This is a genomic window from Vibrio ishigakensis (genome assembly GCF_024347675.1).
GTDB classification, from domain to species: domain Bacteria; phylum Pseudomonadota; class Gammaproteobacteria; order Enterobacterales; family Vibrionaceae; genus Vibrio; species Vibrio ishigakensis.
Genome location: NZ_AP024882.1, coordinates 1,150,862 through 1,208,532 on the forward strand (window position 1 = coordinate 1,150,862; position 57,671 = coordinate 1,208,532).

47 protein-coding genes (2 of these 47 running past the window's edge) are annotated in these 57,671 nt (G+C 44.9%); 27 read left to right on the forward strand and 20 right to left on the reverse strand.

The features are described from left to right. On the reverse strand, positions 1-839 hold the 5' portion of the coding sequence (locus Pcarn_RS19050; protein ID WP_261835901.1) for a hypothetical protein. It extends 622 nt beyond the left edge of the window; 839 of the gene's 1,461 nt are visible here — the first part of the coding sequence; the start codon lies at positions 837-839; its stop codon lies off the left edge, out of view. A gap of 159 nt (positions 840-998) precedes the next feature. On the opposite strand from Pcarn_RS19050, the gene Pcarn_RS19055 reads away from it, so the two are divergent. From Pcarn_RS19055 to Pcarn_RS19065, 3 genes are read left to right on the forward strand one after another with little or no spacing between them, the layout of a single operon-like run. Further along, positions 999-1,970 carry a YbgA family protein gene (locus Pcarn_RS19055; RefSeq protein WP_261835902.1) on the forward strand — a complete coding sequence of 324 codons (972 nt, stop codon included), beginning with the start codon at positions 999-1,001 and terminating at the stop codon, positions 1,968-1,970. Between the two features lie 9 nt (positions 1,971-1,979). Further along, on the forward strand, positions 1,980-3,401 hold the full coding sequence (phrB, locus tag Pcarn_RS19060; protein WP_261835903.1) for a deoxyribodipyrimidine photo-lyase: 1,422 nt from the start codon (positions 1,980-1,982) through the stop codon (positions 3,399-3,401). After that, on the forward strand, positions 3,391-4,323 hold the full coding sequence (locus tag Pcarn_RS19065) for a L,D-transpeptidase family protein (RefSeq protein WP_390904498.1): 933 nt from the start codon (positions 3,391-3,393) through the stop codon (positions 4,321-4,323). The genes phrB and Pcarn_RS19065 overlap by 11 nt, the downstream gene beginning before the upstream one ends. A gap of 45 nt (positions 4,324-4,368) precedes the next feature. Here the strand turns inward: Pcarn_RS19065 and Pcarn_RS19070 are convergent, their stop codons facing one another. Then, positions 4,369-4,653: an Lpp/OprI family alanine-zipper lipoprotein gene (locus Pcarn_RS19070; RefSeq protein WP_261835904.1), complete on the reverse strand. Its 285-nt coding sequence runs from the start codon at positions 4,651-4,653 to the stop codon at positions 4,369-4,371. A gap of 234 nt (positions 4,654-4,887) precedes the next feature. On the opposite strand from Pcarn_RS19070, the gene Pcarn_RS19075 reads away from it, so the two are divergent. From Pcarn_RS19075 to Pcarn_RS19125, 11 genes are all read left to right on the forward strand, one after another. Then, positions 4,888-6,216 carry a DEAD/DEAH box helicase gene (locus Pcarn_RS19075; protein WP_261835905.1) on the forward strand — a complete coding sequence of 443 codons (1,329 nt, stop codon included), beginning with the start codon at positions 4,888-4,890 and terminating at the stop codon, positions 6,214-6,216. Positions 6,217-6,466: 250 nt separating this feature from the next. Continuing rightward, complete coding sequence (locus Pcarn_RS19080; protein ID WP_261835906.1) at positions 6,467-7,288, forward strand: phosphate ABC transporter substrate-binding protein; 822 nt, start codon at positions 6,467-6,469, stop codon at positions 7,286-7,288. Between the two features lie 107 nt (positions 7,289-7,395). After that, positions 7,396-8,307: a phosphate ABC transporter permease subunit PstC gene (gene pstC, locus Pcarn_RS19085; protein ID WP_261835907.1), complete on the forward strand. Its 912-nt coding sequence runs from the start codon at positions 7,396-7,398 to the stop codon at positions 8,305-8,307. Positions 8,308-8,312: 5 nt separating this feature from the next. Next, complete coding sequence (gene pstA, locus Pcarn_RS19090) at positions 8,313-9,176, forward strand: phosphate ABC transporter permease PstA (protein ID WP_261835908.1); 864 nt, start codon at positions 8,313-8,315, stop codon at positions 9,174-9,176. A gap of 35 nt (positions 9,177-9,211) precedes the next feature. Next, a complete protein-coding gene (gene pstB / locus Pcarn_RS19095; protein WP_261835909.1) occupies positions 9,212-9,961 on the forward strand; it encodes a phosphate ABC transporter ATP-binding protein PstB in 750 nt (249 codons plus the stop codon). A gap of 231 nt (positions 9,962-10,192) precedes the next feature. Next, positions 10,193-10,393 (forward strand): restriction endonuclease subunit S, encoded by a 201-nt coding sequence (locus Pcarn_RS19100; protein WP_261835910.1) that lies wholly within the window; start codon positions 10,193-10,195, stop codon positions 10,391-10,393. 333 nt (positions 10,394-10,726) lie between these two features. Further along, positions 10,727-11,416 carry a helix-turn-helix transcriptional regulator gene (locus Pcarn_RS19105; protein WP_261835911.1) on the forward strand — a complete coding sequence of 230 codons (690 nt, stop codon included), beginning with the start codon at positions 10,727-10,729 and terminating at the stop codon, positions 11,414-11,416. Positions 11,417-11,508: 92 nt separating this feature from the next. Then, positions 11,509-12,177, forward strand: a complete 669-nt coding sequence (locus tag Pcarn_RS19110) for a hypothetical protein (RefSeq protein ID WP_261835912.1) — start codon at positions 11,509-11,511, stop codon at positions 12,175-12,177. Positions 12,178-12,266: 89 nt separating this feature from the next. Further along, positions 12,267-12,944 carry a fimbrial biogenesis chaperone gene (locus Pcarn_RS19115; protein WP_261835913.1) on the forward strand — a complete coding sequence of 226 codons (678 nt, stop codon included), beginning with the start codon at positions 12,267-12,269 and terminating at the stop codon, positions 12,942-12,944. 25 nt (positions 12,945-12,969) lie between these two features. Then, positions 12,970-15,378, forward strand: a complete 2,409-nt coding sequence (locus Pcarn_RS19120) for a fimbria/pilus outer membrane usher protein (RefSeq protein WP_261835914.1) — start codon at positions 12,970-12,972, stop codon at positions 15,376-15,378. Further along, complete coding sequence (locus Pcarn_RS19125) at positions 15,375-16,199, forward strand: hypothetical protein (RefSeq protein WP_261835915.1); 825 nt, start codon at positions 15,375-15,377, stop codon at positions 16,197-16,199. The genes Pcarn_RS19120 and Pcarn_RS19125 overlap by 4 nt, the downstream gene beginning before the upstream one ends. A gap of 46 nt (positions 16,200-16,245) precedes the next feature. Here Pcarn_RS19125 and malK read toward each other — a convergent pair whose 3' ends face one another. Next, entirely contained in the window at positions 16,246-17,370 is a 1,125-nt protein-coding gene (malK, locus tag Pcarn_RS19130; RefSeq protein WP_261835916.1) for a maltose/maltodextrin ABC transporter ATP-binding protein MalK, read from the reverse strand. A gap of 762 nt (positions 17,371-18,132) precedes the next feature. On the opposite strand from malK, the gene malE reads away from it, so the two are divergent. The 3 genes from malE (at position 18,133) to malG (ending at position 21,865) form a co-directional block, all read left to right on the forward strand. Next, entirely contained in the window at positions 18,133-19,311 is a 1,179-nt protein-coding gene (gene malE / locus Pcarn_RS19135) for a maltose/maltodextrin ABC transporter substrate-binding protein MalE (protein WP_261835917.1), read from the forward strand. A gap of 78 nt (positions 19,312-19,389) precedes the next feature. Then, positions 19,390-20,961: a maltose ABC transporter permease MalF gene (malF, locus tag Pcarn_RS19140; RefSeq protein WP_261835918.1), complete on the forward strand. Its 1,572-nt coding sequence runs from the start codon at positions 19,390-19,392 to the stop codon at positions 20,959-20,961. Between the two features lie 13 nt (positions 20,962-20,974). Then, positions 20,975-21,865: a maltose ABC transporter permease MalG gene (gene malG / locus Pcarn_RS19145; protein ID WP_261835919.1), complete on the forward strand. Its 891-nt coding sequence runs from the start codon at positions 20,975-20,977 to the stop codon at positions 21,863-21,865. Between the two features lie 49 nt (positions 21,866-21,914). Here malG and Pcarn_RS19150 read toward each other — a convergent pair whose 3' ends face one another. Continuing rightward, entirely contained in the window at positions 21,915-22,157 is a 243-nt protein-coding gene (locus tag Pcarn_RS19150) for a hypothetical protein (RefSeq protein ID WP_261835920.1), read from the reverse strand. 139 nt (positions 22,158-22,296) lie between these two features. Between Pcarn_RS19150 and Pcarn_RS19155 the strand changes: the two genes are divergently transcribed. The 3 genes from Pcarn_RS19155 to Pcarn_RS19165 all read left to right on the forward strand — a co-directional run bounded on the left by Pcarn_RS19155 (position 22,297) and on the right by Pcarn_RS19165 (position 24,647). Then, a complete protein-coding gene (locus tag Pcarn_RS19155; RefSeq protein WP_261835921.1) occupies positions 22,297-22,854 on the forward strand; it encodes a hypothetical protein in 558 nt (185 codons plus the stop codon). Between the two features lie 160 nt (positions 22,855-23,014). Then, complete coding sequence (locus Pcarn_RS19160; protein WP_261835922.1) at positions 23,015-24,286, forward strand: peptidoglycan DD-metalloendopeptidase family protein; 1,272 nt, start codon at positions 23,015-23,017, stop codon at positions 24,284-24,286. 13 nt (positions 24,287-24,299) lie between these two features. Then, positions 24,300-24,647 carry a hypothetical protein gene (locus Pcarn_RS19165; RefSeq protein ID WP_261835923.1) on the forward strand — a complete coding sequence of 116 codons (348 nt, stop codon included), beginning with the start codon at positions 24,300-24,302 and terminating at the stop codon, positions 24,645-24,647. A gap of 60 nt (positions 24,648-24,707) precedes the next feature. On the opposite strand, the gene Pcarn_RS19170 is transcribed toward Pcarn_RS19165, so the two are convergent. Both Pcarn_RS19170 and Pcarn_RS19175 read right to left on the reverse strand, forming a co-directional pair. Further along, entirely contained in the window at positions 24,708-25,661 is a 954-nt protein-coding gene (locus Pcarn_RS19170) for an IS3 family transposase (RefSeq protein ID WP_315972707.1), read from the reverse strand. Next, positions 25,550-26,053 carry a helix-turn-helix domain-containing protein gene (locus Pcarn_RS19175; protein WP_261833299.1) on the reverse strand — a complete coding sequence of 168 codons (504 nt, stop codon included), beginning with the start codon at positions 26,051-26,053 and terminating at the stop codon, positions 25,550-25,552. The genes Pcarn_RS19170 and Pcarn_RS19175 overlap by 112 nt, the downstream gene beginning before the upstream one ends. Before the next feature lie 335 nt (positions 26,054-26,388). Here Pcarn_RS19175 and Pcarn_RS19180 point away from each other — a divergent pair, with 335 nt between their 5' ends. Next, a complete protein-coding gene (locus Pcarn_RS19180) occupies positions 26,389-26,523 on the forward strand; it encodes a hypothetical protein (RefSeq protein WP_261835924.1) in 135 nt (44 codons plus the stop codon). A 139-nt stretch (positions 26,524-26,662) separates the two neighbouring features. Here the strand turns inward: Pcarn_RS19180 and Pcarn_RS19185 are convergent, their stop codons facing one another. From Pcarn_RS19185 to nfsA, 4 genes are all read right to left on the reverse strand, one after another. After that, positions 26,663-27,280 (reverse strand): glutaredoxin domain-containing protein, encoded by a 618-nt coding sequence (locus Pcarn_RS19185; RefSeq protein WP_261835925.1) that lies wholly within the window; start codon positions 27,278-27,280, stop codon positions 26,663-26,665. Positions 27,281-27,422: 142 nt separating this feature from the next. After that, on the reverse strand, positions 27,423-28,364 hold the full coding sequence (locus tag Pcarn_RS19190; protein WP_261835926.1) for a porin: 942 nt from the start codon (positions 28,362-28,364) through the stop codon (positions 27,423-27,425). Between the two features lie 754 nt (positions 28,365-29,118). Further along, positions 29,119-29,661 carry a DUF1415 domain-containing protein gene (locus Pcarn_RS19195; RefSeq protein ID WP_261835927.1) on the reverse strand — a complete coding sequence of 181 codons (543 nt, stop codon included), beginning with the start codon at positions 29,659-29,661 and terminating at the stop codon, positions 29,119-29,121. Continuing rightward, entirely contained in the window at positions 29,661-30,383 is a 723-nt protein-coding gene (gene nfsA / locus Pcarn_RS19200; protein WP_261835928.1) for an oxygen-insensitive NADPH nitroreductase, read from the reverse strand. Before nfsA ends, Pcarn_RS19195 begins: the two co-directional genes overlap by 1 nt. Positions 30,384-31,039: 656 nt before the next feature. On the opposite strand from nfsA, the gene Pcarn_RS19205 reads away from it, so the two are divergent. Next, positions 31,040-31,384: a hypothetical protein gene (locus Pcarn_RS19205; RefSeq protein ID WP_261835929.1), complete on the forward strand. Its 345-nt coding sequence runs from the start codon at positions 31,040-31,042 to the stop codon at positions 31,382-31,384. Positions 31,385-31,437: 53 nt separating this feature from the next. Here Pcarn_RS19205 and Pcarn_RS19210 read toward each other — a convergent pair whose 3' ends face one another. The 4 genes from Pcarn_RS19210 to Pcarn_RS19225 form a co-directional block, all read right to left on the reverse strand. Beyond that, the gene (locus Pcarn_RS19210) at positions 31,438-32,559 is read right to left on the reverse strand and encodes a carbohydrate porin (protein WP_261835930.1); all 1,122 of its coding nucleotides are present in this window, start codon (positions 32,557-32,559) and stop codon (positions 31,438-31,440) included. A gap of 366 nt (positions 32,560-32,925) precedes the next feature. Next, positions 32,926-34,080, reverse strand: a complete 1,155-nt coding sequence (locus Pcarn_RS19215; protein ID WP_261835931.1) for a carbohydrate porin — start codon at positions 34,078-34,080, stop codon at positions 32,926-32,928. Positions 34,081-34,617: 537 nt separating this feature from the next. After that, on the reverse strand, positions 34,618-35,682 hold the full coding sequence (locus Pcarn_RS19220) for a porin (RefSeq protein ID WP_261835932.1): 1,065 nt from the start codon (positions 35,680-35,682) through the stop codon (positions 34,618-34,620). A gap of 549 nt (positions 35,683-36,231) precedes the next feature. Continuing rightward, positions 36,232-37,209, reverse strand: coding sequence for a LacI family DNA-binding transcriptional regulator (locus Pcarn_RS19225; protein WP_261835933.1), 978 nt, complete (start codon positions 37,207-37,209; stop codon positions 36,232-36,234). Between the two features lie 154 nt (positions 37,210-37,363). On the opposite strand from Pcarn_RS19225, the gene Pcarn_RS19230 reads away from it, so the two are divergent. After that, a complete protein-coding gene (locus Pcarn_RS19230) occupies positions 37,364-38,302 on the forward strand; it encodes an aminoimidazole riboside kinase (protein ID WP_261835934.1) in 939 nt (312 codons plus the stop codon). Here the strand turns inward: Pcarn_RS19230 and Pcarn_RS19235 are convergent. The 3 genes from Pcarn_RS19235 to Pcarn_RS19245 all read right to left on the reverse strand — a co-directional run bounded on the left by Pcarn_RS19235 (position 38,299) and on the right by Pcarn_RS19245 (position 41,560). After that, positions 38,299-39,249 carry a LysR family transcriptional regulator gene (locus tag Pcarn_RS19235; RefSeq protein WP_261835935.1) on the reverse strand — a complete coding sequence of 317 codons (951 nt, stop codon included), beginning with the start codon at positions 39,247-39,249 and terminating at the stop codon, positions 38,299-38,301. The two genes, Pcarn_RS19230 and Pcarn_RS19235, sit on opposite strands and share 4 nt — an antisense overlap. 127 nt (positions 39,250-39,376) lie before the next feature. Further along, positions 39,377-40,570, reverse strand: a complete 1,194-nt coding sequence (locus Pcarn_RS19240; RefSeq protein ID WP_261835936.1) for an OmpP1/FadL family transporter — start codon at positions 40,568-40,570, stop codon at positions 39,377-39,379. Between the two features lie 99 nt (positions 40,571-40,669). Beyond that, on the reverse strand, positions 40,670-41,560 hold the full coding sequence (locus Pcarn_RS19245) for a LysR family transcriptional regulator (protein ID WP_261835937.1): 891 nt from the start codon (positions 41,558-41,560) through the stop codon (positions 40,670-40,672). 75 nt (positions 41,561-41,635) lie between these two features. On the opposite strand from Pcarn_RS19245, the gene Pcarn_RS19250 reads away from it, so the two are divergent. Both Pcarn_RS19250 and Pcarn_RS19255 read left to right on the forward strand, forming a co-directional pair. Beyond that, complete coding sequence (locus tag Pcarn_RS19250) at positions 41,636-42,622, forward strand: zinc-binding dehydrogenase (protein WP_261835938.1); 987 nt, start codon at positions 41,636-41,638, stop codon at positions 42,620-42,622. Between the two features lie 159 nt (positions 42,623-42,781). Next, positions 42,782-45,166 carry a glycoside hydrolase family 2 protein gene (locus Pcarn_RS19255; RefSeq protein ID WP_261835939.1) on the forward strand — a complete coding sequence of 795 codons (2,385 nt, stop codon included), beginning with the start codon at positions 42,782-42,784 and terminating at the stop codon, positions 45,164-45,166. 105 nt (positions 45,167-45,271) lie between these two features. Here the strand turns inward: Pcarn_RS19255 and Pcarn_RS19260 are convergent, their stop codons facing one another. After that, positions 45,272-45,568 (reverse strand): isoamylase early set domain-containing protein, encoded by a 297-nt coding sequence (locus tag Pcarn_RS19260; RefSeq protein ID WP_261835940.1) that lies wholly within the window; start codon positions 45,566-45,568, stop codon positions 45,272-45,274. 110 nt (positions 45,569-45,678) lie between these two features. Here Pcarn_RS19260 and Pcarn_RS19265 point away from each other — a divergent pair, with 110 nt between their 5' ends. Then, positions 45,679-46,572: an ROK family protein gene (locus Pcarn_RS19265; RefSeq protein ID WP_261835941.1), complete on the forward strand. Its 894-nt coding sequence runs from the start codon at positions 45,679-45,681 to the stop codon at positions 46,570-46,572. Positions 46,573-46,661: 89 nt separating this feature from the next. Here the strand turns inward: Pcarn_RS19265 and Pcarn_RS19270 are convergent, their stop codons facing one another. Beyond that, a complete protein-coding gene (locus Pcarn_RS19270; RefSeq protein WP_261835942.1) occupies positions 46,662-46,889 on the reverse strand; it encodes a cation transporter in 228 nt (75 codons plus the stop codon). A gap of 339 nt (positions 46,890-47,228) precedes the next feature. Further along, on the reverse strand, positions 47,229-48,074 hold the full coding sequence (locus Pcarn_RS19275) for a pirin family protein (RefSeq protein WP_261835943.1): 846 nt from the start codon (positions 48,072-48,074) through the stop codon (positions 47,229-47,231). A 247-nt stretch (positions 48,075-48,321) separates the two neighbouring features. Here Pcarn_RS19275 and Pcarn_RS19280 point away from each other — a divergent pair, with 247 nt between their 5' ends. Next, positions 48,322-57,671 carry the 5' end (the start) of a retention module-containing protein gene (locus Pcarn_RS19280; RefSeq protein ID WP_261835944.1) on the forward strand. It continues 9,850 nt past the right edge of the window, so 9,350 of the gene's 19,200 nt are visible here — the first part of the coding sequence; its start codon is at positions 48,322-48,324; the stop codon falls past the right edge of the window.

Sequence of the window (57,671 nt, forward strand, 5' to 3'; positions counted from 1 at the left end):
AGCTCGTCCAAGCGCTCGCTCACCACTTCTTCTATGCGCTTTAACTTAGTGATAACTGGTAGCTGAGTCTCAATTTTATGGGATTTATTGTGCAGAGAAATAATGCTTTTTTCTATCAGGCGCCCTTTCGCTTCCTGACGAGATTGAGGCGGGTTGTCTATGGTGGTTAGGTTAATGTTGTGATCAACCATGTAGTGAGAGTTCAGATCACAGGTGGCGATAAGAAATACACCATTATCACTGTTAGGCTGAAGCCTTGTGAAATCACTGCCGAGGTTAAATCTGTCTTTGCTGTTCTGCCAGTGAAAATCAAAAATCGCAGATTTTTGACGGCATATTATCGCCATTGTTTTCAGATGGTCATTAAAGGTCTTAGCTTGAATATTGAGCTTTTTTGCCACCTCTTTTGGGCTGAATCCGGTTAGAAGTAGGCCCAAAATAGTGACATGGGTTTCTAACTGGGGGTTCTCTACGGAGAATCGATCGACTACTGTCGATTGACACTGCTTGCAGCGATATCTCTGTTTCTCTCCGCTAAAGCCGAATGAATGGTAGTTCTCCGGGTACAGATGCACGTTCAAACCGAAACTTCGACACTCATCATTGTTGCAACAAGGGAGTTGATTACGCTTTCTTTGGTTTTGCTGAGTTAGCTCAACAAATAGCTCTGCAGAGTCGAGCAGGTTGCGAACTGAGCGGCAACTTTTACAAGCAATCTTTATCGAGCCAGATTGTTCTTCAGAGACTAGATAGTTATCTGGATTAAGTGAGCCGAAGTCCTCGCACAGAGGATTTTTACAGAAATTAACGGCTAGGGTGTTTTCATCTAACTCTTTCAAGTGAGAAGCTCAGATTATGGTGACCTTAAGATTGTATCAAAAGTCATCGATGACTAAAAAAGGTCAGATCAAAAATGGGCTTTTTAGTGGTGCACTCGTAACTAAAACTTGATAACTTAGTATTAACAATTGGTTAGGTCATTACGCAAGGATGTATGTATGACACAAGAAGTAAAAGAACAACAAAGTAGCATCGAAATTGGTATCAGCGCGTGCGTATTGGGTGAAAAGGTTCGTTTCGATAGCGGCCATAAGATCAGTCGTTTTGTTACCAAAGAGCTCGCACCTTACCTTAGCTTTGTGCCTGTGTGTCCAGAAGTCGGAATGGGCATGACAGTACCTCGTCCAACTATCCGTCTTGTGAGTAATGAAGAACGTATCGCGCTGGTGGAGACCAAAGATGATACTAAGGATTACACTGATGGCATGTTGTCGTTCTCGAACAACAAGGTAGATGAGCTGAAACAGAAAGAGCTTTGCGGCTATATTGTGTGTGCCAAATCACCGACCTGTGGCATGGAGCGAGTGAAGGTTTATTCAAAAGGCGGCGCTTCCAAGGAAGGGATTGGCATGTATACCCGCATCCTGATGGAACAGATGCCATGGCTTCCGGTAGAAGAAGACGGACGCTTGAACGACCCTATCTTGAAAGAGAACTTTATCTCCCGCGTATTTAGCCTTCGTGATTTTTACGACTCTATGGGCGGACAGCCGACAGCGGGTAAAATCGTCGCTTTCCACTCTCGCTATAAATTGACCTTGATGGCCCATCACCCTGAATCATATAAAGAGTTGGGGCGTCTAGTAGCCAAAGTATCTGAGTATGAACCACAAGAGTTCTTCGAGATGTACCGCTTAAAGTTTATGCAGGCGCTTACCAACCGTGCGAGTCGCAAGAACAACTCTAATGTGCTGATGCACATTCAGGGCTACTTTAAGAAGTGGCTTTCAAGTCAGGAGAAGCAAGAGCTAAGACGTGTCATCGATGAGTATCGCGATGGTCTGTTGCCACTGCTGAGTCCTCTTACACTGATAAAGCACTATCTGACTCTCTATCCTGATGCGTACTTGCAGGATCAGAAGTATCTGCAACCGCATCCGCAAGAGCTTCGTCTTCGTTACCCACTATAGGGCAAGGCTATGAATCATCTTGTTTGGTTTAGGCGAGATCTCCGAACACTAGACAATAGCGCGCTCCAGCAAGCTCTGGAGCTCGCGTCTATGTCGCAAGATTCGAATGTGATAGCTCTATTCATCGAAACTCCGGGACAGTGGCAAGAACACAACCTAGCTCCCATCCAAGCAGACCTGATTCTTAGAAGGTTGCATGAGGTATCCGCGGAGCTCAAAGAGCTTAATATTTCGATGATATTCGAGCGCTGTGATTCGTTTTCTGATTGTGCCGACGTCTTATCAAGGCTTTGTCAGCGACATCACATCAATCGGCTGTGGGCTAACAAAGAATATGAGCTTAACGAGGTGAAGCGTGACGAGCTTGTCGCTGAGACCCTCACCAATGTAGGTGTTGAGTCTAGATTCATTGATGACAGCTGTATGTTTTCGCCAGGTGAGGTGTTGAACCAGCAGGGCAGTTACTTCAAAGTCTTTACCCCTTTCAAAAAGGCATGGCTAAGCAAGTTTGCCAGTAGGCCTGTACCTGTTTCTAAGCCTCCAAGGCTAGAGCACAATGCATTAACTATTCAGTCAGAGCTTAGCTTTAACTATCCGTTAAAAGACAGTTCCGCTTATCCAATTTCAACCAAAGAGATCATTACCAAACTGCGAGAATTTGCTGCAGAAAAAGCGTCAGATTACAGCGATGACAGAGATTTTCCTGCGATTGAGGGCACCAGCAAGTTATCTCCTTATCTTGCCATAGGAGCGTTATCTGTCAGGCAGTGTCTTGCAAGACTTTTTAACGGCCGACATCTCGAAGAGTTATCAGCAGGGGAACAGACCTGGCTGAGTGAGCTAATTTGGCGAGAATTTTATCAGCATCTTCTTTATTTCGAGCCAAAGCTTAGTCGAGGTCAGTGCTTTACTCCATGGGGTGACATGCTTGTCTGGCAAGGGGATGAAGAACATCTCGAAAAATGGCAGCAAGGAGAGACCGGCTATCCCATCGTTGATGCCGCTATGAAGCAGCTCAATCGTACTGGCTGGATGCATAATCGACTGCGCATGATAGTCGCGAGCTTTCTTACCAAGGATTTATTACTTGATTGGCATGATGGCGAGGCTTACTTTTCACAGACGCTGGTGGATGGGGATTACGCTGCGAACAACGGTGGTTGGCAGTGGTCGGCTTCTACTGGATGCGATGCCCAGCCTTATTTTCGGATCTTTAACCCCATTTCCCAAGGAGAGAAGTTTGACCCCGATGGCAGCTTTGTAAAACATTGGCTTCCAGAGCTAGTTGACGTACCCATCAAATACATCCATAAGCCTTGGTTGTGGGCTGAATTTGGCAGTTTGGACTATCCTCAACCTATAGTGGATCACAAGGCACAGCGAGAAAAAGCGCTTGAGATGTATAAAGAGGCGAGGGAACGTGCAAAGTAAAGTCAGTTGTTTGATTGCAGTAGTTGGATTGTTCATCGGTGTACAAAGCGTGAATGCAGCGACATTTGATTTGCCTGAAGAAGGTAGCCACATGGTGGGTAAATTAAAACGCCACGTGGTTGAATCCGGTGAAACATTCGCAGTTTTAGCCAAAGACTACGATGTCGGCCTACTTAGCCTGATGGCCGCTAACCGAGGCATAGACCCCTTTCTTCCACACGATGGTGAAGTTCTCACCATCCCTCATCAATTCATTCTCCCCAATGCCAGACATGAGGGCATAGTGGTAAATCTTGCAGAGTTGAGGCTTTATTATTTTGACCCTGATGGTGAACGAGTGCATGTTTTCCCAGTGGGCATTGGCAAGATCGGTCGTGAAACCCCTGAGATGAAAACCACCATTAGCCAGATGATTGAGGGTCCTACATGGACACCTCCGAAGTCTATTCGTATGGCTTATGAAGAAGACGGCATTGAGCTACCAGAAACCGTACCTGCGGGGCCTGATAATCCTCTGGGTGAGTATGCCATGAGGCTGCGTTACGGTTCTGGACAGTATCTTATCCATGGAACCAACAAAGACTTTGGGATCGGGCTTAGGGTGAGTAGTGGCTGTATTCGTATGGAGCCGGCTGATATTGAGTGGTTGTTTGAGCAGGTGTCGCGAGGTACTAAGGTTCAGATAGTCAACCAGCCTATTAAGGTTGCGGTTGAGCCAGATAGTAGTGTGTATGTGGAATCTCACGAGCCTTTGACCGGTAGAGATGGGTACAAACAGTCACTGGAATGGCCATTGGAATTGCAGATTTGGGTCGACCAATATCAATTTGCTTCAACGCGCGTTGATAGCGTGATCAAGGTTCAGTCTGGCCTGCCGACACTTATCGCCGACGGTGCCCACCTAGAAACGATGCAGCAATAAAAAAGCCAGTGACACTGTCACTGGCTTATTCAATTCTATTTACTCTTACTTGGTATAAGACTGAGAAACGTTGTCTAGACGTTCATTAGCACGAGCTGCTTCGTCTTGCGCTGCCATTGCGGCTTCTTTAGCTTGCATAGCTGCTGCCTTGTTTTCAGCCGAATCTTTCTCATGGGCTGCTTTAAGTGCTGCAACGTCTGACTCTAGCTGTGAGATACGCGCATCTTGGTCATTCATCTTTGCCGTGGTCTCTTCATCCGGACCCGATGCACAACCTGCTAATAATAATACCGAGCTAACCCCTGCTGCGAGTAAGAATTTATTATTCATAAGAACTCCTGTCATTTTTAGTTATGCCACTGGTTACCGATGGCTTATTTAGTGTAGTAGTTGTCTGAAAAATGTAGAAATTTTCTTTAATTCAAGGAAATACTGGGGTCTCTAAGCTTATATAAATGAAATTTGAATGAATATAAGCGCTTATATTCGGATAATTTTGTGATCTAAGTCGGTATGTGATGTATCATTAGCGCGGTTTAAACATCTTACTTTTAGGAGAACACATTGAAGTTTCGTGAACTGGGCTTAGACAATCGATTGATGAAGAACTTGGATCACTACTCGTTTGCTAAAGCAACTGAGATCCAAGAGCGAGCAATTCCAGTCGCTATGGCTGGGAAAGATCTACTCGCATCGTCTAAGACAGGCTCTGGTAAAACGCTAGCGTTTGTACTGCCGATGCTTCATAAGGCTCTTAAATCTAAAGCCTTCTCTGCACGTGATCCTCGTGGTGTAATTTTGGCACCAACTCGTGAACTAGCGCGTCAAGTATATGGCGAGCTTCGCTCTATGCTGGGTGGTCTTTCTTACCATGCTGAGCTTATTGTTGGTGGTGAGAACTTTAACGACCAAGTTAAAGCCCTTCGTAAATACCCTAAGTTCATTGTGGCAACCCCTGGACGTCTTGCCGATCACCTAGAACATCGCTCTCTATTCCTAGAAGGCCTAGATACACTGGTTCTTGATGAAGCAGACCGTATGCTGGACCTTGGTTTTTCGGTGGAACTGCGCCGCATTCATAATGCTGCTAAACACCGCCGTCGTCAGACGCTAATGTTCTCAGCAACGCTAGATAATGCTGAAGTACATGATCTTGCAATGGAACTTCTTAACGAACCAAAGCGTATCTCTATCGACAGTGCTCAAGCGCAACATACCGATATCGAGCAGAAGTTCTATCTGTGTGATCACCTAGATCACAAAGAAGCCCTGTTAATGCGTCTGCTTGAAGAGGCAGATTATAAGCAGGTGATGATCTTCACTGCGACGCGCTCTGATACTGAGCGTCTGACTGAGAAATTGAACGAGATGAAGCTTAAAGCTGTGGCTTTGAGCGGCAGTCTTAACCAGAATCAGCGTAACACCATCATGAGCCAATTTGAGCGCGCGGTGTATAAGATTCTAGTTACTACGGACATTGCCTCTCGCGGTATCGACATCTCTAACGTGTCTCACGTGATCAACTTTGATATGCCTAAGCATACTGAAGAGTACGTTCACCGCGTAGGGCGTACTGGTCGTGCGGGCAACAAGGGTAGTGCTGCATCACTTGTGGGTCCTAAAGACTGGGATAGCTTCAAGAGAGTTGAGAACTTCCTACACCAAGACCTTAAGTTTGATGTGCTTGAGGGACTTGAAGGTAAGTTTAAAGGCCTGCGTCCTAAGAAGCCGGCGTTTGCTAAATCTCGTGTTAAGCCTGGAGCTAAGAAACCAAACGCTCGCAAGAAAGTGGCGAAGAAGCCTGCGAAACGAGATAAGACTTTCCATACCAATGTCGCTGTGGGTGATTCAGTTTTCATTCCGAAAAAGAAACCAAAAGCAGACACAGAGTAATAAAAAAACGGAGCCAAAGGGCTCCGTTTTTTTATACCTTGAATCTTCTACCCCTTGCCAGCATTGGGCTCAGGGCATAACTGTATAGCCTAGACTAATCTCCTGCTGTTTGATTTCTAATCTGCAATTGTCATTTACGTTTCAAATTGCTGAAACATAAGTGTCATAAAACCCGCTTAAAGTGTCCCTCGTCGTTTAAACAAACCCACGACGAAGCGTCGTGAACAGTGATTCCAATTAAGGACATATGATGAAAAAGACAGTAATCGGTGCAGTTGCACTACTAGGTGCTCTATCAATGAACACAGCTGTAGCTAAAGAAACTATCTCAGCAGTAGGTTCAAGCAGCGTTACTCCACTGATGGAAGTTTTCTCTGAAACATACATGAAGCAAAACTCTAACGTATTTATCGAAGTACAAGGCCCTGGCTCTTCTGCTGGTGTTCGTGCTGCTAAAGACGGTTCTGCTGACATGGGTATGTCATCTCGTGCTCTTAAAGCAGAAGAGAAAGAAGCAACTCTAGTTGAAGAAGTGGTTGCTCGTGACGGTATCGCAGTTGTTGTGAACCCAGAGAACTCTCTAAAAGGTCTAACTTCAGAGCAGGTAACTGCTATCTATAAAGGCGAAATCACTAACTGGAAAGAAGTTGGTGGCGTAGACAAGCCAATCGTTGCTATCACTCGTGACACAGCTTCTGGTACTCGTGGCGCGTTCGAAGACATCATGAGCCTTAAGCAAAAAGTTTCTGGTATCAGCGTAACGGCTATCACTCAACGTGCTCAAGTAGCTAACGGTAACGGTGCTCTTAAAGTATCTGTAGCAAGCAACCCATACGCAATCGGCTACATCTCTCTAGGTACTGTTGATGAGTCTGTACACGCTCTAACTATCGACGGTGTTGAGCCATCTGTAGACAACGTTAAGAACGATTCTTACAAAGTAGCTCGTCCGTTCCTAGTTCTTTACAAAGAAGGTCAACCTTCAGCTGAAGCTCAGAAGTTCCTAGACTGGATGCTTGCTGATGAAGCTCAAGCTATCGTAGAGAAAAAAGGCTACATCTCAGTTAACTAATCTAACTGACAGCTTTAAAAATTTGCTCAGCCCGCGAGGGCTGGGCTTTTAGCTTGCCTCTTTGCAAGCATTAGAAATTACCATCGCAATTAATAGTGAATTTTTCTATGAAAAATGACAATGTTCAGGCTGCAGTTGTAGGCGGAGGTTCTCTTCGTCAAGACCGTGGTATCGACTGGAGAGAGCGTATTTTCCACGCGCTATTCCTAACCAGTGCTATCATCGGCATCGTTTCGCTTGCCATCATTGCTTACTTCATCGTTGTAGAAAGTATCCCAGCATTCCAACAAGCGGGTGTTGGCGGTATCGTTCTAGGTCAAAACTGGCTTCCACCGGCACTATACGGTGTAGCAACCATGATTGTTGCTTCTCTAGTTTCGACCATCGGTGCAGTTCTTTTCGGTGTACCAGTAGGTGTACTAACCGCAATCTTTATTGCAGAAGTTGCTCCAAAGCGTGTTGCGAATCTAATTCGTCCGGCAATCGAGCTTCTAGCGGGTATCCCGTCTGTAGTTTACGGTTTCTTCGGCCTAGTTATCATCGTTCCGCTGATTCAGAACATCTTTAACGTACCAGCGGGTAACACTATCCTTGCCGGTATCATAGTTCTGGGTGTGATGATTCTTCCAACCGTTATCACAGTATCTGAGACCTCTATCCGCGCTGTACCGCGCACATATAAAGAAGGTTCTCTGGCACTGGGTGCTTCGAAAATCTACACCATCTTTAAACTGTTAGTTCCAGCAGCTCGCTCGGGCATCATGACAGGTGTAATCCTAGGTATCGGTCGTGCTCTAGGTGAAACCATGGCAATTATCATGGTTATGGGGAACGCGCCAGCTATGCCAGAGGGCTTGCTTGATTCAGCTCGTACGCTAACGGCAAACATCGCAATCGAAATGTCTTACGCAAGTGGTGTTCACGCGAACGCTCTATATGCGACAGGCGTGGTATTGCTGGTGTTTATTATGATTCTAAACGGTGCGCTTCTGTACCTAAACCGTGAAAAAGCGAAGTAAAAGCAATGGATACAGTTAAACTAAAACAAGCTCGTCAGCGCAAAGACGCCATGATGGGTGGATTCGTTTGGATTGCGGCAGGTCTAACAGTAGGTTTTCTGTTTTGGATCATCTGGTACATCCTATCGAACGGCCTGAAGTTCGTAGACTTTAACTTTATTTTCGATAATTACACACGCACTGGTGAAGAGCGTGGTATTTTCCCAATGATCGTTTCAACCATCTACATGGTTATCGCATCTATTGCAGTTGCTGCGCCATTGGGCATCATGACCGCTATCTACCTAACCGAATACGCAAAGGTTGGTAGTAAGTTGGTTAAAGTGATTCGTTTTTGTACTGAATCACTGGCGGGTATCCCGTCAATCATCTTTGGTCTATTCGGTATGACCTTCTTCGTTACCATTATGGGATTCGGTTTCTCGATTCTATCTGGTGCGTTGACGCTAAGTATCCTGATCCTGCCTGTAATCATCCGTGCAACGGAAGAAGCACTTATGGCAGTACCTCAGACTTATCGTGAAGGTTCATATGCGTTGGGCTCGTCAAGAATCTACACCATTTGGCGCCTTATCCTGCCAAGTGCGATGCCAGGTATCTTGACTTCTGTCATCTTGAGTATTGGTCGTGTAATCGGTGAATCAGCTCCGGTATTCCTAACCGCTGGTATGGTTGCTCGTATCCCAGATTCTTTGATGGATTCTGGTCGTACTCTAACCGTTCACCTTTATAAGTTGACTACTGAACTGTTCACAATCGATGAGTGGAACCAAGCCTACGGTACAGCAACAGTACTTATCGTTGTGGTACTTCTAATCAATACAGTGACCAAACTTATCGCTAGCCGATTCAACAAAGCGACTTACTAAGCTAGCCGTATTCAAAGAATTTAAGAGACAGAAAAATGAACAAATTTAACATTGAAAACCTAGACCTTTATTACGGCGAGAACCGCGCACTGAAAGCGATTAACCTGCCTATTCCTCTACGCCAAGTGACTGCACTAATTGGTCCGTCAGGCTGCGGTAAATCAACGCTTCTTCGTTGTCTTAACCGCATGAACGACTTGATTGAAGGCGTGAAGATTGAAGGTCTAGTAGAAATGGATGGCCAGGACATCTATGGCAACATCGATGTTGCAGACCTACGCATCAAAGTAGGCATGGTATTCCAAAAGCCAAACCCATTCCCAATGAGCATCTACGAGAACGTAGCGTACGGTCTCCGTGCTCAAGGCATTAAAGACAAGAAACACATCGATGAAGTGGTAGAGCGCTCTCTGCGTGGTGCGGCACTTTGGGACGAAGTTAAAGACCGTCTTAAGTCTCATGCATTCGGTCTTTCTGGTGGTCAGCAGCAGCGTCTATGTATCGCACGTACTATCGCGATGGAACCAGATGTCATCCTAATGGATGAGCCAACCTCGGCACTTGACCCAATTGCAACGCACAAGATCGAAGAGTTGATGGAAGATCTTAAGAAAGATTACACCATCGTTATCGTAACTCACTCAATGCAACAGGCACGTCGTATCTCTGATCGTACTGCGTTCTTCCTAATGGGTGAGCTTGTTGAGCACGACGAAACACAAGTTATCTTTAGCAACCCACGCGATGATCGCACTCAGGGTTACGTAAATGGTGACTTTGGTTAATCGACTCGATTAACCCATATTACCCTCGCAGTCATCGATAAGTAGATCGCACTTACTTAGAGAGCGAGGGTAAAGTAGTAAACGGATTAACTATAATAATATGCGATGGAAACCTTGCCCCTCTTATGTAGAGGGGCTTTTTTTGTGTTTCCACAATGAAAGCTAGGCTGAGTTTGATCTTGTCTTAGCAAGCCAGTAAAATTCGCTCAGTTAAAGATAAAGGTTACGATTATGAGTGATTTTGAAAAAGAGCTTCAGGAAATGGCACAAGGTGCGGAAGAGCAACCTGAAGAGAAGCTTCCTACCATCGAAGAGCAAAAGCGCATTGCAGCTGAGCTAAAGAAACTGGAAGAAGCGGGTGAGCTAACCCCTGAAGTTTTAGAAGAATACTTTGGTAAGTTCTACGCGAAAACTGACACTCCTATCCACTAAGTGTCGAATGAATTGAAAAGCCGAGCATAATGCTCGGCTTTGTTGTTTTTACAGCTAAATAAGCATCACGCATATGTACGAGGTTTTATATAAAATAATCAAATAAGGGGTAGTTTTCTTTTTAATCCTTACTTTTCAGGTGGTTATTGAGTTTGTGTAAATTTGACTAATCTACCCCTTTCTACTTATCCCTTGTGCTTATGGCAAAGCCCCCGAAAAAGCCTAGATTTAAAGGGCCTTCAAATGGAATTGTGACGGCCAGATGTTTTTCCGATAAAAACAATTCATCCCACACAGGGAGCGTTTGATGGCATAGGTTCGATAGGAGGACTTATGTCTCTCAGTTACGCATGTGGACACGTGGTTACGCGATCAGATGAATTCGCGAGCGCCACTATAGCTATCCTCAGACTCCATTTCCCCTCAACGCGTTTTTGTCACGCGTCGTCTATTCGTGAGTGTTTTTGTCCAGATGATTCCCTAGCCAATCGTTGTATCTATTTAATCGACGCTTCCACAGTAGGTAACCCAATCCGAAACGGAGTAAACCCAAGTCACGAACAAGGAGATTGGCTAGCGGTTAATGTAGAAGATGACAATTTCCAACTGGGTGACTGGATACTCAATGGTTTCTCAGGCGTGGTAATGCGCAAACGCTGCTTGGAGCAGATAGCTCTAGCAGTTCAATCTATCGATAGTGGGGAGCTTTGGTATACCCGCAAAGACCTAAGCAAATTAGCTAAAGCTTATATCGCTAATGAGTTCGATCCACATATAGCCGCAGATGATTTCGCGCTGCTTCACGCACTGACTCCTAAAGAGAAGCACATCTGCCTTATGATCCTGAAGGGCCTCAACAACCCGCAAATCGCCGAAACCGTCAACGTCAGTGTTAATACAGTGAAAACACATGCCTCGAGTGTGATGCGCAAGATAAACGTGCATTCGCGCGCCGAGCTTATTGCACGGGCGGTAGAACAATCGACAAATTCACCCAAAAATCACCCACTAAACGGGGGGTAACTCACTACCTAGGGTGACGCTGAATAGATAGCACAAAACTAAGCTTTCCTCGCAACTTGGTAAAAAGTGGGTAAAAAAGCGAGGGATTGGTTATGTATAAGTTATGGCTGGCAATGATTACGTGCTTGCTGACTCTTGGTCTCAGCACAGGCGTGTATGCCGATGATGATGATGGTTTCGAAGGGTTCAAAGGCGGGTCTCTTTATTCTCATCGAGGTGGCCGAGGTGGTGGTGACGACGATGATGATGATGACGATGATGGTGGCGATCCGAGAGACGATGACGACGACTATTATGAATGTGGTCCAAAATGTAAAGAGTCTACTCAGATTGTATTGAAAGGTAGAATTCCTTGTATCTGCGATATTTCACTACCATCAGCAACTGAAATTCGTCTATTCAGAGCTCGCCAACTTTCTAGAGGCGGCAACATTGATGATGTAGAGATTGGTAATTTCTCTGCTAGTTGTAATACAGGGTCAGTATATTTGAAATTGACTTCACAAAATGGTGCTTTGAAAAATATGGACGTAGCTGACACTTACATTGACTATGACGTAGATGTTGGTGGTATAGATACTTTCTCAGCTAACACTGGTGGTACTGAGAAATCATTCGTGTGGTCATTCATGGGCAATAATGCAGCAGTACTTAACGGTGCAAACATGTTGAAAGTAGAAAACCTAGGCGGTGTTGATGGCAAAATTGCCGGTCGTTATAGAGATGTACTAACTGTGACTGTAAGTGGTTTACCACTATAAGAAACTTCTAGGCGAAACTTTCTACATTGGAAACAGCGGTATAGTGGGCACTTGTGCCCACTTTTCCGTGGTAAATGGAGGATGTTTTAATGAAGACGTTTTGGTTCTTGTTATTACTTCTGGTTTCATGGAAAGGGCTCGCATATCAAGTCTCTCCTATGTTCCAAACCTTTGAGGTAGCGGGACGAGCCTCACAAGGTAGTTATGAGGTGAGTAACACTGATCCTACAGAGATTACGCTACAAGCAGTGGTCTACAGTGTTAAATTTGATGCTTTGGGAAAAGAGGTATTAACCCCCAACGAGGATGATTTCCTTATATTGCCACCGCAATCAAAGATAGCCCCACAAGCGAGCCAGCGATTTAGGGTTCGTTATCTTGGTGATGCTTTGATACCTCAGACGAGTGTATACCGCGTCATATTTGAACAAATCCAGACAAGTGATGACTCGGGTGAAGACTCAGGTTCAGTCCAGTTTATGGTTAACTTCTCTACAGTTATCTTTGTATCCCCAATGAACTGTAAACCTCGTGTTGAGTCTTCTATCTCAAAAGGTAGTTTGGTTTTGCGAAATCCAAGTTCCTGTGTCTATGACCTAAATCTTGCGCGATTTGAGTTTTCCAGTGGTTTGTTTTCAGAGTCTCTAGGATGGGTGGATCTAAATGCAGAGACTGCTGGTTATTTATTACCAAAGCGTACTCAAAAGATAAAGCTACCAGAGAAGGTTTCGAAATCTAAAAAGGTGAAAACTATCGGCCCTTATTAGATCTTTTGTTATGAGAGCAATTTGGATGCTAGTAACTCTCTTACTCTGTGAACCTGTTTTCGCAGAGCAAGAGTGGTTGTTCCCTATGCCAGTCTATTACGACGATAGAGAAATAGGGGAAGTGAACGTCTTTACCGATGGGCAGACACTTAAGGGTGTTCCTGCAAATGAGATTAACAAGGTGCTCAGAAGGGTGGTGTCGCAGACCACTAGACAAGAGATTGCTAAATATGGTTCACAAAAGATCTCCAATAAAGAACTAAACCCTTTGGGTGTGTGGCTGAAGTTTAGTGCCAATGATCTGAGTTTAGATGTTGCTCTGGAAGCGGATTCAACTAGTCGTGAATTGATCGACTTTGATGGGACCTACAAGGATCAAATCTATTCTGATTCTTCGTTCTTTGCTTGGCACAACGTTTTTAATTTCACCACTGACTATGCACGAGATATTGATGGTAATGCAGCAAATCGTTGGCTCGGTGAGTGGATAGCGACAGGTAACATCGGTGGTGCTCTGGGACTTAACTTTGAGGGAGCCGGTTATGTTGAGGGGGTTGATTCAGATACGTTTGAAGGTGGCTCTCGACTGTACAGGGGGGATATTCGTATGTTTGTCGATAGACCTAAATACCCGTTACGTATATCCGCTGGGGATGTTAGCACTATCACCTCCGGGCATGTGCCTTCTTTAAATCTTGGAGGGGTCGCCTTAGAGAGACTCTGGTCCAGCCTTCAGCCATCGCGAAACATACAAAATGGCGGTTCTCAGTCCATCTACCTTCGAGAGAGTGCCAACGTTTATATTTATATCAACGACATCTATTTCACGGATATCAGGCTTCCGCCAGGTAGATACCAGTTAGAGGACTTACCATTAGATCAGGGTAGCAATGACATTCGAATTGAAATTCGCTACCAGTCGGGAGAGCGCGAAGTTATTAACTATAGTCAGTTCTTCAATACTCGATTGTTGCGTTCCGGAATCAGTGATTTCTCTCTTTATGCTGGCGTTGCCTCCAATATCGTTGACACAGATTATGAGTACGATACAGAGCAGTATGTCGCACAAGGTTACTATGAATACGGACTTACTAATCACCTCACTATAGGTTTAAACGGGGCTTATCATCCTGAGGGGCAGATTGTTGGCGGTGTGATTAACGTCGGTGCACCATTTGGTAATATTGGTAGTCGCTTTAGTGGTTTAACCTACGAAGATGAATCCGCAGTCGGCAGCATTGCAAGTATTGACTATGAACATAGTGTGTTTGGTAATCTAGGCTTCAGTAGCCCTAACCTTCGCCTTTCTTATGAAGTGTTTACTGACTATCGTGCCACTCCATGGTTGACTGGTGCAGACCTGTTGTCAGGAATGCGAGCTAGAGGGGATTACCGTTACTATGTAACCTCAAACATAGACTATACCCTAAGAGGCAGTTGGACTTTGGATAGGGACCAATCTGAAAGTGTCTATTTTGGAGCTTTAGAGATCAGTTGGTCACCCTGGGATTTCAAGTTCACCAGTAGCATTGAGTATGAGTATGATGATGCGACAGGTATTGGCGAAACATCTTATTTCTTTGTTGCTCGTTGGGACTGGTTCTCTTCGGTGGACTTCTATGCAGCTAGTGCCGAATACCAAACTCGAACTAATCGAGTTCGTGGCACCTTTTCTAAATTTTCCCAATCCACACCCGGTGGCTATGGCTATGAGCTTACAGCGGAGTATGGTGAGAATGTTCAAGATTATTCGGTTCGCGGCGACTATGTGGGCAATCGCTTCACTACGGAGTTGGAGTATCAAGCGGAAATAGATGATCTCACCGAAGAACGTAATCAGGCTGTTTCAGCGCGTTTGAGTACCGCTGTTTCAATGTTGGGATCTGATATAGCGTGGGGGCGCAGTTATCGAGGGCCAGCTGTGATAGTTGACATCCATGACACCATAGAGGCTCCTGTGCTTATTAACGGCGTTTCTGAAGAGGAACCGGAGTCTATTGCAACCAGAAATCTTTCTGGATTGGTCCCAATTTACGGAGCTCATGGTTCATCAACGGTATATATAGATGTGCCCGAGGCACCTCTGGGGTATGACTATGGTCCTGATAGTTATGAATTCACTGCTGGCACTTATACAGGGCACAAAGTTCAGGTGGGTTCTGATGCGTCTAAAACGGTCATCGGTCAACTTTGGGACAGTCAAGACAAACCAATTCCCTTAAGAAATGGTGTTGTAATTTTGGAGTCTGAAGAAAAGGCCTTCTTTACAAATAAAGCTGGGCGTTTTGCGTTAGATGGTATGAAAGCGGGTCGATATCGTATCGAGATGCGAGGTCGCCCTTACTATGTTGGTGAGTTGATAATCGAAGATAGCAAGAGCAATTTAGTTTATCTGGAACCAATCAAACTAATAGTAAAAGGAGAGCTACCATGATCAGGTTAACTTCTCTGCTACTGGGTTTGTTAATAAGTGGTGTTGTGTTGGCAAAACCATGCGACGGACGTTGGAACGTAAAGGTTGAGAATACCAATGTCTCTTATGTGGGTGAAAAAGCCAGAATTCCAATCTTTATTCAAACAGCACGAACTATTCGGGAGTGTAACCCACAAGGTATTTATATTCGTTCCACCGTGAACTCAGGAGTGAGTCTACAGAGTAGTAATGCGTTGCTGAGTGGATGGATTTCTGACTCAACCGGGGGACGAACTGGCATTAAAACCAACCAAGGAGTCATATATCCACTGTCTTTGGGGGAAAATACCAAGCTGTGGCTAGAGGTACCAAATGCACTTAGCGGTAGCCCTGGCACTTATTCTTCTCAATTGACCTTTTCTATAGTCGGGATTGATGGTCCAAAGCCGATAGCTGGCAGAGCACAATTGCGAGTCGCGCCTTATGTTGAACTTAAGGTAAATGGTCAGGGTAGTAAGAAGACTGTGGTAAATTTTGGACGATTGAAAACTAACCAAATTAAGTTGCTTAACCTACATTTTCGTTCAAACAGCAATGTTGGTATTACCTTTGATGCAGAGCATGAAAAGCTTCAACACAACAAAATTTCTACCGCTTATGTACCATATAGCTTGTATCTAAATAATAAGAAGTTGAATTTTAAAACCACAGTATTGCTGTCCGATCTAGGGCGAGGCAAAACAACCAACAAGCAGCTGAAAATTAAAATAGGGGATACCAGTAATTCTCATGCAGGTTCATACTCGGAGACCATAACGATAACCGCATCTGCGCGCCCATAAAAAAACCCTCGCGCTGCGAGGGTTTTCAATTTCTCTATCCTTCCGCTTACGCTTCTGGAATCTCAGCACCAATCTCTTGGTGTAGACGACGACATGCGCGGCCGTCATCGTGGAATAGGTGACAACGTTTAGGGTCGATACCGATAGCGTAGTGATCGCCTGGCTCAACTTCTAGGGTGTCTGGTTGACGGAAGATAACGTCAGCATCAGCACCTTCTAGGTTTAGGTAAACCTGAGTTTCCTGACCTAGTTTCTCAACGATCATTACTTCACCTTCGATGGTCGCTTCAGTTGCGTCAGACATCAGTAGGTGCTCTGGGCGGATACCTAGAGACATACGGTCGCCAACGTTAACAGTAGTGCCATCAACTGGGATGTTGAATGCTACGCCGTTTTCTAGCTCTACACGTACGTGCTCAGCCGTCGCTTCTTTGATGTGTACGCTGATGAAGTTCATCTTAGGTGAACCGATAAAGCCAGCTACGAAGCGGTTTTTCGGGTAGTGGTATAGCTCAAGAGGCTTACCAACCTGAGATACGTAACCGCCGTCTAGTACAACAATCTTGTCAGCCATGGTCATTGCTTCAACCTGATCGTGCGTTACGTAGATCATGGTACAGCCTAGTTGACGCTGAAGCTTAGTGATTTCACTACGCATTTGTACACGAAGAGCGGCATCAAGGTTAGACAGAGGCTCATCCAGTAGGAATACGTTTGGCTGAGATACAAGAGTACGACCAATAGCAACACGCTGACGCTGACCACCAGAAAGTGCTTTAGGTTGACGGTCTAGTAGGTGAGTAAGCTGAAGAATGTCCGCTGCGTGCTTAACGCGACGGTCAGTTTCACCCTTGTCTGCTTTAGCCAGTTTCATACCAAATGACATGTTGTCATATAGGTTTAGGTGCGGATACAGTGCGTATGACTGGAATACCATACCTACGCCACGCTTAGATGGCTCAACATCGTTCATGCGCTCTTCGCCGATATATAGATCACCAGACGTGATGTCTTCTAGACCTGCAATACAACGTAGTAGCGTAGATTTACCACAACCTGATGGGCCAACGAATACTACAAATTCGCCTTCTTTGATGTCTAGGTTTACGTCTTTAGAAATCTGGACGTCACCGTAGGATTTGTAGACGTTTTTTAACGTGACACTTGTCATTTGAGTTGGTCCTCAATTTTTATTTTTACGACTTAACGTCCACTGTATAGAAGTAGGTATGTATGAACGCTAAAAATAGGAAACAGATTTTGTACTTCAGTCAGCTCAGGCTGCAAATCACTGAACTGGCTGAATATATTCATAGCTAAGCAACCTTATCCAAAGTCACTTGGGTATCAATATAATGGTCATTTCATCCAAAGAGAAAAAAGAAGAAAGAAAAAGGTGATGCACACAGCAAACATGAAGCAATGTGGCATCACCGGACATTTCAATCAGAACTGATATCCCCCGACACCCTGTGTTGTGTCCCCCGTCATGAACTCATCACGCACAAACAACAGAATGACTACCAGCCCCTTCGGAAATGTATATCCAACAAATCGTTGGAAAAGGGTTCTTACCATCCATATCTCGGATGTTGTTAGTTTGTGTATTCTTGTCTATAGATACATCCTCCCGTTTAAATTTTTTGTAGGGGGAGTAGGAGGGGAGTAGGTGTAGAGGCGTAGTTACCTACAAAACCGATCAACATCACTTTTACAATTGCCAAATGCTGGATCTGAATCACAACAATCGACTTATTGTGATCGGGGTCAATACTCAAGCGTGAGCTTGGTCTCGATTTTCCCCTGAGTAGTAGAGGGCGTAGTAGTTGGGAGGATGATTAGAGTAGAGGAGTGATGGATGATAGATGATGAAATTTGGCTCTCAGTTAGTTTAATGAAAGCCCTACATCAATAATAAAAAAGGAATATAACCATGAAAAAAGCCCTAAGCACAGTGGCACTAGGAACTATGGTTGCACTGGGTTCTTTCGGCGCACACGCGGCGATCGAAGAAGGTCAACTGACTATCTGGATCAACGGTGACAAAGGTTACAACGGTCTTGCTGAAGTAGGTAAACGCTTCGAAGAAGACACTGGTATCAAAGTAACTGTTGCACACCCAGATGGTCTGTCTGATCGTTTCCCACAAGTTGCAGCTACTGGTGACGGCCCTGACATCGTATTCTGGGCTCACGACCGTTTCGGTGGTTACGCTGAAGCTGGCCTACTAGCTGAAATCAAACCTTCTAAAGAAATCAAAGAAGGCATCGTAGATTTCGCATGGGACGCAGTGAGCTACGACGGTAAGACTATCGGTTACCCAGTTGCGATTGAAGCTCTAGCGCTTATCTATAACAAGGATCTAGTGCCAAACCCACCTAAGACTTGGGAAGAGGTTGAAGCTCTTGACGCGAAACTTGCTAAAGACGGCAAGAAAGCGATCATGTGGAACCTAAAAGAACCTTACTTCACTTGGCCTCTAATGGCTGCTGACGGTGGCTACGCGTTCAAATTCACTGACCAAGGCTACGACGTTAAAGATGTAGGTATTGCTAACGAAGGTGTTACTTCAGCGATGAACTTCCTGAAGAGCCTAGTTGACAAGAAAGTTATCTCTTCTGACATGGACTACTCAATCGCAGATTCATCTTTCGCTAAAGGTGAAGTAGCAATGACTATCAACGGTCCTTGGGCTTGGGGCGGTTACGACGGTAAAGTTAACTACGGTGTAACTACTATCCCATCATTCAACGGTGAAGCGTCTAAACCTTTCGTTGGTGTTCTAACTGCTGGTATCAGCACAGCTTCTCCAAACAAAGACCTAGCAGTTGAGTTCATCGAGAACTACCTACTGACTAACGACGGTCTACGTACTGTGAACAACGACAAGCCTCTAGGTGCAGTAGCACTTAAGTCTTTCCAAAAAGAGCTAGAGTCTGATCCACGTATCGCAGCGACTATGGAAAGTGCAGAGAACGGCGAAATCATGCCGAACATTCCACAAATGAACAACTACTGGAACTCTGCTAAGAACGCAATCATCAACGTTGTTGACGGTCGCCAATCTGTAGATGCAGCTCTTGCTGACGCTAAGAAGCAAATGCTTCGCTAATAAGTAATAAGTAAAACCCTTTGAGGAGGGGGCAACCCCTCCTTATTTTGTATTTTTCATTCGCTAGTAGGTCTTTTTATGCAGACGGTACAATCCTCTGGTTCTGTTGAGACGCCTCCTGTTGCCGGCAATACCAAAGCAGTATTAAAGTGGGCAACTCTTGGCTTAGTCGGAATTGTAAATGGTTATGCAACCATTCTAATGTATTCGCGTGGTGAAGTTGCGTTCGCGCTTCTGACTCTAATAATCACAGCTTTAGCGCTATATATTTTTGGTAGTAAGAAAACCTACGCACACCGTTATATTTACCCAGGTATCGCTGGGATGATTTTGTTCATCTTGTTCCCATTGGCGTACACGGTGAACCTAGCTTTTACCAACTACAGTGCAAAAAACCAACTTTCACTTGAGCGTGCACAATCCGTGCTTGAAGGGCGCACTTTCCAAAGTGGTGAAAGTTTCTCGTTTACTCTACTAAAAACTGTTGGTGGCCATGTCATCACAGTACAAGATGGTGAGCAGACTCTGGCTACACCAGAAATCAACCTAACTAAAGAGATTGAAGGTCAAGACATCAATCTATCGGTTGTTGATTCTGTTGCTGGTGAAAAAGAGCCAATCAAGAGCATCATCAAGTCTCGTCCAATCCTAAGCACAGTGGATCTCATCATGCCTAATGGTGATGCAATCCGCATGAGTGGTCTTCGTAAGTTCGCGGCAGTGGAGCAGCTGTTCACGCTACAAGACGATGGTCGTTCTATGCTGAACAACGAGACTGACCAAATCTTTATGCCAAACATGGATACGGGTTTCTATCAGCCTGTTGATGAAAATGGCAACTTTGTCGGTAACTCAGTGTCTCCAGGCTTCGTAGTTGGCGTAGGCACACACAACTTTGAGCGTGTATGGAAAGATGAGGGCATTAAAGAGCCGTTTATCTCAATCTTCATCTGGACAGTTATCTTCTCTGTTTGTACCGTTGTCTTCACTCTAGTTATCGGTCTTGTACTGGCGAGTGTTGTACAGTGGGAAGAGCTTAAAGGCCGTGCTCTGTACCGAGTACTTCTGATTCTGCCTTATGCGGTACCAGCCTTTATCTCGATTCTGATCTTTAAGGGTCTCTTCAACCAGAGCTTTGGTGAGATCAACCTAGTATTAAATCAACTGTTTGGTATCTCTCCGAGCTGGTTCTCTGACCCGTTCCTAGCGAAGACCATGGTTCTTATCGTGAACACCTGGCTTGGTTTCCCTTACATGATGATCCTATGTATGGGTCTACTGAAGGCGATTCCAGATGACCTTTACGAAGCGTCAGCTATCGATGGAGCAGGTCCGTTCAAGAACTTCTTCCACATTACTGTTCCGCTGATGATTAAGCCGATGACACCGCTACTGATTGCGAGCTTCGCGTTTAACTTCAACAACTTCGTAATGATTCAGCTATTGACGAATGGTGGTCCGAACATGATCGGTACCTCTGAGCCAGCAGGTTATACCGACCTTCTAGTTAGCTACACCTATCGTATCGCGTTCGAAGGTGGCGGCGGTCAAGACTTCGGTCTAGCAAGTGCTATCGCAACCCTAATCTTCCTATTGGTTGGTGGTATGGCTCTACTAAACCTACGTTTCACCAAGCTGTCACAAGATTAAGGAGCAATAAACAATGGCAATGGTACAAGGCAAAGACCTTAAATACCGTGTTTGGGCGACGCATATTGCTCTATGTGTTTTCCTTTCACTTATCATCTTCCCACTGTTGATGATCGTAGCTATCTCATTCCGTGAAGGTAACTTCGCAACGGGTAGCCTGATTCCGGATAATCCGTCACTAGAACACTGGAAGCTCGCGTTGGGCTTCTCAGTAACGAAAGCAGATGGCACAGTGACACCGCCTCCATTCCCAGTTCTACTGTGGCTATGGAACTCAGTTAAGGTTGCGGGTATTTCATCTATCCTAATCGTAGCGCTTTCAACTACCTCAGCTTATGCGTTTGCACGTATGCGCTTCAAAGGTAAGAGCACTATCCTAAAAGCGATGATGATCTTCCAGATGTTCCCAGCAGTACTTGCTCTGGTAGCTATCTACGCTCTGTTCGACAAACTAGGTCAGTACATTCCGTTCCTAGGTCTGAACACTCACGGTGGCCTGATCTTCTCTTACTTGGGTGGTATCGCACTGCACGTATGGACAATCAAGGGTTACTTCGAGACTATCGATAACTCGCTAGAAGAAGCAGCAGCACTTGATGGCGCAACACCTTGGCAGGCATTCCGTCTGGTTCTACTGCCACTGTCAGTACCAATTCTAGCGGTTGTATTCATCCTGTCATTCATCGGTGTAGTAGGTGAAGTACCTGTAGCATCGCTACTACTGTCTGACGTAAACAACTATACGCTAGCAGTAGGTATGCAGCAGTACCTATACCCTCAGAACTACCTATGGGGTGACTTTGCGGCGGCAGCTGTACTATCAGCACTGCCAATCACCATCGTATTCTTGCTAGCACAGCGCTGGCTAGTAGGCGGCCTAACCGCTGGTGGTGTTAAAGGTTAATCAAAACCTAATAAGAAAAAACCGAGCTCTCGAGCTCGGTTTTTTGCGTTTAGATGTTTTCAAGACTTGAAGGCGCATGCCCAAGATATTGCATCAAGACATAGATACTTTCTTGATGTAGGGCAACCTTTCGAAACAGGTGTGCGAATACAGTATCCCCACCAAAACATTGCATGATGTAGTGGTCGATCTGCTGGTCAGTGTACCCCTCAACATACATGGTACGCACCCAGTGGTATTCCACTGCTTGCTGGTCTTTGATTACATCAATACCAAGTTTTACTTCTTCCATTTTGTTTTTGATCTGTTTTAACAAGAGGGATTGATTGACGACAGCCGATTAAAACAGACCAAAATGAACAAATGATTACAGTTGAATGTCAGATATGTTTAAATGTGCCGAAATTTGGGCTAACAAGGGAATAATGAGTATGAAATGGAGCTTTGCGCTACTTTTTGGGGCGATAGCAATGCCAGCACTGGCCCAAAGTGAGCAAGTTACGCCTACTAATTGCGACGCTTCAGCTTTCGAACGACCAGAAGCGATCAGTGTCGATATGAGCACATTTGCCGAACTGAAAAGCGCGGCCAGATTTGTCTTCATTCCAAGTCAATACGACCCAAAGTTGTATCAATCAGAAAAACGTTATAGCCAGGCTGAAGTGCAACTCTTCATCGATACAAACTATGTTTGCTCTGTTGGTAACAAAGATGGCTATTTGTTGATCCCGTCTATGGTGACCAGTGGGGGGAGTGGACTCTTCTATTACATTGCACTTTATAAACAACAGCCAGGGTATTGGGAGCTTGAAGACGAGATGTTTTTGGGTGACCGAATCGAGCTTAAGTCTCTGACATATAACAAGGATATGTTCAAGGTTGAGTATGCTCAACACAGCGTTGAGCAAGCGATGGTGGAGGAGCCTAAAGAATTTGTAAGCAGGAAGTTTCTGATAACTGACAACAAGTTGACCGAACAAACAAATTGAAACTAGAGTCGTTTGATAGGCTCTAAATATAACTGATAAACTGCTTGCCGGATTCAAGGTACGAAATAATTGCTGAAATTTCGTGCAGATTCTTTTATTCTTCCAGCCCAAATTTTAATCAATAGGTAGTGTGGTGTTAAAATTCGATCATCGACAACTCATGTCTAAAAAAGGCCTACTTCTCATTCCCGTAGTGCTTTTGATAGTTGCTCTATTCTCTCAGTCTCAAGATGGTCGAAAGTACGTTGAGCTCAACATAGAATCTACACCACATCCGAGTGTTGATACTCCAGTAGAAACGGTGAAGCGTTCACCGGCCCCTACCTATAGCTACCATATTAAACGTGGTGATAACCTAAGTGTGGTATTTAGCCGTTTGGGCTTTGCTTATTCCGATCTTACTAAGATCATGGAAGAGGATCTTAACCACCTTGCATTAGACACTTTGAAGCCGGGCAACACCCTAAAGTTCTGGGCGGATGATGAGACAGGTAAACTGGCCAAAATGGAGTTGGAGTTTAACCCTGCCGATCGTGTCCAATACACCCGCACCGATGACGACACCTTTACCTTCGAAGATATATCGGTGCCTGGCGAGTGGAAAACCGCAGCTTTGGTAGGCAATGTGTATGGCAGTTTTTCAAGCTCAGCGAATAAACTGGGCTTGAGCATTCAAGAGATTGAGCAGATCTCAGCGCTTCTAAAAGACAAACTCAACTTCGGTCGCGATCTTAGAGCCGGTGATAAATTCAGTATTGTACATAAGGTGCAATACGTGGATGGTAAAGAGACGGGTAATCGTGAAATCGAAGCCATCAATATTCATAATCAAGGCCGTGTGGTCACCGCTTATCTGCACACTGATGGTCAGTATTATGATGACAATGGTGATGGTCTTCAGCGCGCGTTTGATCGCTTCCCAACCAAGATCCACCGTATTACGTCACCTTTTAACCCCCATCGCCTACACCCAGTTACAGGTCGTGTTTCGCCGCACAACGGCACCGACTTCGGTGTACCTGTGGGCACGCCTATTCACTCAATCGGTGATGGCAAGGTGATCATGGTGCGTAATCACCCGTACGCGGGCAAGTACATTGTGATTGACCACGGCTCTATCTATAAGACACGCTACCTGCACATGAGCCGCATCATGGTTAAGAAGGGACAACAGATCAAACGTGGGCAAACTATCGGTCTATCAGGTATGACTGGTCGTGTGACCGGTCCACACCTCCACTTTGAGCTTCTTATTCGTAACCGCCCGGTAAACTCAATGACAGCCAAGATCCCAATGGCGGAGTCAGTGCCAAAAGATCAGATGGCGAAGTTTGCGAGTCGTCGTGATTCATTGGCTAAGATGATGAGCGATAAAGAAGTGTTACTTGCGAAGCAGCAAGAAGAAACGAATAATAAGCAACAAGCTTTATAATTGTGAGAAAAAGATGACTCAAGACGATTTTGTACAACTGGTACAAACAGCCAGTGCCTGTAACGACCTTCCAGCTGCGCTTACGCTTCTTCAACAAAGCGAAGATGAAGAAGTAGCTGAGGTAGCTGTAGGCCTCAAAGGCCAGTTTGCGGTAGCTGAAGTAAACGGCGAGCAACGTGTTTACCACGTGACTACCAAACAAGAAGGTGATGACCTAGAAGAGTTCGTTGAGCATGTAATGAATACAGACGAACCAACCATCAAGTTTGTAGCTTGGTTCTTCGATGCCTTCTTCGATATGAAGCAAAGCGACACCTATAAGGCTGCTGGCAAGACTTATCGCCAACCAAAACGCAGTTAACTGGAAAATTTTAGTAAGCCCGAGCAGTGTGAAGTGCCCCCTTAAAGTTAGACATTTCTCTTAAGCAACTTTCAAGGCTTGGTTTCGATATTCTATCGGAGTCAGGCCTTTCAGTTTCACTTTGATTCGCTCAGTGTTGTAGTAATGGATGTACTCTTTGATGCTTCTAATCAAGTCATCCGCGTTGTCGAAGTCCCGACCATGATACATCTCCGTTTTAAGTAGACCGAAGAAGTTTTCCGCCACAGCATTGTCTAGGCAATTGCCCTTTCGAGACATGCTTTGTTCTATTCCACGTTCTCTTAGCATCCTGACGTACAACTTGTGTTTATACTGCCAACCTTGATCACTGTGTAGTAATGGCTGAGTTCCTTTTGGGAGCTTGTTAATCGCAGCTTTCAACATATCTAGTACCAGCGGAAGTCGAACATGTTTTGTCACCTGATAAGACACCACTTCTTGATTGAAGAGGTCGATGACAGGTGATAGGTAGACCTTCTGTCCTTTGACCTTAAACTCTGTAACATCAGTAACCCACTTCTCATCTGGCTTGGATGCAAAGAAGTTTCGGTCGAGCTTATTCGGTGCTGCATAAGCTAACTCTCCTTTATGGGAGCGATACTTTTTCGGTCTAACAGTGGATTTAAGTCCTAGCTCTCTCATTAATTTGTAGACCGTTTTATGGTTTATTTGAATGCCCCTATTTCGCAAGGTCCAGTAGATACGTCGATAACCGTAACGACCTTTATGCTGATAAAAGATACGAGTAATAAGCTCACGCTCACTAGCATAGTTCGAGGGTTTCTGAGCCACCTTTACTTGGTAGTAAAACACACTCCGAGCAAGTTTTATCGCTCGCAATAGGTACTTAAGAGGATGATCAGGCTTTAGAGCTAAAACAGTCAGCGCTTTTTCTTGGTTTGTCCTTCTTTTTCCAGTCTTAGCTCCTTCAACTTTTTTAAAACCGCATTCTCCGCACGAAGATATAGAAGCTCCTCTTTTAGCTCCTCTAATGTCATCTCATCGTCTGGTTTGTTGGTAGTGTGCGATTTAGATTTCATAGTGGCTCGTCCTCGCGATCTTGGCTCAAGCCCTACGACACCAGAGTCTTGGTACTGGTGAAGCCACCTAGATAAAGCAGATGGAGTAGAGAGGTTGAGCACAGCGCTTGTTTTATTGATCGACCAGTTGTTTTCCCACATTAGGCATAAAGCGTCGAACTTCGCTTTCGCTGTTGTGAGGTGTTTATGAAGAAACGCTTGCTCGCCATTCTCTTCATAGACACGCGTCCAGTATCGTATTTGTCTGGAGTTGACATTAAATATCTTAGCGAGTGCTCTAGACGATATTCCGTCACTGCATTGCTTCGCTACCGATAGTTTAAACTCTCTGCTGTATTTGGACATAAAAAGACCCACAATAATTGGTTGTCCAACTATTGGGGGTCAGTTCAAGTGTCTCGGGCTTTTTTATATGTGATTGTGTAAATTTATTACATCTAGCTGTGTTTCTTATAGAATGGCATTTATAGATTGTAAGCTATTGATAACCAAGATGTATGTTCATTCAGCCCTTTTGTTAACTGGCTTGTTCCTGTTTGTTTCATTACAAATGCGCTGTTTAATTCGCCACTTATTCATGAAACTTTTACAATATAAATGTGATCTATGTCTTGCTTTACTCCCATTCAGGGTGTAAATTACATCCATAAACGAAATTTAATTACAGTTTGGAGATAAGCATGAACAATGATCTAGGTGCAATGCTACTTGGTCAACAAGTTGCTCGTAAAACAATTGAAAACCAATTCAGCAACGCAATTGTTCGTCGTAAGCCTTCTATGTTTAAGAAGCTTCTAGCGAAAGTGATCAAGTAATCACGAAACGAATTCTGAGAGCCCTGGTGATAACACCGGGGCTTTTTTGTATCTGCGGTCAGTAACTCAATTACATGTCTGTAGATAAAAAAATCCCGACACACTAGGCATCGGGACAGGTTAGTTTCTGATTGTTTGGTTACTGATTACCAGCCACTGGCATATCTAGAACGTTGTTAGGAACTTGAAGGTTTTTCTCTGAACCTAACCAGTTTTCAAGGTTGTCTGCACCACCGATATATTCACCGTTCATCCAGATTTGCGGCACTGTCACTGGAGTTTTAAGACCGATATGCGCTTTCACTTCAGGGATCATGCGGTATAGCGCTGCACTTTCTTTTACTACATCGTGATAGGTGTATTCAATTCCAGCTTCATCCAGCATCTTCTTCGCCTTGATGCAGTACGGGCAGGTTGCTTTACCATAAACGATGTTGCCTTGCAGGTTGTCTCGTTTCGTCCACTCTGCGATAACCGACTGCACCAGAACGCCTCGGTTTAGCGCTTCCCCTTGGCTTACCACTTTACCCTCGACAAGCAGGATAGGGGCGTGCCATGCACCTTTCTTTAGTGGCTCCCACCAGTGTGACAGCCAATCCTTCACCTCAAACTCAATCTCTACGTCTTTGAGCTCGGTTTCAAAGGTATCTTTAAGGATATCTTTGGTTAGGGTGCACTCCCCACATGGGATGTTTACCTTAAATGGTCCCCAACTGCCGGCCCAACGATAGAGTGTGATTTTGATTGGCTTAGTCATGATGCGATTCCTTATGCTGTTCCTGAATTATAAGAACTAACCAGTGCAAAGAAAATTTCACTTTTGACTAAAAGTATTTGTAAAACAAAAAGACCGAGCACTAGGCTCGGTCAAAAGGGATTCAGAATTTACTGAAATTAGATTAGAAATCGTAACGGATACCCGCTTGGATTTGGTCGTCTTGGTTGTCAACTTGCTCGAACTTGTAGCCCGCGTAAGTGCGTAGGTTACCGTTGAACTTGTAAACTGCTTCGATAGCGAAGTTGTCTACTTCGTCTAGGCCAGTTTTAGTTTGCTTGATTAGCGTGTCTACGTCGTTGTAGTTGTACACTGCAACGAAAGTCCACTTGTTTAGCTTGTATAGCGCTGAGATTTCGAATGCGTTTACGTCTTCATCTGCAACTGAACCTAGACCGTAGAAACCGCCTAGAGTGAAGTCAGCGATAGAGTACTGTGCTGCGAAGTTGATCTGGCTGTCATCGTCGTCACCGTTAGTTTGACCAACGTAACCTAGACCTAGGTCAAGACCGAAATCAAAACCATATAGTGCAGAGATACCGTAGCTGTCTGCATCTTTTTCGTCTGAAGCGATGTAGTTAGCTTGAACGTTCAGGCCACCGAACTCACCTGCGTATAGGAAGTTGTTAGAGCGCTTATCTTTGTTACCTGCAACGATGTCAGCAGAATCTGCACCGAATGTAGCCATAGTATCAGTGATGTCAGTTAGGATTACCTGAGCTGAATCTTGCTTACCGTAAGAGAACTCACCGAAGTTTGTGCCAAGACCTGCAAACGCATAACGGTTAGTGATTGAAGCGTCAGTGTCGAACTCAGCTTCGTACTTACCAAAGCCGTATAGGTCATCAGAGATTTGAGATTTACCAACGATGTTTAGACGTGCACGAGACTTATCAGCAAAAGTGCTGTCAGTATCAGATTCGTTGTTGTCAGAAATATTGAAGCGAGCTTCCGCACGACCGCCGATTTTCAGTTCAGTAGTGTCATCCTTGTAAACTGTTGCTGCTGCCGCTGAACCAGAAGCCATTACAGCTAGAATCGCAGTAGTTAACGCTGCCTTTTTCATTTTAAAGTCCTATTTTGTCTAAAAATGAGTAATTTACTCGGGAGTTTATTATTCGGGCTGTGCCCGTTTGATGTGTTGGTAATTTAGATTTGGAATGTGAACGTCTAATGAATCGAGTATTACGGAACGGTTTCAGTTAGATTTCATCTGTATTAATGTCTAAGATTTGCCCAGATTAATATAACTGAAATATTTGTATTAAAACTGTTTATAAATATAAGGTGTAGAAATTGATTATGTACTTAAGTTGCTGTTTAAATTGAATTTAAAATAAAGATACAGAAGCTTAAATGTAAAATTATTAGTTTTTGATTACTAATTAGCATACTGGGATTTTGAGTAAATCAACCTAGACACATTATTTTACAAGTTCAATTAGACTAGAGTAAATGTGATCTTGATCTCTATTTATCTTTAGTGAGTTTATTTTTCGAACGAGAAGAGTGACTTATTAATAACGCTATAAGCACTTTAGTAAGCTTTTAATAGATATATTTTCACCACTCAGACCAAGAAACCTAATATAGTGTGTGAATTTGTTACGGAATGATGTACTTTTTAAGCTGAAACAGAATAATTATCCCGGTAATGGTTCACTTTATGAATATGAGGGAAGAATGAGTCTAAAGTGTAAAAAGTGTCGGGCGGAATTGCCTTATTTTCGAGAGAAGCGCTCTTGGTGGGAGAGGCTATTCAGTCAGCGCAGCAAGCGAAAGTACTTGTGCGCTGAATGTGGTCATGTGAACTTTGTCGATTAACGCCAAAGGAAAGGATAGAGTTTCTGCAATTCCTCTTGAGTTAACTTAGAAACCGTCTCGATATTGGTATCAGGAATAGAATCAGGGGCAGGGAAGTGCTTAAGCACCTTAGAGATGCTCTCTTCCCTTATCAAATGAATCACCGGATAAGGAGAACGGTTAGTTAGGTTCTCCACATCTTCTGGTTCACACCCGTTAAAACAGTAGTCGGGGTGGAATGTCGCCACTTGATAAGTGCCTTCATACCCTTGCTGTTTGATTAGTGCGTCTACCCAATCTAGGAAAAAGTTGTAGTCGGTAAAGTCCTGCAAGAAATTAGGTATAACGACCAGCGTGGTCTCCAGAACGTCCGCAGGTTCGTTATCCAGCAATAACATCTCTTGTAATAGGGTTTCTAGCACCTCTTCTTCCGATGTCCCTTCACTTACTGCGATTCGGATCTGATCTTTCTTAAACGGTTTGGCTGCAAAAGGACAGAGATTGAGTCCTATCACCACCTCTTTAAGCCACTGCAGCGTTTCTTGTTGCACCTTGTCCATTATTTAATACTAAAGCCTTGCTTGTGTAGAAACGCCTTCATGAAAGGTCGTGCTTCTTTACTCAGAGTACCTGTAATTTGCTCAGACCAAGTCATGGTTTTCTTATTGTCAGTGCGCGTCGCGTAGTATTGCTCAATTACTTTGTCGTAAGTGGCCAGCACATCTGTATCGAGCGTTTGATATTGGTTTTCATGTACCAAGATCTGTTTTGGTAAACGTGGTTTGATCTCTGGCGCTTGAGCCGGATGCCCTAGGCAGAGTCCAAACAGTGGTAACACATTCTCAGGCAGCTCTAACAGATCTGCAACCTTGTCAGGGTTGTTTCTGAGCCCGCCAATATACACACCACCCAGTTCAAGAGATTCAGCCGCCGTTAGGCAGTTCTGTGCCATTAAGCCTGCGTCGATAGAGCCAATTAAGGTTTGTTCAGTGAAACCAAGCTGTGCGTCAGGGTGGATCTGCTTATGGCGATTGTAATCGATGCAGAACACAAAGAACTCGGCGCAGTTGGCGACATAGGCTTGATTACCCGCATACTCAGCAAGCTTTTCACGCTTGGTTTGATCGGTAACACGGATAATAGAGACACATTGGATAAAGCTAGAACTAGAAGCCGCAATACCACAGTCTAGAATGGCTTGCAGTTGTTCTTGTTTGATTGGTTCAGGGGTGAAGGCGCGAATAGAGCGATGGCTCAATAAGGTATCAATTGTGGAATTCATAAGCTGTTGTTTGTGAGGGTTTTATTCAGCTTATCAATTTGCGCTATCAGAGCAACAGGCAAACAGGATTTATGGGTGAAAATGAGATCTCATTGAAAGATGAGCAAAGTGAAATGCGTGTCTTATACGCCAGGCAAAAAGAAGCCCCTACCAGCAAGCGCTGGAGGGGCAAATTTTTAGCGCAGCAATCCTGCTACAAACACATTCCCTAATACTATCCCTGATATGGTTAACTCCATTAACCTTATCCTGTCACATCGTCATCCCGACGGTGTCCTATCGTTCAACTATCCGTGTTAAACGTCGTTTCTTCCTGAAACTGTGTCTTCCTTGGGACTACATTCCTAGTAGTCGAGCCATCTGGCTTTCCCTTAGAGACTATGCCAACTCCCTGTCGACATAGCCATAATACGCCTTGCGACTTTATTTACAACTTAATACGCCGTTTGTTTTATATACGATCACTCTAAGTTATTCATTTATCCTTTATTAATCAGTAGGTTACTGTTTTTGTTATGTTTTAAATGTTAATGGTTTTTAACTAACTCGCACAGCTTTGTAAGAGATATCGCACAATCTATGGGGAAATCAGAGCACTACAGCAAGCTTCAGAATCTGGCTTACACTTATGTTGTTGAATTTGAGGGAGCAAATTTATGGGAAGAGTAGGGGCTATCGTCGCGCTAGGTGTCTTGTTTGCCAATGGGGTCCAGGCAAAAGGCACGGATCAATTGCATTGCATGCTTTCAGAAACCCAGGATCATTTTATCTATTACCCAAGCCAACTTGTTTACGCCAGTGAGCAGTTTGCTATTTTCCAAAACTTTAAGGGCAGGGTGACCACTCAAGTGGATTTAAAGACAGAGCAGATGCATCGCACTACCTTTATTGGGGAACCCTTCGATCCGGAATATCAGATCCTAAAGGGGCACTGTAAAGGTGTGGCGAAAGTAATTCGAGGATGGCAAAGAGAGAATGCCTCGAAAAACCCGCTGTTATAACGAGAAAAAGGAGCCCGAGGGCTCCTTTAGTATTTAAGCAGAGTAGGCTGCTATTAGAATTCGTAGAATAGACGGATACGTGCACCGTAGTCGTCGTGCTCTTCAAACATCGCAGAGCCTGGGTTATCAAGCTTGTTGTCTACGCTTGAGTAGTAAGCACCAAGAAGAACAGAGAAGTCTTGTACTGCTAGTACGTTGGTGAACTCGTAAGATGCATAGTAGGTGCTAACGTTTACGTCACCGTCAGCCCAACCTTTGATCTCTTTGTTTTCGTACTCGTTCATGCCGTAGATGTAACCAAGACCGAAGTTTTTGTACAGTGCGTTCAAGCCAACAGACATGTTAGTTTCGTCAACTGCGTCCATGTATGCAAAGTTCGCGTTTACAGAGATGTCACCAGTAGCCCAGTTACCTGTTAGGCCGTAACCAGTACGGTCGCCCACATCAACACCGCTTGAAGTAACAGCAGTATCGTTAACTAGGTTAGTTTCCATAGAAGCAGCAACAGTGAAGTCACCCATGTTGTAAGCGACAACTGGACGAACTAGGAAAGAGTCTTTAGTGCTAACAATGGATTCACCGTGATAGGTTTTCTGACCAAGCATGCCATCGTCGCTGAATAGACCAGAACGGTCACCTAGCATAGTGCCTAGCTCAACGTATAGGTTGCCAAAGCTTTGGTAGTACATGATCTGACCGTCAGCACCACGACCACGCGCTTCTTTCATTTGATAGATATACGCTGAACCATCTGAATATAGTTCGTTTGAAGTGTCGCCAGAGTACTCAAGGAATACGTCTAGGCCTACAGGGAACATGTCGTATGCTTCGTAACGACCTGCACGAACTGCCCAACTGTCTTGCTTACCGAATTCGAAATACGCGTCATCCAGTGCAACGTTACCAGTACTTTCGAAAAGTGGCTGAGCTTTAACACCTACGTAGTAACCTGCGTCTGTGAATTTTTCACCTGCAAATTCAATTAGAACGCGACCGTCCTGGTTGAACTCGCTATCGTCCATCATCTCACGATCTTGATAGTTGAAGTTAAGCTCGACGTTACCGCCGATAGAGAAGTTGCCTTCTTCATTGTCAACGATAGAGATGCCAGCGTTAGCTGTCATAGCAGAAGAAACTAGGATTGCTGCTAGAGATAGCTTAAATGTGTTTTTCATGTAAACCCCGTGGATTATTTTTATGTTGCGAACTCTTCGTTTCGCTGTTTGTCACATGATTCATTGCTTTGATGAATCGTTGTGATGGGGGGTATTCTGCGTTTTGAGTAGCAGTAACGGCAATTTTTGCTAAATCGTTTTGCCTATCTAAATCACATTTTAGAAAAACGACAAAAACCCTATTCTTTTCAAGGGTTTGATGCTTTTATTTATAAGCTTTGATGTAAAAGGAATGAGAGAACGGACTTAGGTCACATATTATGAATTTGTATGACAAGAGCTTTGTTGCATAAAGCGTGATTATATAGGTTCAAAAATGGAAAGGAGTGCCATTACTCCCTTCCATATTTAGTTCATAGACTGAGATTAGAACTCGTAGAATAGGCGAATACGGCCACCGAAATCGTCTTCTTCTTGGAAAGTACCTACAGAAGTGAGTGAATTACGCTCAAGATCGCTGTCGTCGATAGTGGAGTAGAACGCCCCTAGTAGGATAGAGAAGTCTTCAACCGCTAGCACATTCTCAAAGGTATAAGATGCATAAGCTGTATCTACAGCCACATCACCATCTACGAAATTGATTTCTTTAGACTCGTAGCTGTTAGTACCGTGGATGTAGCCTAGGCCGAAGTTCTTATAAAGAACGTTAACGCTGGCAGAGTAGTTCTCTTCGTCAACCGCATCCATGTATGCCAAGCTTAGGTTTGCAGAGAAGTCGCCGTTTGCGTAGTTACCAGATAGGCCGTAACCGGTACGGTCACCCACATCAACGCCGCTAGAGGTTACAGCAGTATCTTCTGCTAGGTTAGTTTCCATAGAAGCAGCTAGTTTGAAGTTACCCATGGTGTAAGCAACAACTGGGCGAATTAGGAAAGAATCTTCAGTGCTAACGATTGCTTCACCGTGATAGGATTTTCCATCTATGATACCGCTGTCACTGAATAGACCAGAACGGTCACCTAGCATAGTGCCAAGCTCAACGTATAGGTTACCAAAGTTCTGGAAGTACATTACTTGACCGTCAGAACCACGACCACGTGCTTCTTTACTTTGGTATACATATAGAGAACCGTCTGTATATAGGTCGTTTGCAGTATCGCCGGAGTAGTCTAGGAATACGTCTACTTGCGGGAACATGTCATAGGCTTCATAACGACCAGCTCGGACTGCCCAGCTTTCTTTTTTACCAAACTCAAAGTAGGCATCATCAAGCGCCACGTTACCTGTACTTTCGAACAGAGGCTGTGCTTTAACACCTACATAGTTACCACTGTCAGTAACTTTTTCACCGGCAAACTCGATAAGTACTCGGCCATCTTGGTTCCACTCGCTGTCTTCAACATCGAAGTCAACACCAGTGTCTTGGTCACCATCGACATAGTTGAAGTTAAGCTCGACGTTACCGCCAATAGAGAAAAAGCTACCGTTATCACCTTTCATCTCGAAGACACTGCCAGCGTTTGCTGTCATTGCACTTGAAACTAGGACTGCTGCTAGAGATAGCTTAAATGTGTTTTTCATGTAAACCCCGTGGTTTTTCTTTCGCGAACTCTTTGTTTCGCTGTTTGTAATAAAGATTACATTTGGCCTACGAATAGTGGCTGGCTTGAATCTTTGCTCTGCGGGGTATTCTGAGTTTTGTCGAGTATGAAAAATAGCTTAGCTAAATCGTTTTGCTGTTCTAAATCACACTTTAGAAAAGGCCAATAAAAACCTTTAAAAACAATGATTTGATGTTTTTATTTATATCAATCAGGCACATTGAGAGAGGGGGGCTGATCTATGTCACAAAATGTAATCTTGCATGACAGAGAGTTTGTTGCATATCTGACGTCAATAAGTACTTAAAAATGAAAGAGTGAGGGGGTATCTGAGACGCTTGGGTTCTATTGTTTGTTCATACTATTCCGCGAGTGATTTTGTCTGGCATCAGGGATAGGAAATAAAGAAAGGGTGACCTAGATTAAAAGTCACCCTTAAGGATTTGAGCTAGAGAAGTGTCTTGACCAAAGCTTGGGATCAAGAGATCGGCTCGTTGCTTCTATCTATATATTAGGATTAGATAGACACGTTAACGCGCAGGAACAATTTATCGTCTGCTTCTGAAGCTACTTTGTAGTCAGTTACGAATTCAAAGTGCTCGTTGATGCGGTAAGAAGCACCCACTGTGAACCAATCGTCGTCTGAATCAAGCGCGTTTGTTGAGAAGTCATAGTCTTCGTAGTTGTAAGTTGCAGCTAGAGATAGGTTCATGGTTGCTTGGTAAGCAACACCGAATGCATAGCCAGTCGTGTCTAGCGTACCATTGTCAGTATCCATCTCAGATGCTGCGTATTTTGCTGCAACATTAAATTTATCTAGAACAAGAACCGCACCTACAGTGTAAACAGTTTCGCTTAGATCTTTACCTGGCATCATATCTTGGTAGTTACCAGATTTACCGATATCTACGTAAGTACCACCAATTACAACTGGACCTGCTGTAACAGAACCACCCACAGCCCAAGCATCGTGTTGGTGTTCATAAGCTACACCGATATCGAAGTTGTCGTTGATGTAGTGATGGTTGAATTGCTCGTCAGTACAAGCAACTTCATCAGCTTCTGCGCCAAGACCAAATTCTTTAGAGATGTCACCAAAACCTAGGTAAACATCGGCAATACCACATTGCTTACCGTAAGTTGTTGTACCAGCTACAGTTTTGAAACCAAATTGGAAACGGTCAACGTAGTTTTGTGGTTCAAGTTTAGTATCGAAACCAGACCAAGCGTAGCGTGCTTCACCGCCTAGAAGTAGGGACAGTTGGTCGTTTACCAGGTAAGTGAAATCAGCACCTACTTTGAACATATCCCAGTGTTCGAAAGAAGCGTCATCACCATTTCCATCAGTTTGGTCACCGAATAGAGCTGAACCGCCCAGTTCTGCGCCTGCGTATGCCACACCTTTTAGTTTTTCGTTATCGATAAAGTCGTAAAGGTTGTTTGGAGTATCTGCTGTAGAAGATAGGTCAGAGATGTTATCAACAGATGATTGTGCTTGCAGAGCATCTTCTGCAAATGCGCTTACAGAAAGAACTGAAGAAACTAGTAGGGCTGTAATAGAGATCTTGTGCGAGTGTTTCATTGTGAATCCTATGTAAAGAAACTGTATTCTTATTTAATTATTAACAAGCCGTTGCCTGGTAAATTATTATTAAAGTGACAACGGGGCTCAGTTTGATGATTATTTATCCCTGAAACAACTGGTAAGAAATATTTTTGCTTGGCTGGGTCACATTTTTATATTTTTATGAAATTGCTATTAAAAACAGTTATTTAGATATAAAAATTACATTTTATGCTTTTGTTTGTGCAAAATTTACTCTAAATCATACAAGAGGTGCTCGATTTCTTGCCTATAAATAGTATTTGGTACTATATATAGATTTATTTATTTTTGTGTGGCTGAAGTTTGCTTGGTTGCCTATATGTTTCCGTGTTTAACTTTTTATTAACTTTTTGTGTTTTGAAATTGGGTTATATATAGAGGCAAGATTTTGGGAGATTCGATAATTGAATGTAGTAAGTGAGAATTGAACAGAGGTGGCGTTCGAGGTTTAACCTACAGAGAAGGTTGTCTAGGACTGATCTAAATATACTCGAAGATAAGATTAGTAAGCGTTATAGCTCAGGGTTATCGATGATGAAGGATAGCAGCCAGTTTATGGTGCTGATTTTTGACGGGAGTTTCGGTGGTTAGCAAAGAAAAGATAGAGCTGGCGATAGCCTGACAATCTTGTTCGATAGAGTGTATTGGGAACGCAAGACAGTCATAGATAGGGTCATCATCGAAGCAGCACAGACGCACATTGGAAAGCTGATGCTCAAAAATACACTTCAAAACGCCCTGCATTAGAGAGTGAGATGCAACAAACAGAGCTTGAGGCGTTGGGTTCACCTCTAAAACCTGCTTCATCATCTTGTATCCACTCTCAACTTCATAGTCTAACTCAAATATATGGCTATCAGGTGCGTCTATATGTAAACGTGCCATAGCTGTGTGATACCCAGACAAACGCAGTTGGCTAGAGGACAGCTCTGGTTGGCCGCCAATATAGAAGCATTCCTCAACACCCTCTAAACATTCAAGTAGCAGAGACTCAGTCGTTGAGCGGGTATCTGTGGTCACAGTTGGAAAGTCGGAATTTTCCAGCGAGCGGTCAAATGCGACAACAGGCGTTGTGAGATTTAACTGGTTATAGAAGTCCGCATTTTTCATGCCGGAAGCAACGATTAATTTGTCGACATCTCTGGCTATCAGTTGGTTAGCTATCTCTTTTTCATTATCGACATCGTCATTAGTCGAAGCCATGAGTAACTGAACACCGGCATTGCGGCACAGTTTCTCTAACTCTTTTGCAATCAGAGCAAAGCCACGGTTTGCGATGTCAGGAATGATCAGTCCGTAACTTTGAGACTGCTTAGTTCGTAGTGCTCTTGCGGTACTAGAAGGGCGGTAATTAAGCCTCTGGGTAATTTCTAGAACCTTTTCGACAGTCGACTCAGGAATACGGTGTTTTTGTGCATGACCATTAAGTACAAAGCTCACTGTGGACTTAGAGACCTCAGCGAGTTTAGCGATATCAGCCAGTGTGTACTTAGTGCGAGCCATGTAAATAACCTTGAGCTAAAGATGTTGGAATATTGGCATAAGATCTTCGAAAAATCCTGATCAAGATCCCACTAAATGGATTTAGTGATTAAATTTTGCTTGTTTGGCTAAATCGGTTTAGTAATATGGCCGCATATAGTAGAGGGCAATAATTATGACTATCCAAACTTCAAACCGTGTATGGCTAACAGGCGATGCTGTAGTTGACCTGATTCCTAACGATCAATTCACTTATCTAAAGTGTCCTGGTGGCGCACCGGCCAATGTAGCGGTAGCTATTGCCCGTCTACAAGGTGAGACAGGTTTCTTTGGGCGAGTAGGTAATGATCCTCTGGGTCGCTTTATGCAGAAGACCCTTGCTGATGAGGGCGTAGAGACAAGTCGCCTTATTCTAGATGACGAACAACGCACTTCGACGGTTATCGTTGATCTGGATGACGACGGTGAACGCAGCTTTACCTTTATGGTTAAACCAAGTGCTGATCAATTCCTAGTGCCGCAAGATGTACCTAGCTTCAAACAAGGTGAGTGGCTACATGTGTGTTCAATTGCGCTAGCGAATGAACCAAGCCGTTCAAGCACTCTGGCTGCGATGGAGCAGATTAAACAAGCGGGTGGTTTTGTGAGTTTCGATCCAAACCTTCGTGATGAAGTGTGGGCAAACCCTGAAGAGATTATCCCTGTAGTTCAAAAGGCGATTGCACTGGCTGACGTGGTTAAGTTCTCTGATGATGAGTTACTCTTCCTGACCGGCTGTGACTCAATTGAATCTGCATTAGCGAGTCTTCCACAAACCGATAACCAACTTGTACTGATCACTCAGGGTGCAAAAGGTGCGCTAGTTGTGTTTGGGGGTGAACAAGAGCTTCAATCTGGTAAGGCGGTTAAGCCTGTAGATACGACAGGCGCGGGTGACGCGTTTGTAGGTGGTTTGCTTGCATCTCTTGCTCGTGCAGAGCAATGGCAAAGTGCGGATGCGATTCGTCACGCGGTTAAGTGGGCCAATGCTTGCGGCGCATTGGCAACCACTCAAAAGGGTGCGATGACGGCACTTCCTACTGAAAGTGAACTAGAAGCTTATCTAGCGGGTTAAACCTCGCAGTTAAAGGCGCGACCTCTTAGGGTTTCTAAGATCAAGCCTTTAAGCCATTGATGGGGGGCGCTATTGGCGGTGCGCTTGTGTTCGAGCAAGTAGACATCGATATCCAATGCGCCCTTCATGCTATAGATAGGGACCAATCTTTCTCGAAAGTTGTCGACACTTCTCAATGCGTGGGTAGATACCAGCAGGTTGTTTGAGTCTTCCATAGCATCTACTAGGGTGTTTAGCTGACCACTTTTAAAGGTTACTTCACGTTTAAGACCCAAAGGCGCCAGATATTCATCCACTGGGTTCTGCGAGTCTGCATCAGAGCGTAAATCTAGGTTAAGGTCCATAAAAGGATACTTAACGCAATCTTCTATTGAGACCCCTTTTTTGGTCGCAAGTGGGTGATCTTTCATCCCGTAAATCACACCATAGGTCGAACCAATAAGCTCGCTAGGAAATTCTTCTTTGTTTGCTGGCGTTGTGATGTGAATGGAGAAGTCTACCTCACGTTGTTTAAGCAGTTTCTCAGGATCTTTTGACGCTGGGTATTCCAATAGGCTTGCTTTAGGGGCTGCCCTCATTACTTCTCTTACTAGTGGCACAGACAACTGGCGACTCATAAGAGGTGGAAGAGAAATCTTGAACGTTTGATCGCAAAGCTCTGGCGTAAATTTAGTGCTATCGATGAGTTTGTTCACCGACATCAATATCTCAGACAGAGGTTCTTGCAAGCTAAGGGCCTTGTCGGTCGGCTGGAGTCCAGCGGATTCGCGGTAGAAAAGTGGATCATCAAACACATCTCGAAGCCTCTTTAAGGTTCGACTCATCGCGGGTTGTGAGAGATATAGTGTTTCTGCGGCGCGGGATACATTCTTTTCTTTAAGAAGGACGCTTAGAGAGACCAATAGGTTTAGATCCACTCGAGAGAGCTGTTGTTCCAGTGTCTTCATGGTATTAACTTCAGTAATAAATCTATAGTTTGTTTATCTTTCTGATTAATAATGTAGATAAGGCTTTAAAAAAAAGCGAGCACAAGGGCTCGCAAATTTTCTATAAATATCTGATTTTTAGTCACTATTAGAAGGTGTAGCTTGCGCCTACGAAGTGAACTTGGCCGATGAAGGTGCCGTTAAGGTCTTTGAATCTGCCCTCTTGAGCTATTTCCATTTCACCGAAGTCGGCATATTCATAGTACAGATCTAGAGTGCTGTCTTGGAATTGCTTAGATAGGCCAATAGAGTATCTGTGCTGTTCGCCAACTGGAAGGTCTGGTGATTGGTTCGCTTTGTCGTCTAGTGGAGAGGTCTCGTAAGAGTAGCCTGCTTTTAGGGTCCAAGAGCTATTCCCTAGCTGATGCTCACCACCAAAGCCGAAGTGCCAAACGTCTTCAAACTCTCTGTTGATAGGATAATTGCGTTCACCTCGACCATAGTCGAGTTCAACAATTGTCTTGTCCCATTTGCTCCAATCATGCCATTGAACAGACGTAAAGACTGTGGTCTTAGCGCTTACTTTATAGCTAGCACTTATATCAAGGATTGCAGGAGTGATAAGTGGTGCACCGTATTTTCCAGTTCCGATAACCATTTTATCTTCATCTAAGATTAAGCGCGTATCACCATCAAAGTTATGTTCCAGTTGTGAACGGTATGAGATACCAAGATTTACGCTCTCAGTTACATCAAACATCATACCGACATTGAAACCAGCAGCGAAACTATCGCTAGTATCTAGTTCAATAGCACTAGTGTTTGCATTGATAAGTGCGTAATCCAACTGTAGACCGAAAGCAATCGCAGCTCTCTCATCGATACGATAACTCACAGACGGGTTGAGTTGATAAGTAACGAGCGCAACGTCAGTTAATTGGCCAGCACCTGCCCATTCATATCCATAGTCTAGAGCGGCACCGCCACGAGAAGACAAAGCTAGACCCCAACTCCACTTATCGTTGATATGGTGATTACTAAAATAGCTAGCAACGGGCATGGTCTTGTTTGACTCTGCGCCCACGCCACCATTGTTATCCTCATATCCCATATTCAAGTTCAGCACGGTCGCACTAATGGTGTGTCGCTCTTCTTCCATAAAGCTTGCGGTAGCAGGGTTGGTCCATATTGCTACTGCGTTCTTGGTATAAACCCCGTCACCAGCACCGCCAGTACCCAAGTTGGCGGAACCTGCTTCGGAAAGAAAAATACCGCTAGCTGAGGCAACAGAAGGAAGGGCAAAGGATAGAGCTAGAGCAAGGGAAGATTTATGGAAGGACATGGTTCGACTCTCGACAAGATTAATTGCGCGTGAGTGTGACCCTCGAGAGTCATTCGTTCCAATGCTAAGAAATGATATTTGTTATGCGCCTGACGTATATCAGTCTTGCAAGCTCTGTTTAATAAGCTGTGTGAATCTTTGGTATCGAGCCGGCAATTGTCGATTGGCTTTATGAATGAGATAGAGTTTATCGGACACGATTTTTTGTGGAGAGTAGATATAGAGCTCGTCATACCAAGGGGAAGAGACGATGGCACTTTTTGGTAAAACAGTAAAACCAATTCCTTGAGCAATCGGGTATAGGATCTGACTGAGCTGATTGACGTAACTCACCGCAGGGATTTTAGAGACTCGTATTGATGAGAGCGATGCCTCACCACTTTCTCTCAGATAACGAGACACATAGTGCTCAGCATCGGGATGCTTGACCATCCCCAGTTCATCCAACAACTCTTGATCTATCTCTTTGCCATGCATCCTCTTTGGCATTACCAGATAGAGTTCCTCATCTCCAATATGACTTATTTCAAACTCCCCAGAACTGGGTTGCTGAGTCACAAGCCCAATGGAGGAAGTATTTGAGTGTACGTTGTCGATGATCTTTGAGTTTGGGGCAGCCTCAACCTCTATGGCTAAGCCAGGGTACTGTTTTTGAATGGCGATAAACATGGGGTAGAGCCATTGAGCCAGCGAACCTGAGCAGGAGATCGAAATAGGGCCTTTATTTTCATCATCTTGTTTCAGTTCACTTAGCAGTTGCTGCTGCTCTTCCATAAACTGGTTGGCGTATTCATACACCTTTTGACCCTGCTCGGTCAGTTCAAAGCGCTTGCCTTGCTTAATAATGAGCTCAGCACCACAAGCTTGTTCTAACTTTTGGATATGCTGAGTCACGCCAGGTTGTGTCATGAACAGGGCTTCAGCGGTTTTTGTGAAATGATTGATTTCGACCAAGGTTTTAAAGGTTTTAAGCCAGTTAGGATTGAGCATTCGATTCTATGTGTTGTGGACTCTGTTAGAATTATACCTAACATACCCTAACTAGCTAAAAGATAGAGAAAAAGTATGAAAGCGTTAACCTATCGTGCGAGCGATGACCAATTTATTGTTAAAGACCTTCCAATGCCAAAACTCGAAACGGGTTGGGACGTAATCGTGAAAGTGGATGCTGTCGCCTTGAATCCTGTAGATGCGAAAGTGCACCTATGGAAAGGCATGGTTGAGAACATGGATGATAGCTTTGTCGGTGGATTGGACGTTGCTGGCGAGATTGTCGAAGTGGGTGACAAGGTTATCGAGTGGGCTGTAGGTGATAGGGTCCTTTATCATGGCAACATGCGCCGCACGCAAGGGGGCTTTGCTGAATACTCAGTGCATGATTCTCGCACACTCATCGAGCATCCAGACGTAGATTCGGTCGTTGCGGCTGCTACGCCATGTGCGGGTTGGACTGCTTGGAATGCTCTGGTGGATAAGCTGGATATCGAAAACCGTGACTCTATCTTTATCGCTGGTGGCTCGGGTGGTGTAGGTAGTTTTGCTATTCAACTAGCAAGGCATTACAAGGTGCCGACCATCATCACTACTTGCTCTGAGAAGAATCACACCTTTGTGGCGGAGCTCGGTGCAACTCACTGTATTGACTACAGAAACCAAGACGTTGAGCAGATAGTAGATGAGATCACCCAAGGTCGTGGTGTCGACGTTGCCCTAGATTGTGTGGGCGGAGACAACGACATTCTTTGTACTAAGGTGCTTGGCTATCAAGGTCACATGGTAGAGCTGGTACAAAACGTAAGGCCAGAGGCGTATGACGATATCTTCTTGCGCGGTCTGAGTTTCCATCAGCTAAGCCTAGGTTCAGGTCATGTGAATCATCGCAAGGGCCGCAACTCTATCGTGAGTGCAGGTAATGCCTTTAATCTGCTTTTAGAAAAAGGAGAGGTAGTGGTGCCGCAACTTGAGGTGATAACCCTAGACCAAGCTGGTGAAACCTTAACGAAGATCCGTGAGCAGCGCACCGTAGGTAAAGTCGTTATTTCTTTCAACTAAGCATTAATTTGTGGGACGGCATGCGATGAAAGTGTGCTGTCGATCTTAATTTTTAACGCGAAATTACCCTTCATATAGAGCTGTGTGAGGGGTCACATTACTTATTCAGCAAGTTGCCTAGTATTTGAGTCCATTTTGCGACTCAAAGGTTAAATATCCATGTCTTTCATCAGCTTAGATGGCATCTGGCAACTCACGTCTCCTCAGCATCCCGATATTAAGGCTCCTATCTCCATTCCTGGAGATAACCACTATGCTTTGCTTCAAGCCGGACTGATCCCCGACCCTTATGCTGCGACTAATGAAAAAGAGGTACAGTGGGTTTCGCAAAGTGACTGGATGATCCAATCGAGCTTTGAGTTAGACGAACAGGACCTTGATTGCAAGTCACTGGAACTGACCTTGAGCCGAGTGGATACCTTGGCCGAGATATGGATAAACGAACATCATGTGCTCAGCTGCAGCAATATGTTTTGTCAGTATAAAGTGGATATCAAACCCTATCTAAAGCTTGGTAGCAATCAAATAGAAGTAAGGTTTTCCCGCGCCGATTTAGAGGCGCAGAGGCGCGCGGACAAGCAGCCATTCTTCATTCCTTGGGCAGTGGGCAATAACCAAGTGCCGTATATGAATCTACTGCGCAAGACCCAATGCCACTCTGGGTGGGATTGGGGGATTAATCTCGTCGTTTGCGGTATCTACGACAGCATCAAGATTGAACGTATTCAAGTTGCGAGGCTAGGGCAGGTGTCTACAAACCAAGTCTGGGACGAGAGTGGTTCTGTAGCGCTGGAGATAGAAGTAGAGTTTGAATGCAGTGAACAAACCGACCTTTTAGTCAGCTTTGCTGGGGTCGAGCAGTGCTTATCTCTTGTTGGCTCAGACAGAGCTAAGGTCAACTTTGAGGTTAAAGAGCCTGAGCTGTGGTGGCCAGCGGGCTATGGTGAGCAGCCTTTATATACTCTTGAAGTTTCGCTCGGGGATAAACATTTACAGCGAAAAATAGGGCTAAGAAAGCTAGAGCTGAATACCTCGGCTGACGAGATTGGTTCTGCAATGGAGTTTCGTACTAATGGCTTTCCTATCTCGGCGAAAGGTGCCAACTGGATCCCTATGGATGCTATGCCATCCCTAGAGAGCGAGCAAAGGTATCGCGGGCTGTTACAAAGCGCCGTAGATGCCAACATGAACATGCTCCGCGTTTGGGGTGGGGGACAATACGAATCAGATGTCTTCTATGAGCTATGTGATGAGTTCGGGCTATTGGTATGGCAAGACATGATGTTTGCTTGTGCTCTTTATCCTTCGACGCCTGAGTTTATTGATGATGTTGAGCAGGAGCTTGTTTATCAGATCCGTCGTCTAAAAGAGCACACCTGTATCGCGCTTTGGTGCGGAGATAACGAGGTTATCGGAGCGCTGACTTGGTATGACGAGTCTAAAGCCAATCGAGACCGATATGTGGTGAACTACGATCGTCTAAGTCGCGTCTTATCCAGCGTGGTAGAGAGAGAAGACCCAAGTCGAGTATTTTGGCCAAGCTCGCCGTGTAATGGTGACTTGGATTACGGTGATGCATGGCATGACGACAATAAAGGCGACATGCATTTTTGGGATGTATGGCATTCTAACGCCTCTTTCGATGCCTACCTGAACATCAAGCCTAGATTCTGCTCTGAATTTGGCTTCCAGTCTTGGCCTTCGTTTGCTGAGGTGAAGCGTTTTTTTCCAGAGCAGGATTGGAACATCACCTCCCCAACCTTTGAATCCCATCAGAAGAACGGTCGAGGTAACAGCATCATTACCGAGATGTTTACCCGCTATTTTCGCTTTCCAAAGAGCTTTGAGCAGATGCTGTATTTGAGCCAAGTACAGCAGGCCATCGCCATAAAAACCGGATGTGAATATTGGCGTGCGATGAGCCCAATCTGTCGAGGGCTGCTGTATTGGCAATTAAACGACAACTGGCCGGTGAGTTCATGGTCGAGCATTGAGTACAGTGGTCGCTGGAAGCAACTTCACTACCATGCCAAGCGATTCTTTAGTCCAACCTATGCCGCATTTGTGGAAGATGGCGACCGGCTTCAGGTAAAGGTGATAAATGAAAGCAGAGAGTCAGGCTCGGTGCAGTGCGTAGTGAAACACATTAACTGGCAGGGAGATGAGCTTGAGCGCTGGGCGCTAGAGCCAAGTTTAGGTGCAGATGATAATCAAACCGTTCTTGAGCTAAACAAACCTGATAACGGTGGATTTCTTTACGTGGAGCTAAAAGCATTTGGTAAGCAGGTAGAGAACACTTGGTTCACGTCTAGTCAGTTCAAGTCTTTGCCAATGCCAAAAGCTCACCTTGAGTGGAAAGTTGAAGGCAACCGAATTTTGCTACAGACAGATAAGCCAGCTTTTTTCGTACACCTAGAGTGCGATGGAAGCGGACGTTTTAGCGATTCCAGTTTTACTCTGATTGGCGACAGGGAAGTGGTTTACAGCGGTGACAGTGAGGACCTGAAGAGTTTGCGGGTTTACCACCTAACCAACAGTTACTAAGTGTAATTGGCGAGTCTTGCTCACAGTATGTGAATAGAGAGTGGATTAATATTCCGCAAAAGAAAAAGGCTCACCGAGGTGAGCCTTTAAGTAGAAAGGGAGATGCTAAACTGCGGTGGATACTACGCTGTTGTCGCTGCCGCAATCATTAGGAATGTATGCGTCTGCCTTTGGATCGTTTTCCCAGACTTCACCATTAATTAGATAGCGGAATTGGAATTCCTCGTCTTTAGGGAAACGGGTTTTGAAGTTGAATGCTTTCTTGGCTTTGCTGTATTTCATTTCAACTGGCTGCCAGTCGTTGAAATCGCCAGCTAGGGAAATTGACTGTTCGTCACCCTTAGGCCATTCGAAAGTTACTTCAACTTCATTCTTGGTTTTGAAAAATCGTTTTTTCAGCACTGCTATGTTCCTTATAGTTTAATCATAAAACTGATCTAATTTTCAGCGATTAATTTTTCTACTGCAAGATTTTTTTTACTTTTCTAAATAAATTTGAATGGGGATCTAATATGTTGGTCGGATTTGATATCGGTGGCACTAAAATTGAAGTAAAAGTGTTAACTGAACAGGGTGAGGAGTTATTAAAATTCCGCGAGCCGACACCGGATAATTATTCTGACTTCATTGCACTATTACAGGGCATGTTGATCAAGGTAGAGGCCAATCTTAGTGCATTTAATAAGGTTGGTTTGGGTTTGCCTGGCGCGGTATGTCCTAAGACAGGCTTAATTAAGAATGCGAATACGTTATTTTTAAATGGTAAGAATGTCGCTAAAGATCTGTCTGATTTGACGGGTAAATTGGTAACCAGTGCCAATGATGCTAATTGCTTTGCTTTGTCCGAAGCGGTTGATGGAGCAGGTAAGGGAGAAGCCGTCGTATTCGGCGCTATTCTAGGCACAGGGTGTGGCGGTGGTGTGGTTATCAACGAGCAAGTGTTGGTAGGCGCAAATGCCATTGGCGGAGAGTGGGGGCACAACCCTCTGCCTAGTTATAACCCAGAAATAGATGGTGATATCGGTCCATGCTATTGCGGCAGGCAGCACTGCATCGAGCAATATATCTCGGGTACTGGTTTCGCTGATCAGTTTAACAAAAAGTACTCTAAGTCATTGAACGCGAGAGAAATAATTGAGCTATATCAGCAGGGTGACAAAGAGGCAGCAGAGGCTTATCAGCTACTTGTAGATCAGATGGCTAGGAGCTTTGCTGCTCTAACCAACATTATTGACCCACACGCTATTGTGCTGGGTGGCGGCTTGTCTAATGTAGAAAGTCTGTATCAAGACCTGCCAGCAGTGATGAAGAAATACGTTTTCTCCAAAGAGCCAAGCATCAATGTGCTAAAGGCGAAATTTGGCGATAGCAGTGGCGTGAGAGGCGCGGCTTGGCTTGCGAGATAACAGCTAAAATAAAAGCGCCTGTTAGGGGAATAACAGGCGCTTAACGGGTTGTGTTTTTATATTGCAGGTGTATCAATGGGCGACCGCCTCTACTCGTATTCCGCTCTGCAGAAATAGGATGCTCGCCAAACAAGGTTACAAGAATATTGCATAGTATCGAGTAAGTCCTTCCCTGTAATTTGAGGGATGGCAAGAAGCACCTTTAAATCTACCTGTGAGTCGTCAGCTTGATAAGCTCGAACATGGGTAAAGGTTGTACGCTCATTTTCTTTTAACATCGCTCTACTTAAGCAGATGCCGAATGAGTCTTTGTTCATGTCTCTTCCTCCTATTGAAGTAGACATGTTAAGTATCCCATAACCCTTAAGGGGTAGAAAGTGTAATTTGGTCGTTTTTTGAGCTTGATCAATCGGCTTTATCAATATATTTCACTCGATAGCGCCTTGATAGTAGTTGATATCGGTTTATATGCCTTGATAAGTTAATTTTGCCAGTCTTTAATTCTATTTTTTAATTAAGGGTATTCTAAAAAAATAGCTGTAAACGTTTTCCTGAGAATAAAATACTTTGCAGTTTCATTACAATATAAAATGTCGGCTTGATCACAATGGAAATGCCGACATTTATTTGATGAATGTTTACTTTGTAACTAGGTATTAATAAGTTTCGAAAACACCAGAATTATAATCTTGAATTGTTTGCATGATTTCTTGTTCTGAATTCATGACAAACGGACCATAGTGGACGATAGACTCATTGATGGGGGCACCAGACAATAATAACAGTCCTGTTTCATGGTCTAATCTAAGGGTTTCCAAATCGGTTGCACGACAAAGTGCCATCTCTCCTGCCTTAAATTGTGTACCTGCGAGTTCTAAATTTCCTTTGTAAACATAGATAAGCACTTGATAATTGGGCTTTAGGCTGACTTTCACATATAGTGGCTGAGAGGAGCGGATGTCGGCAACACTAATATCGGCGCTGGACTCAAGCAGTGGACCTTGTATGGAAGTGCCATCGAGTGCGATTTCTCCAGCAATAACTCTTACTACCCCATGCTTACCGATAGGCACCTCGGTAATGGTTTCAGGTTGAAAGTCTTTATATCGCGCTGGAGACATCTTGTGTTTTGCAGGCTGATTTATCCAAATCTGGAAGCCATGCAATTGTCCGTTTTCCATGATTGGCATTTCGGAATGTATCACTCCGCGACCTGCAGCCATCCACTGAGCACCACCGGTTCTCAGTTCACCAACATTTCCCATATGGTCTTTATGTTGGAAGTGACCACTGAGCATATAAGTCAGGGTTTCGATACCTCTATGAGGGTGCGGAGGAAACCCTCCGACATAGTCTTTTCTATCATCAGATTTCAGCTCGTCGATCATCAGAAACGGTGAAAAATCCGGATGATCGAATCCTGCAATTCTAGCAATTTTGACGCCATCACCGTCTGAGGTTGGTTGGGCTTTTAATTTCTGTATGTTTCGTCTGTTCATCATGCCTCCTAGCAGTTATCAAAAGCATAATTTGTAATCTCCGATTTCTCTCTAGCTCTGGCTCGATGGTCATATTCTAGATTTTTGAGCATGTTTGCCCTTTGAGGGCACCTTTGTTGCCTTTTGCAAAGGATAAGTTGTTCTTATTTGTCCATATGGTTGCTAATATGTAACTAATGCTTTTTAAATAATCAGAAGTACTGCGCCCAAATATTATGGACAAAGGGCGCAGATAACAGGGAAGTAGGCTATGGAAGAGCGTATTTTATCCACTGCGGCAGAGATCGTAGAGGTATCTGGCAGTGCAGTGGTAGTCAGTGCTACACAAGGTGCACGTAATATTGAGAAAGGTGAAATCCTTCAGCCAGACTCAGTAGTACTATTAGGAAATGATGCCGACGTGCTGGTCAGAGCCAACGACCAGGTTTTTGTGTTGCAACAAAACTGCGTGGCTTGTTTAACCATTTTTGAGGATGGTCAATCTCAGATAGACTCCGCACCAATTGCTCAGCTCCCTGACCTCGATGAGGTGGAGCCCACCTATACTGAAGCCGATATTGCCCAGATCCAGCAACTTATTAGAGATGGTCAGGATCTAGGTGAAGCGTTAGAGATTCAAGAAGAGACCCGCGATACCAATGCTGAGAACTCGGCAGGGGATGGCTTTGTTAATGTGGCACGGGATAATGCTCAAGTTCTGGCTGACACACAGTTTGAAACGGCAGGTTTCTCTTCAGACTTCAACCGCGTGGAAGACGAAGAAGGACTTACTATTACCTTTGCAGAGGGAGGTGGTAGCATCGCGACTCAAGTCGTTGAAGGTTCTATTTCTCAAAGCACCTACCCACAAATTACTACCGGCTCATTCTTTATAGAGCAGGCAACGTTCCAGCTAGATGCAGAAAGCTTTGAGGTATCCCCGCTAGATATCGACCAAGTGTTGGCAGAGCTGAATGCCAACATCACCTCTGCAGGCGAGGCGGTTACCTTTGTTTATGACCAAGGTACCAATGCAATAGTCGGTTCTGTTGGCGGTAATGAAGTGCTGTCCATTACCATCACTCCAGAGCAGTTGCCGAATGGTATTGAATTGGTGGTTACCACACTTGTTTCGGCACCTATTGATCATATCGACTTCAATGGCCAGTACATCTCAGTTGCAAATGACCAGCTAAATATCGGGTTTGATATTACAGGCAAAGACTCCAGCGGTTTTGATTTGGTTGAGCCTATCGCGTTCAGCACGACGGTATCAGATGGTAGCAATCCAAACTTTGACGCAGTGGGTGCAACATCTACCACCACCATAGGTGAGGGGAATGAAGTCGGCGCGAATACTGCTGATGGTGATACAGGATTGGCATTGGGCAGTGATACCGCTGAGTATCTGACCATTAACGAGTCCATTCTTAACAGCCCAACATGGAATGCACTTACCTCGAATGGGTTGGCAACAAGCCTGAGTTTGACCTCAGAAGCCCAAGTAGATGTGGATGCAAATCCGATTCTAGACAAGATAATAGTGACCCTTGCTGACGACCCTGATGTTGTCGTACTTGAGGTTGTGGTTGCCGTTGATGGTACTTATATCGCAACGTTAAAACAGCCACTAGATCAAGATGTTGAAACCAATATCAATGAGTTGATTGTTCCTGTAGACGTGGTGGACTATGACGGTGATAGTACGCCGTCGGTAATCACTGTGATTATTGAAGATGGTGATGATCCAACAGGTGAGCCGAGTCTACTCGACTATGTTGAGATCGTCGGTGAACAGAGCGAAACGCGCACCATAGAGTTCACCAAAGGAAGCGATAACATCGCTGACATCTCGTTTGAGCAAAGCGTATCTAGTGATAGTGCTTGGACGGGTATCATTAGTAACGGCGAGCTCACTCGCGTAGATGTTTCAGATGACGGTAAAACCATACTGGTAGAAACCTTGGGTGGAGAACCTGTGCTGCAGGTTGTTATCGACAATAGTGGCGAGTACACCCTCACTCAATATCGCGCTATCGAACAAGAGAGCGAGATTCTTCGACTGGTTATTCCAACCACAGCCACTGACACTGATGGTGATTCGGTGACTGAAAATATCAACTTGGTGATTCGCGATAACATCAGTCCTGAGGGTGCGCCAAGTGAGGTGGATTATGTAGAAACCGGAGATGAGGGACAATCCACCGAGGGTCAAATAGATTTCACTATTTTTAGTGATGCTATCGAGAAGGTGCAGTTCGCTTCCTCGACTGAAACTGACCCAATCTGGACTTCTTTAACCTCAAACGATAGTCCGGTTACGGTTTCTCTGTCTAATGACAATACCTTACTTACCATCTCGACTGCTGGAGAGCCAAACGAAGTCGTGATGACGGTAACCATCAATACTGATGGTTCCTACACAGTTGTGCAGAACGCGGCGCTGGATCACCCTCTAGATAACCTTCTTGAACTGCCTATCACCGTAATCGCCACCGACTTTGATGGCGATACCGGAAACGAGGTCATCACTATCAAGGTGACAGATGGAACCGACCCAGCGGCATCAGATTCGAGCGTTACCTTTACCGAGCTTGAAAATGCGGTACGTAATGCCGCCGGTACCATCAAGATAGACAAGGGCTCAGATGATATTGCGAGCGTGGTGTTTGATCCTTCGGTTGTCAGCGACCCGATTTGGACGGGGATTCAGTCCAATGGTTTAGATACCGAATTGCGCCTAGAAGATAATGTCCTGACGGTTTTCTATATCGATCCAGATTCATTACCACCCGTCGAAGTGCCAGTTCTAGAAATCACTATTGGTCTTGGCGGTCGTTATCTAGTCCAGCAATTCGAGTCCATAGATCAAGATGAAGATTCACAAGACATTATCCTGACTCTGCCAGTAATCGTTACCGATACCGATGACGATTTCACCAATGCTGATATCACGATCACCATACTTGATGGTGATAATCCAAGTGCTGGCGATGCCACAGTAGAGTTTGTAGAGAAGGCTACCGAGCAGACCTTTTTAGACAGTTTCGAGATCCAGCAGGGCGCCGATGCCATTGAAAGTATTGTCTTTAATAGTGCTGTGCTAAGCGATGCAGACTGGACTGGTCTTGTCAGTAACGACCAAGCTCTCGAGCTTTCATTGAGCACAGATGGCACTCTACTTTCTGTGTTTGTTGCGGGAAATAGTGCTGATGTAGTGCTTGAGGTTGAGCTTCTCGACTTGGACGGTAACTTCCGAGTCACTCAATTCCAAGCCCTTGATCACTCGGTACTTGAAGAGATTTTGCTAAGCCTGCAGGTTGACCTCACTGATACCGATGGGGATGTCATCTCCACAGAGATCAATGTAAACATCACCGACGGTGACGACCCAAGCCTATCTCCAAGTACCGCCCCAGACATCAATGAGACAGGCAGCGAGGTCTCTGTATCTGGAACCGTGTCAGTGGCTATGGGCAGTGACAATGTTGATACCGTAGTATTTGATAAAGCTAGCGTTGAAGGCGATGGCGTATGGACTGGGCTTCTTAGCAACAATCAAGACACAGAAGTACTGGTAACAGACAATGTAGTGGTTGTGCATATTGCAGGTGACTCAAGTAATATCGTGTTGCAAGCCGAGGTGAACTTAGATGGCAATTACACAGTCACGCAATATCAGGCACTTGAACACAACAGTAGCGATACCCTGACTCTGACGCTTCCGGTCATAGTCACCGATACCGATAACGACCCAGTAACTGAAGACATTACCATCAACATAATTGATGGAAACGATCCCGTTATCGCGGACAGTTCAGTAGTTCTGTTCGATGATGCGACCGATAATCCATTGCCCGAAACGGGCTCGGTGAGCCTGACCGTGGGCAGCGACATTGTTGAGTCCATGGACGTAACGTTGACTACTGATGAAGAAGCCGGTTGGGAAGCGTTGACCAGTAATGGTCAAGCTACCACGCTAACGGTTACTGATGGCAGTCTATTGCTTACCCTTGCCGATGGTACTGAAGTGCTGCGTTTTGATATTGGGCTTGATGGTAACTACTCCATCACTCAGTTCTTACCCTTGGATCAGCCGGTAGATAACCAAAATCTGTTATCAGCGACCATCACTGCTACCGATGCAGATGGTGACTTTGATACTGCGGTTGTTAGTGTCACCATCAACGATGGTATGGATCCTAGTCGTCCGGGCAACGTCGCTACACCACTCAATGAGAACGATATTCCATCCAATGAAACCGGCAATATTGACCTTAGCCAAGGTGTGGATGCGATCGCGACAGTTGAGTTCAATGACTCTGTGCTGACCGACCCAACATGGTTAGGACTCCTTTCAGATAACCGAGACACAGAGCTAAAACTTAGCGATGACGGCTCTGAACTCATCTTGCATATTGCCGGTGACGAGAACGATGTAGTGCTTCGAGCGACCGTTAACTTCGACGGTTCCTATTCTATCGAGCAATTGCAGGCGATAGAGCAAGATACAGCCAGTAATGTTAACCCATTAACCCTTCAGGTAGATGCCACGGACACCGACGGTGACATCATCTTCACCACCATTTCAATGCCAATCACCGATGGCAATGATCCAATGATCACGGATACTACCGCTACCTTGGATGAAAATGACATAGGTGCGCCGGACTATGTGCCAGAAACAGGCTCCCTCAACCTGGTTAAGGGTAGTGACCTAGTTGAATCCGTCGTAATTGATGACAGCGTTCTATCAGACAGTCAGTGGACCAGCTTAACCAGCAATGGTGTGTCTGTAGAGCTGGAACTTAGCTCGGTTATACAAACTGGCGTGTCAGATACGCTAATCGTCACTCGCTCAGACAACGATGCCCCAATTCTCGAAATTCGCGTGAATCTTGATGGTACCTTTAGCATTAGCCAACTAGGCCCAATCGATCAGCTAACCGGCGACTCTATCGACCTGACTCTGCCGGTTACCGCGAACGATGCGGACGGTGATTTTGATAGCGCCAACGTGGTGATTACCATAAACGACGGTGATGACCCAAGTGGTGTCGGTGATGAGGTGACACTGCAGGAGACCACTGGCGTGGTTACTGCTGACGGTCAGGTGGTGTTTACTCCAGGTAGTGAGGAGATTGCGGATATTTCCTTTGACCCTTCGGTGCTTAATGATGCGACTTGGCTTGGACTAGTGAGCAACGGTGAGAGTGTTACCCTTGAGTTAACTGACTCGAAAACCCTAGTGGTGACCTCCGGTTCTGGTGCCGAGGTGCTACGCGTAACCATAGACAACGACGGCAACTATGATGTCATTCAGTCTCAACCTATTGAGCAAGACAGTAGCGATCTAACCAAGCTTATCTTGCCGGTAATTGCCAGTGATTCAGAAATGGATACAGGCACCGCCGATATCACTATAAATATCCTTGATAATGTGGCGCCAACGGCTGAAACCAGCACAGTAGAATACACAGAAACGGGTGATGCTAACCAATCCAACGGTGGCACCATTTTGTTTAGTCCTGGTTCTGATGCGGTTGAGACCATAGTAATCGATCCGGCTGTACTAAATGATGCCACTTGGGGCGCGTTAACCAGTAATGGTGAAGCCACCAGCCTAAGTCTGGACCCTACAGGTAAGATCTTAACCCTTTCTACAGCGACAACCGATGTCTTGGTTCTGACCCTGAACGATAACGGCACCTACACGGTTGTACAAAATGATGGCTTAGATCAGCTATCAGTTGATGACATTAATGATCTACTTGTGCCTGTAATCGGTACCGACTTCGACGGCGACTCAAGCTCAGCCAATATCAACATCAAGATCACAGATGGTGATGATGCCACTTTGACAGCATCTTCCGTCGAGTTGGATGAGGATGATGTCGATGACGGCACAGCAACGGATACCGGCTCGATTGGTCTGGTTGAGGGTAGTGATGCGACCAAATCCGTTGAGTTTACCCTAACCGACGCACAGAAAGCCGAGTGGGAAGCGCTAACCAGCAATGGCGAAGATACTCAATTGGTGATTACCGCCAATGGCATAACGGTTCAGCTTGCTGACGGCACTCCTGTTCTGACCCTTACCATAGATATCTCTGGCAACTACACCCTTACACAGCTAGAAGCGCTGGATCAAACCGATGATCTTAACGAGCTTCAGGTAGGCGTCGATGTTACCGATACTGATGGGGATGTGGTTTCGACCACTATAGATATCACCATCAACGATGGCGATGAGTTCGATATCACTCCAGGAGATGAGGGCTGGAACGAGGATAGCATCGGTGATGGCACAGTTCTGCCAGTTACTGGCGACCTTGGCTACCAAGGAAGTGATGCAATACAAAGCGTTCAGGTAGAGCTTTCTGATGATCAGCTAGCCGTTTGGGAAGCGATCACCAGTAACGGTGAGGAAACCGATGTTGTGGTAACTGGCAATACTGTTACCGTAAGCACCCTGACCGGCGACCCAGTACTTGAACTAGTACTTAACCCTGATGGCACCTACAGCATTAATCAATTTGAGGCTATCGACCAAGACGATGATGATCCTACCAACCCCGATGAGCTAGTGCTTGATGTTGGGGTGGTAATAACAGATACAGATGGAGACGAGACTCGCACCGGCGTAAGCTTTAAAGTTGAAGATGGCAGCGATCCAAGCCTAACCGACGATATCGCAGACATCTTCGAGAATGATATTGGCGATCTGACCAAGCAACCGTTTGAGGGTGACCTAGCGCTAACCGAGGGTAGCGATGCGGTTACTTCAATTGGTATCAACAACTCAGTCCTTGATTTGGTAAGTCCATGGCTGAATCTAACCAGTAATGGTGAAGATACTGACGTTGCCCTGTCGTCTACTAATCAAACTGGCATCAATGACACGCTTACTGTCTCTCTCGAAGACGGCACTGTCGTGATGCAGGTGATTGTAAATATCGATGGCACTTACACCATTGACTTGCGTGAGCCCTTGGACCAAGACGTCGTTAGCAATCTAAATACCTTGCTCATTCCGGTAGATGTGACTGACAGCGACCTAGATACTACCTCAGCCACCATTACGGTGAACGTAACTGACGGCGATGACCCAACGGGTGTCGACAGTGATGTGGAGTGGACTGAAACCACGGGCGAGGTAACAGCAGACGGTACTATCTCTTTCACTGCGGGCAGTGATGATATCCAAAGCATAGAGTTTGACCCTACGGTGCTAGGGGATAGCGCTTGGACTGGGTTAATGAGTGAGGGCGAGTCCGTTACTGTCGAGCTTTCTGATGATGGTAAGACACTGACCGTCACGGCTAATGACTCTGAAGCGCCTGTATTGACCATCACTATCGACAACGATGGCAATTACGACATTACTCAGCACAGACCGATAGAGCAGGCGGATGGTACTGACATCAATGACTTAGTTCTGCCTGTGCTTGCCAAGGACACCGATGGTGACTCTGGCACGGCGAATATCAACATCACTATCAATGATGCGCTTCCAGCAACGGGTGCTGATGCCAGTATCAATATTAAGGAAGAGGGGTTACCAACAGTTACTCCCGGTGTGATCGTATTTACGCCAAACAGTGACTCTATTGAGAGCTACGAGTTTGACCCTGAAGTTGCTAACGACGCAACATGGGGCGCATTAACCAGCAACGATGAAGCGACCACAGTCGCTGTTAATGGCAACACCATTACCGTTGCGCTAGCGAGTGACTCGAATGCGGTTGCCTTGGAGTTGGTTATCAACTCTGATGGAACCTTTACACTGACGCAAAATCTTCCGTTGGATCAGGACGTACTATCCAATATTAATGAGTTGGTAGCGGGTGTGATTGCAACCGATTTTGATGGTGATACCTCCACAGCGGATATCAAGATCAAGATCACCGATGGTACTGATCCGAAAATTACCGACGCGGCAGTGAACTTTATCGAAACCACTGACGGCGCGCCTAAAACCGGCACAATGACTATCACTAAGGGCATTGACGATATTTTCAGTGTTCAGTTTGATGATGCCGTGTTGTCTGATCCCGCTTGGACAGGCATCACCAGTGACGGTGAGGCAACCGAGCTAAAACTCAATGACGATAAAACAGAGCTCTTGGTATACAAAGGTGGTGATGAGGCGAATGTCGTCATCAAGGTGACCATCAATGCAGATGGAAGCTACAGCATTATTGAGAGTGATGCGGTGGATCAGCCGGTTGTTGGCCCACTATCACTTGGCCTCGATGTCATCGTTACCGATACCGATGACGACTTTGATACTGGGCGATTGTCGATCAACATTTTCGATGGTGATGACCCTGTTGTGAATGATGATGCGGTTACTATTGTTGAGATAGAAGGTCAGCAGAGCTTTGCTGAAAAACTGGATATTATTCCGGGTATCGATGCCATTGTGGACCTAAGTATCGATCCATCGGTAACCTCAGACGCAGCATGGACTGGTTTAGTCTCAAACGATCAAACCACGGAAGTTGTACTCTCTGCCGATGGTAGTTTATTGACCGTATTCATCACCGGAGATCCTGCCAATAAGGTGCTAGAGATTCAGATTAATGATCTCTTGGGCAACTACACGGTTACGCAATACCAGGCGCTTGATCATACCAGTCTTGAAAACTTGCTATTGAATGTTCCTGTTACGGTAGAGGATTCAGACGGCACGGAAGCAGATGCGACTATCGCTATCACCATTACCGATGGCGATGATCCTATGATCAGCGATGATAGCCAGAACTGGAATGAGGATGATATCTCAAGCATCTTCCCAATCTTTACCGATGTCGACCTAGTAACTGGTAGTGATGACGTGGTTGATATGCGCTTCACGCTGACTCAAGCACAAACTGATGCTTGGGAGGCGTTAACCAGCAACGACCAACCGACAGACTTTATCTCAAGCGATAACGAAATCCGTGTGCAGCTAGAAGATGGCACTGCTGTCATGGTAGTCACACTTAATCTCGATGGCACCTACAGCATCAATCAAACCCTGCCATTAGATCAGGATGCAACGGGACAGTTATTGCTGAGCCTGGGCGTCGAAGTAGAAGATACCGATGGAGATATAGACACAGCAACAATAGATTTCACCATTGCCGATGGCGATACCATCACCACAGATCCCGCTAACGTTTCTTGGAGTGAGGATCAGATTGGTGACCTCGGTTATGTATTTGATGGAGACCTTAACTATCAAGGTAGTGACGCCATCGCCACCGCTGTTATCGACCTTAGTGCCGACCAACTAACTGCATGGCAGGGTATTACTGTCAATGAAGATGCAACGGTCTTCGAGCAAAATGATCAGTCTTTGGTGGTGCGATACAACGGCTTGATTGCACTTCAATTAACATTGAACACCGATGGTACTTTCAAGCTAGAGCAATTCATCGCTGTCGATCAGGACAATACGGGTACCGATCAATCTAGCCTGAGTGCAGGCGTGATCTTCACTGATACCGATGGAGACATCACCAACTCCAGCATTACTGTGACTATTGATGATGGTACCGATATCCAGATGACGGATCAGGTGGAAAGCTGGAATGAAGATGATGTAGGTACTGTTTCTCAGCCAATCACCGGTGA

Coding starts and splice junctions, on each gene's coding strand:
- pstA (WP_261835908.1), top strand. CDS start 8,313: ATGGATACAGTTAAACTAAAACAAGCTCGTCAGCGCAAAGACGCCATG.
- Pcarn_RS19155 (WP_261835921.1), top strand. CDS start 22,297: ATGAAATGGAGCTTTGCGCTACTTTTTGGGGCGATAGCAATGCCAGCA.
- phrB (WP_261835903.1), top strand. CDS start 1,980: ATGAATCATCTTGTTTGGTTTAGGCGAGATCTCCGAACACTAGACAAT.
- Pcarn_RS19180 (WP_261835924.1), top strand. CDS start 26,389: ATGAACAATGATCTAGGTGCAATGCTACTTGGTCAACAAGTTGCTCGT.
- malF (WP_261835918.1), top strand. CDS start 19,390: ATGCAGACGGTACAATCCTCTGGTTCTGTTGAGACGCCTCCTGTTGCC.
- Pcarn_RS19215 (WP_261835931.1), bottom strand. CDS start 34,080: ATGAAAAACACATTTAAGCTATCTCTAGCAGCAGTCCTAGTTTCAAGT.
- Pcarn_RS19125 (WP_261835915.1), top strand. CDS start 15,375: ATGATCAGGTTAACTTCTCTGCTACTGGGTTTGTTAATAAGTGGTGTT.
- Pcarn_RS19110 (WP_261835912.1), top strand. CDS start 11,509: ATGTATAAGTTATGGCTGGCAATGATTACGTGCTTGCTGACTCTTGGT.
- pstC (WP_261835907.1), top strand. CDS start 7,396: ATGAAAAATGACAATGTTCAGGCTGCAGTTGTAGGCGGAGGTTCTCTT.
- Pcarn_RS19105 (WP_261835911.1), top strand. CDS start 10,727: ATGTCTCTCAGTTACGCATGTGGACACGTGGTTACGCGATCAGATGAA.
- Pcarn_RS19250 (WP_261835938.1), top strand. CDS start 41,636: ATGAAAGCGTTAACCTATCGTGCGAGCGATGACCAATTTATTGTTAAA.
- Pcarn_RS19265 (WP_261835941.1), top strand. CDS start 45,679: ATGTTGGTCGGATTTGATATCGGTGGCACTAAAATTGAAGTAAAAGTG.
- Pcarn_RS19240 (WP_261835936.1), bottom strand. CDS start 40,570: ATGTCCTTCCATAAATCTTCCCTTGCTCTAGCTCTATCCTTTGCCCTT.
- Pcarn_RS19220 (WP_261835932.1), bottom strand. CDS start 35,682: ATGAAACACTCGCACAAGATCTCTATTACAGCCCTACTAGTTTCTTCA.
- Pcarn_RS19225 (WP_261835933.1), bottom strand. CDS start 37,209: ATGGCTCGCACTAAGTACACACTGGCTGATATCGCTAAACTCGCTGAG.
- Pcarn_RS19270 (WP_261835942.1), bottom strand. CDS start 46,889: ATGAACAAAGACTCATTCGGCATCTGCTTAAGTAGAGCGATGTTAAAA.
- nfsA (WP_261835928.1), bottom strand. CDS start 30,383: ATGAATTCCACAATTGATACCTTATTGAGCCATCGCTCTATTCGCGCC.
- malE (WP_261835917.1), top strand. CDS start 18,133: ATGAAAAAAGCCCTAAGCACAGTGGCACTAGGAACTATGGTTGCACTG.
- Pcarn_RS19160 (WP_261835922.1), top strand. CDS start 23,015: ATGTCTAAAAAAGGCCTACTTCTCATTCCCGTAGTGCTTTTGATAGTT.
- Pcarn_RS19120 (WP_261835914.1), top strand. CDS start 12,970: ATGCTAGTAACTCTCTTACTCTGTGAACCTGTTTTCGCAGAGCAAGAG.
- Pcarn_RS19255 (WP_261835939.1), top strand. CDS start 42,782: ATGTCTTTCATCAGCTTAGATGGCATCTGGCAACTCACGTCTCCTCAG.
- Pcarn_RS19055 (WP_261835902.1), top strand. CDS start 999: ATGACACAAGAAGTAAAAGAACAACAAAGTAGCATCGAAATTGGTATC.
- Pcarn_RS19070 (WP_261835904.1), bottom strand. CDS start 4,653: ATGAATAATAAATTCTTACTCGCAGCAGGGGTTAGCTCGGTATTATTA.
- malG (WP_261835919.1), top strand. CDS start 20,975: ATGGCAATGGTACAAGGCAAAGACCTTAAATACCGTGTTTGGGCGACG.
- Pcarn_RS19275 (WP_261835943.1), bottom strand. CDS start 48,074: ATGATGAACAGACGAAACATACAGAAATTAAAAGCCCAACCAACCTCA.
- Pcarn_RS19165 (WP_261835923.1), top strand. CDS start 24,300: ATGACTCAAGACGATTTTGTACAACTGGTACAAACAGCCAGTGCCTGT.
- Pcarn_RS19115 (WP_261835913.1), top strand. CDS start 12,267: ATGAAGACGTTTTGGTTCTTGTTATTACTTCTGGTTTCATGGAAAGGG.
- Pcarn_RS19210 (WP_261835930.1), bottom strand. CDS start 32,559: ATGAAAAACACATTTAAGCTATCTCTAGCAGCAATCCTAGTTTCTTCT.
- Pcarn_RS19195 (WP_261835927.1), bottom strand. CDS start 29,661: ATGGACAAGGTGCAACAAGAAACGCTGCAGTGGCTTAAAGAGGTGGTG.
- Pcarn_RS19230 (WP_261835934.1), top strand. CDS start 37,364: ATGACTATCCAAACTTCAAACCGTGTATGGCTAACAGGCGATGCTGTA.
- Pcarn_RS19235 (WP_261835935.1), bottom strand. CDS start 39,249: ATGAAGACACTGGAACAACAGCTCTCTCGAGTGGATCTAAACCTATTG.
- Pcarn_RS19100 (WP_261835910.1), top strand. CDS start 10,193: ATGAGTGATTTTGAAAAAGAGCTTCAGGAAATGGCACAAGGTGCGGAA.
- Pcarn_RS19205 (WP_261835929.1), top strand. CDS start 31,040: ATGGGAAGAGTAGGGGCTATCGTCGCGCTAGGTGTCTTGTTTGCCAAT.
- pstB (WP_261835909.1), top strand. CDS start 9,212: ATGAACAAATTTAACATTGAAAACCTAGACCTTTATTACGGCGAGAAC.
- Pcarn_RS19150 (WP_261835920.1), bottom strand. CDS start 22,157: ATGGAAGAAGTAAAACTTGGTATTGATGTAATCAAAGACCAGCAAGCA.
- Pcarn_RS19175 (WP_261833299.1), bottom strand. CDS start 26,053: ATGTCCAAATACAGCAGAGAGTTTAAACTATCGGTAGCGAAGCAATGC.
- Pcarn_RS19080 (WP_261835906.1), top strand. CDS start 6,467: ATGAAAAAGACAGTAATCGGTGCAGTTGCACTACTAGGTGCTCTATCA.
- Pcarn_RS19185 (WP_261835925.1), bottom strand. CDS start 27,280: ATGACTAAGCCAATCAAAATCACACTCTATCGTTGGGCCGGCAGTTGG.
- Pcarn_RS19245 (WP_261835937.1), bottom strand. CDS start 41,560: ATGCTCAATCCTAACTGGCTTAAAACCTTTAAAACCTTGGTCGAAATC.
- Pcarn_RS19190 (WP_261835926.1), bottom strand. CDS start 28,364: ATGAAAAAGGCAGCGTTAACTACTGCGATTCTAGCTGTAATGGCTTCT.
- malK (WP_261835916.1), bottom strand. CDS start 17,370: ATGACAAGTGTCACGTTAAAAAACGTCTACAAATCCTACGGTGACGTC.